The sequence below is a fragment of the Extensimonas soli genome, assembly GCF_029211265.1.
Taxonomy (GTDB): Bacteria; Pseudomonadota; Gammaproteobacteria; order Burkholderiales; family Burkholderiaceae_C; genus Extensimonas; species Extensimonas soli.
In genome coordinates this window covers 1-54,667 of sequence record NZ_JARGEL010000017.1, presented here as the reverse complement: position 1 = coordinate 54,667, position 54,667 = coordinate 1, and the positions used below count along the sequence as shown (strand labels likewise).

Sequence of the window (54,667 nt, the reverse complement as noted above, 5' to 3'; positions counted from 1 at the left end):
TGAAAGACATGCCCGGCATCGATGACATGATCAAAGGCCTGACTCCCCTGGGGTTCGCGGCAAGGCCCGAGGACGTGGTGGCACCGTATCTTTTGCTGGCCTCCCGGGAACAAGGGAAGTTCATCACTGGCACCGTAATCGGCATTGATGGCGGCATGGCGCTCGGCCGAAAGTGAATTTTCAATCAAATCAGATTTTTCAACCCCATTCCCAGGAGACAACCCATGAAGACGAAATTGTTCATCAACAACACCTGGAGCGCTTCGAGTGACAAAAAGTCATTCGATCGCAAGCACCCTGTCAGTGGCGAGGTCGTGACCCAATGCGCGAACGCCACGGTGGACGATGCGGTCAATGCGGCTCGAGCCGCTCAAGAGGCGTTCAAGTCCTGGAAGGCCGTCGGACCCTCGGAGCGGCGGCGCCTTCTTTTGAAGGTGGCAGACGTCATGGAGAGCAAAACGCCCGAGTTCATCGAAGTGATGGCCAAGGAAGTGGGAGCCTCCGCGCTGTGGGCGGGGTTCAACGTGCACCTGTCGGCCAATGTGTTCCGGGAAGCCGCCTCACTGGCCACCCAAATTCAAGGCGAAACCATTCCGACGGACAAGCCTGACACCCTGTCAATGACGCTGCGTCAGCCTGTCGGCCCCATCTTGAGTATCGCGCCATGGAACGGCACCGCAGTGCTCGCGGCGCGGGCCATCGCGTATCCGTTGGTCTGCGGCAATACCGTGGTGTTCAAAGGCTCCGAGTTCAGCCCCGGCACGCACGCGTTGATCGCGAAGTGCCTGCAGGAGGCCGGCCTGCCTGCTGGCGTGCTCAACTATCTGAACTCCTCCCCGGACCGCTCGCCCGATATCGCCGATGCGCTGATTTCGTCTAAAGAGATTCGTCGCATCAACTTTACGGGCTCCACTCGCGTGGGGCGCATCATCGCCCAGAAAGCGGCCCAACATCTCAAGCGCTGCTTGCTGGAGTTGGGTGGCAAGTCCCCGCTGATCGTTCTGGACGACGCGGACATCGACGCGGCGGTCAAGGCAGCGGTGTTTGGCAGTTTCCTGTTCCAAGGCCAGATCTGCATGTCCACCGAACGCCTGGTGGTCGACGAGAAGATCGCGGACGAATTTGTCGCGAAGTTCGTCGAGAAAACCAAGAAGTTGAGTGCAGGCGATCCGTGCGTGACCGGGGACTGCGTCATTGGTCCGATGGTGTCGTCCAACTCGGGGGACCGGATCAATGGCCTGTTGAAAGATGCCATCGACAAGGGTGCCAAGGTCGTGTGCGGTGGTATGGCCGAGGGTGCGGTCATGCCCGCCACGATCCTGGACCACGTGACAGCCGACATGCAGATCTACGATGAGGAAACCTTCGGTCCCATCACCGTGGTTATCCGTTGCAAGGGCGAAGCAGACGCCATCCGCATTGCCAATGACAGCGTCTATGGCCTGTCATCGGGCGTGTTTGGCCGGGACGTGAACCGGGCTCTGCGCGTGGGCATGGCGATCGAATACGGCTCGGTCCATATCAACGGGTCCACCGTACAGAACGAGGCTCAGGCGCCTTATGGCGGAACAAAGGCCACCGGTTATGGCCGCTTCGACGGACGCGCGGTGATCGACGAGTTCACGGAACTCAAATGGCTAACCATTGAACCATTCGAGCAGCAGTATCCCTTCTAAGCTGAAGCAACAAAGGAGTTAAACCATGAACAAGCCAGCAACTGTCATTGAATTGGGGTACATGGGCATTTCGGTCAAGGATCCTGCAGCGTGGAAATCCTTTGCCGCAAACATGCTGGGACTTCAAGTCCTCGATGAGGGTGACAAGGATCGCTTCTATCTGCGAATGGACAATTGGCACCACCGGATCGTGGTTCATCACAACGGTCAAGATGACCTTGAATACCTGGGCTGGCGTGTCGCCGGTCAACCGGAATTCGAGGCATTGGGTCAAAAGCTCGTGGACGCAGGCTACAAAGTCCGCGTGTGCGACAAAGCCGAAGCACAAGAACGGATGGTACTGGGCCTGATGAAGACAGAAGATCCGGGGGGCAACCCGACCGAGATTTTCTGGGGACCTCGGATTGACCTGAACAACCCCTTCCATCCCGGTCGTCCCTTGCACGGGAAATTTCTAACCGGTGATCAGGGCCTGGGCCACTGCATCGTGCGTCAGAACGATGTTGAAGCGGCACGTAAGTTCTATAGCTTGCTGGGATTTCGTGGAGATGTCGAGTACCGCCTTCCTTTGCCCAACGGCATGACGGCTGAGTTGACGTTCATGCATTGCAATGCTCGCGATCATTCCATCGCTTTCGGTGCAATGCCTGCGGCCAAGCGCCTCAATCATCTGATGATTGAATACACTCATATCGAAGATTTGGGTTACACACACCAGCTTTTCACGAAGGAAAAGATTGACATTGCCTTGCAATTGGGCATCCATTCCAACGATAAGGCGCTGACGTTCTACGGGGCAACACCTTCCGGCTGGCTGATCGAACCTGGGTGGCGAGGCGCCCCCGCCATTGCTGAATCGGAATATTACGTCGGCGACATTTTCGGTCACGCCATCGAGGCCACCGGTTATGGATTGGACGTCAAACTGAGCTAGCCATGTAACAGATGCGAAATCGATCGCATCTGTTTTCCCCATTCAGTTCCATATAAAAAAAAGGAGACAATGATGATCAAAGAAGCCATTTCCCTCGCAGGACTTGGGATGCTGATGCTCAGCACCGCATATGCCGAGGATTCCCGTTGGTCATATCGCATCGGCGCCACCAACATAGCCTTCGATGCGAGCGCCAAAGTTTCGATTGACGGAACAAGGGTGCCGGGTGGAAGCGCTGACGCCAGTGACAACAACGCTTTGACATTTGACTTCGGTTACATCATTAACGATAACTGGAACGCGCGATTAATTGTTGGCATTCCACCCACCACAAAAGTGACGGGCGCAGGCACGCTGCCTCCGATTTTGCTGGGCCGTGTCCAATATGCTCCTGCAGTTTTGTCGGCGACCTACAACCTGCCACAGATGGGATTGGTTCGCCCGTACGTGGGGGCGGGGATCAACTACACCCGAATTCTGAAAAGCAAAGATGCCAATCTGACCTCATTCGATGCAGATCATGCGTGGGCACCTGTGCTCCACATCGGCGCGGAAGCCGACATCAACCGCGACTGGTTTGTCAGCTTTGATCTCCGCAAACTTTATTTGAAAACAGATGCATCTGGGTTTCTTGGCCCGCAAGTCGCCACGGCCCGCGTAACATTGAATCCGTTGTTGACCTCGATTGCGATTGGTCGGAGATTTTGATCGGCCCACTTTGATTCCCAAGTTCTATTTACACCACCATTTTTAAAGGATATTTGAATGACAAGAAAGACCAGCAAAGCGACGCGCCTGACTGCAGAGGATATTCAAGGCGCATGGGTCATTATGCCGACCCCCTCCACTCCGGATGCTTCGGACTGGCGCAGCACGCACACGGTTGATCTCGACGAGACGGCCCGGATCGTCGAGGAGTTGATAGCGGCCGGGGTCAATGGCATTCTAAGCCACGGCACTTTTGGTGAATGCGCGACGCTGACGTGGGAAGAGAAGCGGGATTTTGTTTCAACGGTCGTCGAAACCGCCCGTGGTCGAGTGCCCTACTTCTGCGGCACAACAGCCTTGAATACCCGTGAAGTTATACGCCAGACCCGCGAAGTGATGGACATTGGTGCCCAAGGAACCATGCTCGGCGTGCCGATGTGGGTGAAGATGGATCTGCCCACCGCCGTGCAGTTTTATCGCGATGTGGCGGAAGCGGTGCCAGATGCAGCCATCGCTGTCTACGCCAACCCGGAGGCTTTCAAATTTGATTTTCCTCGCCCGTTTTGGGCCGAAATGTCCAAAATCCCGCAGGTTGTCACAGCCAAGTACTTGGGCATCGGAATGCTGGACTTGGATCTGAAATTGGCTCCAAATATTCGCTTCCTTCCGCATGAGGATGACTATTACGCTGCGGCCCGAATCAATCCTGAGCGCATGACCGCCTTCTGGTCCAGCGGCTCCATGTGCGGTCCAGCGACTGCCCTCATGCTTCGTGATGCGGTGACACAGGCCAAGACGACCGGTGACTGGACCAAGGCCAAGGCCATTTCAGATGACATGCGCGCTGCCGACGCCACACTGTTTCCACGCGGCGATTTCTCGGAATTCTCGAAATACAACATTGGTCTCGAAAAAGCACGAATGGACGAGGCGGGTTGGCTCAAAGCGGGGCCGTGCCGGCCACCCTATACGCTGGTACCAGATGAATACCTTGCAGGTGCCCGAAAATCAGGCAACGCCTGGGCCGCACTGCATACCAAGTACGCCGAGGAATTGAAGAAAACCAAAACGGCAACCGGCTCGAAAAAGAAGTGAGGCGAGGCCAGGTCCTGAGTCAGATATCTCCGATCAGCAAAGCTGGCTGATCTGGGCGTCCTCTGGATTGGAGGAATCGGCGAGTATCAAATATGCGAGTACGCCGTAAAAGCGCCAAGAGCGCGGGATGTGGCGCTTGCCCTGAAGCAGCTCCACATTTCTGCCGTCTTTTTTTGGGAGAGCCTGAGCATGATGGTTGATTTTTATTTCGATTTTTTGAGCCCCTTTTCGTACCTGGCAAACCACCGTTTGTCGGTGCTCGCCGGGCGTTATGGATTCTCCATCCAGTATCACGCCATTGATTTGGCGCGAGCAAAGACGGCCATTGGCAACATCGGGCCGTCCAATCGGGATCTCAAGGTCAAGCTTGACTACTTAAAGGTGGATTTGCAGCGATGGGCCGATCTCTATAGGATTCCGTTGGTTTTCCCCCCTAACTTCAACAGCCGCCGGGTGAATGCCGGACTGTATTACCCGGCAGCCAGGGAGCGAGCCGCTGAATATGTTCGCCTTGTTTTCGATTCGGCTTGGGGGAAAGGGTGGGCACTGGATGCTGATAGCTTGCTGGCTGAGGTATGCGACAAGCTAAACTGGGATCTCGGTGAATTTGAAGATTTTTTGAACAGCGAAAATGCCGCCAAGGCATACGACGAAGAGACGCAGGCGGCCATTGACCGAAAGGTTTTCGGGGTTCCCACCGTGTTTTGGGATGATCAAATGTGGTGGGGAAATGACCGCCTTTTCATGCTTGAGAGCAGGTTGCAAAAGGAAACGCAACCATAAATTCTCAGTGCATCGATTTTTCTGATTTTTCAACCACGCCTTGATTTTAAGGAGTCTCATGAAGCTTTATTACAGCCCCGGCGCATGTTCATTGTCGCCTCACATCATCCTTCGTGAAGGTGGATTTGACTTTCAGCTAGAAAAGGTTGATCTCGGCACCAAGGTGACTGAGACTGGTGTTGATTACAAGACCGTCAATCCCGTGGGCAGTGTCCCCGCTTTGCAAATGGATGATGGGCAGGTGCTCACCGAAGGGCCGGCCATCGTTCAATACCTCGCTGACCGTGTGCCAGAAAAATGCCTGGCACCGGCAGCTGGCTCGCTGGAGCGTTACCGACTGATGGAATGGCTGAATTTCATCTCCACCGAATTGCATAAAAGCTTCGTAGCGCTGTTCAGCCCGGTGTTTCCACAGGATGCCAAGCCAGTCATCAAGGCCCAATTGGAAAGCCGTCTTGCCCATACCGAGCAGATGCTCGGTGACAAGGTTTGGGCCATGGGGAACGACTTTTCCGTGGTGGACGCCTACTTGTTTACTGTGCTTGGCTGGGGGGCTTACGTGAATGTGGACCTTTCGCCTTGGCCCGGCCTGCAAGGCTACCTCAACCGCGTGGCTGAACGTCCAGCAGTCCGGGCCACATTGTCGGCTGAAGGTTTGATCTGATTTTTTTAGAGAAATAAATAAAGCATGGCCAGCCTCCATGAGCGGCCAGCCATGCCGCGGGGCAGCCGTGGGCAGCGGCCTCGATCAAATTTCGATGCACACAGATTACGAGCCCCTTTTTCCGACTGCGGTCGGATTCAGAAATTGCCGATACTTGCTTTGGTCTGATCGAAGCGTGAGGGATATCGGCTTCCCCTATCCACATGCTTGATGAAGAGGAGCGTATCACCATGAGTCACGAACTTGGCCGACTGGAAGACCTGCCGCAGGACTACCGAGACGAACTCAAACAACTTAACCTGGTGCCGCTATGGCCCAGCCTACGCGCGGTGCTGCCGCCCAATGTCCCGACCCGCCAGACGCAGCCGACTTACTGGTCCTACCAGACGCTCAAGCCGCTGCTGCTCAAGGCCGGTGAGCTGACCCCCATTGAGAAGGCCGAGCGCCGCGTGCTGGTGCTGGCCAACCCCGGCCACGGCCTGGAGAAGATGCAAGCCAGCGCCGCCATATACCTGGGCATGCAGTTGCTGCTGCCCGGCGAGTGGGCGCCCAGCCACCGCCACACCCCCAACGCGGTGCGCATGATCGTGGAGGGCGAGGGCGCCTACACCACCGTGGATGGCGAGAAGTGCCCCATGAGCCGGGGTGACCTCATCCTCACGCCCACCGGCCTGTGGCACGAGCACGGCCACGACGGCAACGAGCCCGTGGTGTGGCTCGATGTGCTGGACCTGCCGCTGGTGTACTACATGGAGGCCAGCTACCACATCGACGGCGAGCGCCAGCAGGTCGACCCCGGCCGGGGCGACTGCGCCTGGACCCGTGCGGGCGTGGTGCCAACCCCCGTGTTCCAGCGCAGCGACAAGCGCTATCCTCTCTTGCGCTACCCTTGGGCCGACACCCGTGCCGCCCTGCTGTCGCTGGCGGCCGACCAGCCTGAGCAGGAATGCGTGCAGGTCACCTACGTCAACCCCGAAACGGGTGACGACGCCGAGAACATCCTGGGCTTCTACGCCCTGATGCTCAAGCCCGGCCAGACCCTGCGCCTGCCCGTGCGTTCGCCCGCCGTGGTGTTCCACCAGATCGAAGGCCGCAGCGAGGCGCGCATCGCCGAGTCCACCTTCGCCCTGAGGGAAGCCGATACCTGCTGCGCCCCCGGCTACACCGAGGTGACGCTGAAAAACCTCTCAGCCGACCAGCCGTCCTTCATCTTCATGGCCGACGAATCGCCCCTGCACCGCAAGCTGGGCGTCTTTGAAAACCGCGGCTGAGCCGCCGCGAAGCACCACACAACAGGAAAGCAAGTGAGCAACTACCTCTGGAACCCGCCTCCCGTCCAGTCTCTGCCCGTTCGTGGCAAGACCGAGCGCTTCCCCATCAACCGCATCTTCTGCGTCGGCCGCAACTACCACGCCCACGCGGTGGAAATGGGCCGTCCGGTCGACAAAAGCGTCGAACAAGCGTTCTACTTCACCAAATCGCCACAAACCCTGGTGGAAAGTGGTGCGACCGTGGCCTACCCGCCGCGCACCAGCAACTACCACTACGAGATGGAGCTGGTGCTGGCGATCGGCAAGCCCGGCTTCCGCGTCAGCGAAGACCAGGCGCACGAGTTGATTTACGGCTACGCCGCCGGCCTGGACATGACCCGGCGCGACCTGCAACTGGTGGCACGCGACAAGGGCCGCCCCTGGGACACCGGCAAGGACATCGAGGAAGGCTCGGTCTGCTCCGAGATCGTGCCGATGCAAGGCGTGGTGGTGGAGCAGGGCGCGATCGCCCTGGAAGTCAACGGCCAGACCAAACAGTCGTCCAACGTGGACAAGCTGATCTGGAACGTCCGCGAGATCATTGCCGACCTCTCCACCTACTACCACTTGCAACCCGGCGACCTGATTTACACCGGCACGCCCGAAGGCGTGGGCGCCGTGGTGGCGGGTGACAAGATCATCGGCCGTGTGGAAGGCATTGCCGAGATCAGCCTGACCGTCGGCCCGGCCGAGTGAGCCTGCACGCGATGAAGCTGTACAACTTCTGGCGCAGCGGCACGTCACACCGGCTGCGCATCGCGCTCAACCTCAAGGGCGTGCCCTACGAGTACCTGGCCGTGCACCTGGGCAAGGAAGAGCACCTAAAGGACGCCTTCAAGGCGCTGAACCCACAGCAGTTGGTGCCCGCGCTGGACACGGGCGCGCAAGTGCTGATCCAGTCGCCGGCCATCATCGAATGGCTGGAGGAACAGTACCCCACGCCCGCGCTGCTGCCGGCCGACGCCGACGGCCGCCAACGGGTGCGCGCGCTGGCCGCCATCGTGGGCTGCGACATCCACCCCATCAACAACCGCCGCATTCTGGAGTACCTGCGCAAGACGTTCGGCGCCGACGAGGCCGCCATCAACGCCTGGTGTGGCACCTGGATCAGCGCCGGTTTCGATGCCTACGAAGCACTGCTGGCGGTCGACCCGAAGCGCGGCCGCTACAGCTTTGGCGACACACCCACGCTGGCCGACTGCTACCTGGTGCCGCAGGTGGAAAGCGCCCGCCGCTTCCAGGTGGACCTGACGCCCTACCCCCTGATCCGCGCAGTGGACGCGGCCTGCGGCGAGTTGGACGCATTTCGGCGCGCCGCGCCAGCTGCTCAACCTGATTCGGCTTGACGAAAAATACGCCGCCTTCGCCCTAATAAACAGTTCGTAGCCCTGCCCAGTGACAAGTATCAATGAGCAATAGTGAAAATGTAAGGGGAAAGATTATGAAACATATTCTGACCCGACGAGCAGCCCTGAGCACTTTGGGCTCCCTTGGAATCGGGGGCCTTCCGGGCATGAGCTTGGCGCAATCCGGCCCTGGCGTGGCCACGATCGTGATTGGACTCGCCGCAGGCGGAGCGACCGATATGGCTGCCCGCCGGTTGTCTGAGGGAATGCGCGGTGCCTATGCTTCCAGTGTGCTCGTCGACAACCGCACGGGGGCGGGTGGTCGAATTGCGATCCAGCATGTTAAGGCCGCGGCACCAAACGGCGCGACACTTCTGCTGACGCCTGCATCCATGATGACGCTATACCCTCACACGTACAAAGATCTGGGATATGACCCGGTCAAGGACTTTGTGCCGGTCGGTATGGTTTCGACAAGCGAGGTTGGGTTTGCGATCGGGCCCGCTGTCCCGGAATCGGTTGGTAGCCTCAACGACTACTTGGCCTGGATCAAGAGTAACCCTGATTCTGCCACGTTTGGCCATGGTGCCACCGGCTCTGGACCGCATTTCTTGGGCGAGCTGCTCGGGCGGCTTTTGGGCGTGAAAATGGTGCAGACAGGCTTCCGCGGTTCCCAGCCTGCGATTGTGGACCTGTTGGGGGGGCACATCCCGGCGGTGGCCGCGCCCTTGGGTGAGTTCCTCCCTCACATGAAGACCGGCAAGATCCGGGTGCTGGGCGTGACTGGCGCCAACCGCTCTCGTTTCCTGACCAACGTCCCGACCTTCAAGGAGCTCCACATCGCCTTGAGTGAGATGACCGAGTGGTTCGGGGTATTCATGCCCGCAGGCACGCCCGCGCAAGCGGTCCAGCAAGCCAGCGCTGCCATGAAGTCGGCTGTTGCAAACCCGGAACTGGTCAAGGTCTACGCCATGATGGGCATGGAGGCTGGTTGGAGTTCGCCTGAAGGCTTGTCCGATCGATTGAAAAACGACATCAAACGCTGGCAAGCAGTCGCTGAGAAAATTGGTTTTACCGCGCAGTCTTGAGCAGAGGGGGGGCACCATGATCAAACGCCGTGAGTGGATGAAAGCCGCGGGATTTGCCACCTTATCGCTCGGCACTGTAAGAAGCGTCAAAGCCCAACCGGTACCAAAATTACTCAAGATCATCAACGGCTTCCCACCCGGAGGAGTCGTCGATGCGGTTGCACGCCGGGTGGCAGAAGGATTGGCGGTGACGGAACCCGGGGTTAACGTGATCGTTGACAACCGTGTCGGAGCGGGTGGGCGGATAGCTGTGTCCGCCGTCAAGGCAGCCGTCGACGATGGCAGCACCTTGTTGTTCACACCAGACGCCGTGCTGTCCTTGTACCCTTTCGTCTACAGCAAGTTGGACTACGATCCGTTCGCGGATCTGGCTCCCGTAGCCACCGTAGCCACTACGACTGACGCCCTTGCGCTGGGTCCCTTGGTACCGCCTTCCGTGCGTGGGCTCCGGGATTTCCTGGCCTGGGCCAAGGAGCACCCTGAACACGCAAGTTTCGGATCTCCCGGTACCGGTACACCATTGCATCTCTTGGGGGCGCTGGTAGCCAAGGAGGCTGGCGTCTATCTCAGGCACGTGGCTTATCGTGGCGCCGCGCCTGGAGTTACCGATCTGATCGGTGGGCAGATTGCATGCATGGCTGCGCCTACGGGGACGTTCTTGTCTTTCCAAAAGGCGGGGAAATTGCGCATCATCGCAACCTCTGGGCCGCAGCGAACACCCTTCACGCCCGACACTCCCACATTTGCAGAGCAAAAGTTCGGTGCAGACTACCCCGCTGGCGATCAGTGGCTCGGCTTTTTTGCTCCATCAGGCGTTTCGCCCCAAACCGTTTCACGCCTTCATCAAATGGTTGCCGAAGCCGTCAATCGCAAGGCGGTTGCGGAGGCTCTTGCCTCCCTGGGCTTGGTAGCACACAGCTTAACGCCGCAGGCCATGGCGTCCAGCCTGCGAAAACAACATGAAAAGTGGTGGGAAGTTGTCAGACGCGTGGGCTTCACCGCCGAGTCTTGAGATGCCATTAACCTCTCGTTTCATCCGCCCACTTTCGCGGCACGCAGTGCTTCGATCTGCTCCTCCAGCGGGCCCCAAACGGGCGAACTCGACATTGCCGCAGTGCTTGCACGCATCGAGCACCGCCGCACGCTTGTCCGTCAGGACCTGGGCTTCCCAGCGCTCGTTGAAATTGCCGACCTTCTGGGCACCTGGCGCAGTTGAATCGGGCTAACTGTCATGACCCTGGCGGGTCACCCTGGATGATGGAAGACACTGTGGGCGTGCAGGCCAGCACGGGTAGAGGTCGGTCAATTCTTTGATGGCACTCGACCGCGATCGCTAACTTGCCCCGTTGCCGACCACTCCTACCCAGTCGGCCCTGAACAACTCGTTTTAGCCGCGAGCCAGCGCGGAGCGGCGCGAAGTCAAGGCGGTGAGCGGCGATGTTGACGTGGGTGCCGGCAAGGCCAGCGTGGCGGTCATGGCGATCAGTCCGAGCAAGGCGCAATAAAGCACCCGCAGGTGCCGCAGGATCATCCGCAAGTTGTGCCCGGCGCCGCACAGCAGAGCGTGCAGCGCGTCGCCACCCGCGCCCTTGAGCCAGTTCTTGCCCAGTAGGCCGTCGGCCTTCATGTGTCCGATCATGGGCTCGACCACCTGACGCCGCTTGAGCAGCTTCTTCAGCCGCTTGGGCAACTTGCGCGTATGACTGATCAGCAGTCGCGCCCAACACGCGGGCTCGACACCGCGGTAGCCACGGTCGGCCAGCGCGATCTTGGGTGTGTGGCCGGTGAGGATCTCGACCAGCTCGAGCTGGCTGTCCACCGTGTGGCCGTCATACGGGTTGCCGGGCATGGAGCGCATGCCCACCACCAGGCCCTCTTTGGCCGTCACTGCGATGGACACTTTCACGCCGAACTCGTAGGGCGTTCTGGCTTTGCCCTTGGCGATGCACTCTGCCTCGGGCGCGTGCAGCGCATACAGCTTGTTCTTGTCGCCGCGCTTTTGCGCGTGCAGTCGAGTGGCGATGTCGAGTTTGGGGTCGCTTCAGGAAACGGAAAATAAAGCACGCTAAGCCGCTGGCATCGGCCTCAGCGGCCTGAACTTGCCCGCACCGATCCTGGCGCTGCTGCGCCAGAGGTAGTCGCCCGTCAGGTTGATGTGCTCCCAGCCCAGCGGCGACAGGTACTGCAGCAGGGTGTCATCGACAGTTTGGCCATGGCCGTTCAGGGCTTTCGTGGCCCGCTCCAGGTAGACGGTGTTCCACAGCACGATGGCCGCCGTCACCAGGTTGAGGCCGCTGGCTCGGTAGCGTTGCTGCTCGAAGCCGCGGTCGCGGATCTCGCCCAGCCGGTTGAAGAACACGGCGCGCGCGAGCGCGTTGCGCGCCTCGCCCTTGTTGAGCCCAGCGTGGACGCGGCGGCGCAGCTCGACGCTTTGCAGCCAGTCCAGGATGAACAGCGTGCGCTCGATGCGCCCGAGCTCGCGCAGCGCGACAGCCAGGCCGTTCTGGCGCGGGTAGCTGCCGAGCTTGCGCAGCATCAGGGAGGCCGTCACCGTGCCCTGCTGGATCGAGGTGGCCAACCGCAGGATCTCGTCCCAGTGGGTGCGGATCTGCTTGAGGTTGAGCGTGCCGCCGATCATGGGTTTCAGCGCGTCGTAGGTGGCCTCGCCCTTCGGGAGGTAGAGCTTGGTCTCGCCCAGGTCGCGGATGCGGGGCGCGAAGCGAAAGCCCAGCAGGTGCATCAGCGCGAAGACGTGATCGGTGAAGCCCGCCGTGTCGGTGTAGTGCTCCTCGATGCGCAGGTCGGACTCGTGGTACAGCAGCCCGTCGAGCACGTAGGTCGAGTCGCGCAGGCCGACGTTGACGACCTTGGTGTGGAAGGGCGCGTACTGGTCGGAGATGTGGGTGTAGAAGGTACGTCCCGGACTGCTACCGTATTTCGGATTGACGTGCCCGGTGCTGGCGGCCTTGCTGCCGGTGCGGAAGTTCTGGCCGTCCGACGATGAGGTGGTGCCGTCGCCCCAGTGTCCGGCGAACGGGTGCTGGAACTGGGCGTTGACCAGCTCGGCCAGGGCTGCCGAATAGGTCTCGTCACGGACATGCCAGGCTTGCAGCCAGGCCAGCTTGGCGTAGGTGGTGCCGGGGCAGGACTCTGCCATCTTGGTCAGGCCCAGGTTGATCGCGTCGGCCAGGATCGTGGTCAGCAGCAGGTGCTTGTCCTTGGCCAGGTCACCCGATTTCAGGTGCGTGAAGTGGCGGGTGAAGCCCGTCCACTCGTCCACCTCCAGCAGCAGTTCGGTGATCTTGACGTGCGGCAGGACCGTTGCGGTCTGGTCGATCAGCGCCTGCGCGGTGTCGGGCACCGCCGCATCCAGCGGCGTGATCTTCAAGCCCGACTCAGTGATGATGGCGTCGGGCAGTTGATTGGCTGCCGCCATGCGGTTGACCGTGGCGAGCTGGGATTCCAGCAGCGTCAGCTGCTCGTGCAGGTACTGCTCGCAGTCGGTGGCCACGGCCAGCGGCAGATCACTGGACTGCTTGAGGCTGGCGAACTTCTCGGGTGGAACCAGGTAGTCCTCGAAGTCCTTGAACTGGCGCGAGCCCTGCACCCAGATGTCGCCCGAGCGCAGCGCGTTCTTCAGCTCCGACAGCGCGCACAGCTCGTAATAGCGCCGGTCGACGCCGGCGTCGGTCATCACCAGCCTCTGCCAGCGCGGCTTGATGAAGCCGGTCGGCGCGGCGGGCGGCACCTTGCGGGCGTGGTCGGCGTTCATGCCGCGCAGCACGCCGATGGCATCGAGCAGGTCCTGGGCGGCGGGCGCGGCGCGCAGCTTGAGCACGTCGAGGAATTGCGGCGCGTAGCGGCGCAGGGTGGCGTAGTTCTCGCCGATGCGGGGCAGGAAATCGAAGTCCTCGGGCTGCGCGAGCTTCTGCGCCTCGGTGACGCTATGGGCGAAGGCATCCCAGGACAGCACGGCCTCGATGGCGGCGAAGGGATCGGAGCCCGATTGCTTCGCGTCGATGAGCGCCTGCCCGATGCGCCCGTACAGGCGTACCTTGGCGTTGATCGCCTTGCCCGATGCCTGAAACTGCTGCTGATGCTTGTGCCTGGCGGCGCTGAACACCTTGCCCAGGATGCGGTCGTGCAGGTCGATGATCTCGTCGGTGACCGTGGCCATGCCCTCGACGGCGAGCGCCACCAGGGTGGCGTAGCGCCGCTGCGGCTCGAACCTCGCCAGGTCGGCGGGTGTCATCTGACCGCCCTCGCGGGCGATCTTGAGCAGCCGGTTCTGGTGCACCAGCCGTTCGATGCCGGGCGGCAGGTCGAGCGCTTGCCAGGCTTTCAGGCGCTCGATGTGTTCGAGCATGTGGCGTGAGTTCGGCTTGACGGGCGACAGGCGCAGCCAGGCCAGCCAGGTCGTCTTGCCGTTATCGCGACGCTTGAGCAGGTCGTCGAGTCGATGCCGGTGTACGTCCGACAGCGGATCGGACAGGGTCTCGTAGATGCGCCGGGTCGCGCGGGTGATGGCTTCGGAGCTTGCTCGCTCAATGGCATTGAGCGCGGGCAAAATGATGGACTGCTGCCGCAGCTGTTCGATCAAGGCACTGGCCAGCACGACGCCCTTGTCGGTCTGCATGGCCAAATCGGTCAGGGTGTGTACAGCCTGCCGGTAGTGCCTCATGGTGAAAGTCTGGAAGCCGAATACCGTTTGCAGCTCCACCAGATGCTCGCGCCGGGTCTGCTCCCGCTGCCCGTAGTCTTGCCAGCTTTCGACGCCAACCTTGAGTTGGTCGGCGACCAGTCTCACCAGCGGCGGGAACGGTGGCTGATCGACGCCAAGAATGATGCCAGGAAAGCGCAGGTAGCAAAGTTGCACCGCAAAGCCCAGCCGGTTGGCCGGCCCGCGCCGCTGCCGGATGAGGGAGAGGTCGGCTTCGCTGAACGTGTAGTGACGGATCAACTCGTCCCTGGTATCCGGCAACGCCAGCAGGCTTTCGCGCTCGGCGGCGGACAGGATCGAACGACGGGGCATGCAGTCTCCTTCTTCTTGAAAACGAGGGTTCACGAGAAGTCCGCCCGAACCTCTGGCGCTGTCATTTTCAGAAGACGACTGCACCATTCAGCGCGGTTTGAAGCCTCTTGTGCATACGGCTCCTGACAGCCAGATATCAGGACTCCTCTGCACGAAACTCGTCTATGCTCAATACTCGTGTGCACCAAAGCGAGATGAGCATGGCGACCGATACCGCACCGATTACCGAGCACGGCGTGGCCACCCTGCCAGAACAGGCATGGGAGCGTGCGCGTCGTCGCGCGGAGATCATTGGGCCGTTGGCGCAGTCGGAGACGGTTGGGCATGAAGCGGCCGACGCGGCAGCCCAGGCATTGGGGCTGTCCCGGCGGCAGGTCTACGTCCTGATCCGCCGTGCCCGGCTAGGATCGGGGCTGGTCACTGACTTGGCTCTTGGGCAGTCGAGCGGTGGCAAAGGTAAAGGCCGCTTGCCGGAGTCGGTCGAACGAATCATCCGCGAGTTACTGCAAAAGCGCTTCCTGACCAAGCAGAAGCGTAGCTTGGCGGCGTTCCACCGCGAAGTTGTGCGGGCGTGCAAGCTGCAAAAGCTGCGGGTGCCGGCGCGCAACACGGTGGCACTGCGGATCGCCGGCCTCGATCCGCGCGAGGTCACTCACCGCCGGGAAGGACAAGATGCCGCCCGCGACCTGCAAGGTGTTGGTGGTGTTCCGCCACCCGTCTCCGCGCCGCTGGAGCAGGTGCAGATAGACCATACGGTCATCGACCTGATCGTGGTCGATGACCGCGACCGGCAACCTATTGGCCGCCCGTACCTGACCCTCGCCATCGACGTGTTCACCCGCTGCGTGCTCGGCATGGTCGTCACGCTGGAAGCGCCGTCTGCCGTTTCGGTTGGCCTGTGCCTCGTGCATGTCGCCTGCGACAAGCGCCCTTGGCTGGAAGGACTGAACGTGGAAATGGATTGGCAGATGAGCGGCAAGCCCTTGCTGCTCTACCTAGACAACGCGGCCGAGTTCAAGAGCGAGGCCCTGCGCCGGGGTTGCGAGCAGCATGGCATCCGGCTGGACTATCGCCCGCTGGGACAGCCGCACTATGGCGGCATCGTGGAACGGATCATCGGCACGGCGATGCAGATGATTCACGACGAACTGCCGGGAACGACCTTCTCCAACCCTGACCAGCGCGGCGACTACGATTCCGAAAACAAGGCCGCCCTGACGCTGCGCGAGCTAGAGCGCTGGCTCACATTGGCGGTCGGCACCTATCACGGCTCTGTGCACAACGGCCTGCTCCAACCGCCGGCCGCGCGCTGGGCCGAAGCTATCACGCGGACCGGCGTGCCAACCGTCATCACTCGCGCTACGGCTTTTCTGGTCGATTTTCTGCCCATCATCCGCCGCACGCTGACCCGCACCGGCTTCGTCATCGACCACATCCACTACTACGCCGATGCGCTCAAGCCGTGGATAGCTCGGCGGGACCGCTTGCCTGCGTTCCTGATCCGGCGCGACCCGCGCGACATCAGCCGCATATGGGTGCTGGAACCAGAGGGGCAGCACTACCTGGAAATTCCCTACCGTACCTTGTCGCACCCGGCTGTCACCCTCTGGGAACAACGACAGGCGCTGGCGAAATTGCGGCAGCAAGGGCGCGAACAGGTGGATGAGTCGGCGTTGTTCCGCATGATCGGCCAGATGCGCGAAATCATTACCACCGCGCAGAAGGCTACGCGCAAGGCGCGGCGCGACGCGGATCGACGCCAGCATCTCAAGGCAACGGCACCGCCTGTCAAAACCACGCCACCACCGGGCGCTGACATGGATGGGCAGCAGGCAGACAACCAGTTGCCGGCCAAACCGTTCGACCAGATTGAGGAGTGGTAGCCGTGGAAGAATATCCCATCATCGACTTGTCCCACCTGCTGCCGGCGGCCCAGGGCTTGGCCCGTCTCCCGGCGGACGAACGCATCCATCGCCTTCGCGCCGACCGCTGGATCGGCTATCCGCGAGCAGTCGAGGCGCTGAACCGGCTGGAAATCCTGTATACGTGGCCAAACAAGCAACGCATGCCCAACCTGCTGCTGGTCGGCCCGACCAACAACGGCAAGTCGATGATCGTCGAGAAGTTCCGGCGCACGCATCCGGCCAGAGCCGACGCCGACCAGGAGCACATTCCGGTACTGGTCGTGCAGATGCCATCCGAACCGTCGGTAATCCGCTTCTACGTCGCGCTGCTCGCGGCGATGGGTGCGCCATTGCGACCGCGCCCACGGCTGCCAGAAATGGAACAACTGGCGCTGGCACTGCTGCGCAAGGTCGGCGTGCGCATGCTGGTGATCGACGAGTTGCACAACGTCCTGGCCGGTAACAGCGTCAATCGCCGGGAATTCCTCAATCTCCTGCGCTTCCTCGGCAATGAACTGCGCATCCCACTGGTCGGGGTCGGCACGCGCGACGCCTACCTGGCCATCCGCTCCGATGACCAGTTGGAAAATCGCTTCGAGCCGATGATGCTGCCGGTATGGGAGGCCAATCACGATTGCTGCTCACTGCTGGCCAGTTTCGCCGCTTCGCTTCCACTGCGGCGACCCTCGTCGATTGCCACGCTGGACATGGCCCGCTACCTGCTCACACGCAGCGAGGGCACCATCGGCGAACTGGCGCACTTGCTGATGGCGGCGGCCATCGTCGCCGTGGAGAGCGGCGAGGAAGCGATCAACCATCGCACGCTGAGCATGGCCGATTACACCGGTCCCAGCGAGCGGCGGCGGCAATTCGAGCGGGAACTGATGTGAAGCCAGCGCCACGCTGGCCACTGCATCCGGCACCCAGGGAAGCCGAAGCCCTGTCTTCGTGGCTCAACCGCGTGGCCCTTTGCTATCACATGGAAGTGTCCGAGCTGCTGGAGCACGATCTTGGTCACGGCCAGGTTGATGACCTGGACACCGCGCCACCACTGGCGCTGCTGGCGATGCTCTCCCAGCGGAGCGGTATCGAGCTGGATCGGCTGCGCTGCATGAGTTTCGCCGGCTGGGTGCCTTGGCTACTGGACAGCCTTGATGATCAGATTCCAGCCGCATTGGAAACCTATGCGTTCCAGCTCTCGGTACTGCTGCCGAGACTCCGCCGTAAGACGCGATCCATCACGAGCTGGCGTGCCTGGCTGCCCACCCAACCGATACACCGCGCCTGTCCGCTCTGCCTGAACGATCCGGAGAACCAAGCCGTACTGCTCGCGTGGAAGCTGCCCCTGATGCTGAGCTGCCCACTGCATGGCTGCTGGCTGGAATCCTATTGGGGCGTGCCAGGGCGGTTTCTCGGCTGGGAGAACGCCGACGCCGAACCGCGCACTGCCAGCGACGCGATTGCGGCGATGGACCAGCGTACCTGGCAGGCACTGACGACCGGCCACGTGGAGTTGCCGCGCCGACGCATCCACGCCGGATTGTGGTTTAGGCTGCTACGCACGCTGCTCGATGAGCTGAACACCCCGCTTTCGACGTGCGGCACCTACGCGGGGTATCTCCGCCAAATCTGGGAATGCTGCGGGCATCCGCTGCGTGCTGGGCAAAGTCTGTGGCGACCGTATGAAACCCTGAACCCGGCAGTACGGTTGCAGATGCTGGAGGCGGCGGCAACGGCAATCAGCTTGATTGAGGTGAGGGATATAAGCCCGCCAGGCGAGCACGCAAAGCTATTCTGGTCCGAGCCCCAAACCGGGTTCACCAGTGGCCTGCCGGCGAAAGCGCCGAAGCCCGAACCCGTCGATCACTGGCAGCGTGCAATCCAGGCCATTGATGAGGCCATCATTGAAGCACGACACAACCCCGAGACGGCACGCTCGCTGTTCGCGTTGGCTTCCTATGGTCGGCGCGACCCCGCTTCCTTGGAACAGTTGCGCGCCACCTTCGCGAAGGAAGGCATCCCCCCGGAATTTCTGTCACATTATGAGCCTAGCCTACCCTTTGCATGCCTTAGACAGAATGACGGGTTAAGTGACAAATTTTGACGTGCAGAGCTTCCCGATGCAAACTGTCACATAATCGAACGTATACGTGACGGGTGAAAAGGTGCTGATCGGCTACATGCGGGTATCGAAGGCGGACGGATCCCAGTCCACCAATTTGCAACGCGATGCGCTCATCGCCGCTGGTGTGAGCCTTGCGCACCTTTACGAGGATCTGGCCTCGGGCAGGCGCGATGATCGCCCAGGGTTGGCTGCTTGCCTGAAGGCGCTTCGTGAAGGGGACACGCTGATCGTGTGGAAGCTCGATCGGCTTGGCCGTGATCTGCGCCACCTGATCAACACCGTGCACGACCTAACTGCGCGTAGCGTGGGCCTGAAGGTCCTGACCGGTCACGGTGCGGCGGTCGACACGACGACTGCCGCCGGCAAGCTTGTGTTCGGTATTTTTGCCGCGCTGGCCGAGTTCGAGCGTGAGTTGATTTCCGAGCGAACAGTCGCTGGACTTATCTCGGCGCGCGCTCGCGGCAGGAAAGGGGGGCGCCCCTTCAAGATGACCGCCGCCAAGCTACGCCTGGCGATGGCCAGCATGGGGCAACCGGAAACCAAGGTGGGCGATCTCTGCGAAGAACTCGGGATTACCCGGCAGACGCTCTACCGGCACGTGTCGCCCAAGGGCGAACTGCGGCCAGACGGCGTAAAGCTGCTCTCCCTCGGTTCAGCCGCATAAATGGAGGCGACCTGGAACGGGGCGCTGTTCAGTGCGGCAACGATCCGATTACCGGTGTCGACCCAGAGCAGCCGTAGAGCTTTTGGGAAAGCTGTCGTTCAACGCCGAGTTCAGCGGCAGTTTTTAAGTTGTGATTTTATGGAATACTTTTGCGCAGCAAAACCATAAAGCCGCGACTTAAAAACTGTCCAGCGCAGGCACGAAGTGCTGGAGCGGTGCTGCAACGACTTGTTAGATGACTGAGTTTATTAGTGGGCACTTGCTTTGGAAAGCAAGTTTAAAACTACTACACCACTAACTATGAGCCCCATACCTACAAAGCCCCACGCATCAAGCTTTTGCCCATGAAGCAACCAGGCAATGGCTGTAATTATGACGACGCCGAGTCCCGACCAGACTGCATAAGCAACACCGACAGGGATGGATTTCAGAACCAGAGAAAGAAAATAAAATGCGATGCCATAACCGATTATGACAACGGCGGAAGGGGCAAGCTTAGTAAAGCCCTCGCTAGATTTTAATGCGGATGTTGCGATTACTTCGCCAACTATTGCGATAACAAGAAAAAGCCAGCCTTTCATGATATATCTCCCAATTTGTGTAGGGCTTATTATGCACGCTTAAAAATAATAAAAGCAGACTTGACCTGATAGTTTGGCTGTGAGCAATTATGTGCTTAGTGCATCTAACTTTGTTTTAGGGCGACTGCCCTGCTGCGTAACATCGTTGCTGCTCCATAACATCAAACATCGACCCACGGCGTAACGCGCTTGCTGCTTGGATGCCCGAGGCATAGACTGTACAAAAAAACAGTCATAACAAGCCATGAAAACCGCCACTGCGCCGTTACCACCGCTGCGTTCGGTCAAGGTTCTGGACCAGTTGCGTGAGCGCATACGCTACTTGCATTACAGCTTACGAACCGAACAGGCTTATGTCCACTGGGTTCGTGCCTTCATCCGTTTCCACGGTGTGCGTCACCCGGCAACCTTGGGCAGCAGCGAAGTCGAGGCATTTCTGTCCTGGCTGGCGAACGAGCGCAAGGTTTCGGTCTCCACGCATCGTCAGGCATTGGCGGCCTTGCTGTTCTTCTACGGCAAGGTGCTGTGCACGGATCTGCCCTGGCTTCAGGAGATCGGAAGACCTCGGCCGTCGCGGCGCTTGCCGGTGGTGCTGACCCCGGATGAAGTGGTTCGCATCCTCGGTTTTCTGGAAGGCGAGCATCGTTTGTTCGCCCAGCTTCTGTATGGAACGGGCATGCGGATCAGTGAGGGTTTGCAACTGCGGGTCAAGGATCTGGATTTCGATCACGGCACGATCATCGTGCGGGAGGGCAAGGGCTCCAAGGATCGGGCCTTGATGTTACCCGAGAGCTTGGCACCCAGCCTGCGCGAGCAGCTGTCGCGTGCACGGGCATGGTGGCTGAAGGACCAGGCCGAGGGCCGCAGCGGCGTTGCGCTTCCCGACGCCCTTGAGCGGAAGTATCCGCGCGCCGGGCATTCCTGGCCGTGGTTCTGGGTTTTTGCGCAGCACACGCATTCGACCGATCCACGGAGCGGTGTCGTGCGTCGCCATCACATGTATGACCAGACCTTTCAGCGCGCCTTCAAACGTGCCGTAGAACAAGCAGGCATCACGAAGCCCGCCACACCGCACACCCTCCGCCACTCGTTCGCGACGGCCTTGCTCCGCAGCGGTTACGACATTCGAACCGTGCAGGATCTGCTCGGCCATTCCGACGTCTCTACGACGATGATTTACACGCATGTGCTGAAAGTTGGCGGTGCCGGAGTGCGCTCACCGCTTGATGCGCTGCCGCCCCTCACTAGTGAGAGGTAGGGCAGCGCAAGTCAATCCTGGCGGATTCACTACCCCTGCGCGAAGGCCATCGGTGCCGCATCGAACGGCCGGTTGCGGAAAGTCCTCCCTGCGTCCGCTGATGGCCGGCAGCAGCCCGTCGTTGCCTGATGGATCCAACCCCTCCGCTGCTATAGTGCAGTCGGCTTCTGACGTTCAGTGCAGCCGTCTTCTGAAAACGACACCCATTGCGAGCGCAACCCATTGATTTTTCATGCCGTTTTCCCTTGGTCAGAAAAAACGGCAGACTTATCATCAAAAAATGAGAGTCATGATTATGGTAATAATCATGAATAAAGTATGGTCTAGGAGCCAGCGCGCTGGCCTTGAAGGGAATGCGCGGACATGTGTTCAGGCGTTTTGGCCGGGACGGCCCAAGGGGCGCAGCGGCGTGAACGTGCTAAAATACGTTATGCGCATAACGTGCTAAGGAGATTCAAATGCACAGACGAATGACGATCACGCTCGACGAAGCGGTTTACGAGGGGTTGTACCGGACGGTCGGCAAGCGCCGCATGAGCCAGTTCATCGAGGACTTGCTGCGCCCGCATGTGCTGGATACGTCGCTCGATGACGGATACCGCGCAATGGCGGCCGACAAGGCGCGAGAGGCCGAAGCGATGGAATGGTGTAACGCGCTCGCCGGGGACATGGCCGATGCGGCGCGGTGAGGTGTGGTGGGTCGAATTCGACCCGGCGGTCGGCAGTGAAATCCGCAAGACGCGCCCGGCTGTGATCGTGAGCAACGACGCGGCGAACCGGAATCTGGCGCGGGTGGTAGTCATCCCGCTGACCAGCAACACCGGGCGGCAGTATCCCGGCGAGGCCGTTGTGACCGTTGGCGAGCAGAGCAGCAAGGCGATGGCCGACCAGATCATGGCCGCAGATAAGTCGCGGCTCAAAAGTCAGCTTGGCACGCTATCCAAAGCGGATATGTTGGCCGTCGAGGATGCGATCAAGGTTCATCTGGCGCTACCCCGGTAGCGCCTTTCTTTCGCCTGTTGCGTAGCAGTGGGGAACGGTAGCATGGGCGGCGTTCGCCATGTTGCGCGCCAAGGCGGCGGCCAATCTATCGGGTAAAGGAGAAGATATGGACGGGCAAGTTATGGCTACGGTGATTCTGGAGCCCGCTCAGGCTCTGGCTCTGGCACAGTTCGTCAAGCGCGTGGGCTGGCAGGAGATTCGACAAAACGCGGTCGATGACTACGAGGCGTATGTGATGCGCGACGCCCTGGGCGAACTGGCGAAGGCGCTGCGCGAGGCTGGTTATGCGCCGCGTTGATCCCAATTCGCGGCAAGCCCGCCGTTCAGTTTTGGTATGGCATCGGTTCATCCCCGCACGCGCGGGGAATACTCTTGCACTGATTCCATTTGTCTTTTGCACTCTTCGGCCAAGAAAAGGTATTCCTTGGCAATAGCTTCGAGGACTTTCTTTTTTATGGCAATGTATGCCGCATTGACTCCTGTTTTGCCGAAAATCTCGTCCAGCTTCTCTTCGTAAGATGTTCCCTGATGCCGCAAAAAATTGACGGTAATTCTGTGCAAAAATTCGACATCGCAACTAGACCAATGACCCACGTGAGAAAGGACATTTTCTCTGTCGAGGCTTCGGTTATTGTAATGCCGAATCGCATCCTCAAATAGCAAAGATTTTTTGGTATAAAAACGAACCTGAATGTCCAAGGCTTTTACCCAGGCAAGAAGTTCGCCCTTTTTTTGCTCAGAGATTTTCTTCTGAATTTTCCCGCGCAGCTCTCGGATTATCTTGCGTTGCGCAAAAGACTCGCTTGACTCGATGGCATCGATGCGGGAGTTGGCATAAAGACACATGGGGGCGCCGGATCGCACTACTGGATTTCGCACCAAAATATCTGGACTTCCGAGAAATTCCTCGATCATCGCCCCTGTCCATCCGCGCTTCTTCAATTCGCTGGCCGGAGTGTGAGACTCTTTTATTTGACGTATTTTGCGCCAGTCCGTAAGGATTTCTTGCTCCATCGCAATTCTCCAAAAGACACTCAGTTATTCTTGTTTGGGATATTGTCTCTAAGTTCAACCTTCGCCGCCCCTTTGCACGGCTTGTTGGAGCCATCAATGCGCCGCACAATCCCACACAGGATGCAGCATTTGCACTTGAGCCGCAGCCCTAGGCGAGAAGCATCCACGAAGCTGTGGCCGTTTTCCCGCAACAAGTCTTTGTCCGAAAAATTACGGCTCATTTGTTGCCCATTGCGCATCGCTATTTTATCTCGTGATCTTCGACGAAGAATTGAAGGTTGGCGGCTTGCAGCTCAGATACGTCCATGCGCGGACTCCAGTTCTGCATGATATTTCACTTTTTGGCCTTCGCACTCCAGCACTTTGCGCTTTTGCATCAGGGAGATGATTTTTTCAATGGCGGCGGCATCGAGCCGTTCGGCAAAGACTGCTTTGTGCAGAGTGTTGTGCAGAGTTTTGCGTGTGGCTGGGCGGTTTTTGGGGCGATCGACCAGCCAGCGAACTGCTGCCAGGGTTTGCTCTGGCAAAGTTTCTGCCTGAAAGCGTTGCAGCATGGGAATTTGGGTGAAGTCACTCCACTTGGCCGCGCGATTACTTACGGCATTGAGGTGCATGAGCAGTGAATCGTAGTCACGGTCTTTGCTGATGATGTGAAAGTAAGCCTGCGGTAATTCGTGACACAAACGCCCTAGATGAAAGGCGATGTGCATATCCAGCGCATTGGTGCCCTGCTGGGCGATGCGTACATACTCCGCCTTGCTGCCTAGCTTCTGCATTGCCTCAACCAGCGCGAATGGCAATTTGCCCTGGTGCGGCCCCACGAATACCAAGACGCGCACGTCCTCCAGAGCAAGAGCGGGCAGCACATTGGGGTGCACGTTTTCGAGATCGACTAGAAAGACCTGAGTCTTCATATGGCTTTATGCAAGTTCTATTGCCGAATCGAGCCCAGATACTCCGTACACCGACTTCTCGTAGGCCCACTCCAGGGCGCTCAAGATGGTCTCCTGTGTTATGAGTGACATCTTTATTCCTTTGCTTTTAAGCGATCTACAACAACTCAGGAACTTTTTTGCCGATCAGCTTCTCGGCTTCCTCTTGCGTTATTTCAGTCGCGAACGACGGTAGTTTGGGATCGTCGGCTGTCTTTTCGCGCCAGTCATCAAGATGATCTCGCACCGGAAAACTCAAAACAACCCGTCCATCTTCTAGCGGGTTGGCTACAGCATAGAGGAATGCGAGTCTTGCGCGGTAGCGTCCAAAGATGTAGCCATAGACGCCAAGTGCGCGCTCCAGCGACCATTGCCATATCTCCAGCAGCTCACCAACTTCATCCATCTCTCGCGCAGCCTGCTTGCCACGCAGCGTGTTCTTCTTTGGTTTTTGAATCCAGGCTGCGTGCTCAGAAGACCATCTCGGAATGGTGAAGCCCGCCAACTCGTCGGGCATTTCTTTCCAGGCAATAGCTTCCACATGCGGCCCTGCACGCAAAATTGCGTCGGCGCCATACTTCGAAAGAAGATCGCGTTTTGCGCTCAGCGCGTCCTCTCTGGCAATCTCGTGCATTGCCAGAGCACTAGCGCATTCTTCTACGGGAAGCAGATAAAATTTGATAGCCGCCATATTACATTCAAACCATAGCGATTCCGCTCAGATGCTGAATGCCAACGAGTTGCGTTTGGGTGGCGTTATTCGCAATTTCGTTCAAAATATCAGATATGGCTTGTGCGCCGCCTTTTGCCGCATAGAGCAACTGTTCTGGCGTTATTTCGTTGCGCACCCCATCCATGACGGAAGCAAAGGATCCACCGTTTTTGAAGATCAAATCTCCGATCTCCGCGTAATCAGAGTTGCTCGCCATAATTAAGGCAAAATTTGCGGCATCACTCAATGTGGATCCCTTTGGCATTTCAGAAAGAAGACCCGCCAATGATCCGTTAGGCAAAATCTGTCCAACATTATCCAATACCTGAACCGGCGCTTCCATCAGCCGCCAAACAGAAGGGAATACCGTGGCCGCAAATTCATTCACATCTGTGGCGGCCGTCACCTGGCCTAGCATGTCGTGCGAAATTTGAGATGTTAATGTGCTTTGATTGATTCCGCCGTGCTTTCCAAACTGCGAAGCGAAGATATCTGCCGCCTCGACTTTTTTCGCAAATGTCAATTGAGATTGTAAACCCTCCGGGTCGTTGCCATCATAATGGCTGGCGACATGCAGCATTTCAGCGAGAACGTCTCCTATTGGCTCTCCACCGATGGCTTTTTTGCTCCAGTAGTCCAGTCCGCTCTCATCGGCTTGGCGCCCCAGTGCATTTTGATAAAAAGCCGATATGATTCCCGCATAGTCATTGGCATTCGGGTAAAAGACATGCCCACTTGCTGTGCCAAGCATCGCTGAGGCAACCTTGCCGATCGACGCGCCCTTATCCAGTTCGAGCGCCCAGTAATTAAGCCCCTCCACATCTGGAGCGACGCCAAATAGGCCTACGTAAAGCTGCGTAACCGCGGAAAATTTCTCAATTGAATCCATGAAATACCTCCAAACCATTGGTAATAAAACAAGCATGCCTAAATTGACATGGCGTTAATTGACGTTCGCCAGAAATCACGAGCATCTTTTAGCGTTCTCGGATATCTCCGGCAATACAGCGCATGCCTTGTTTATATTAGCTTAATGACATAAAATATCGGCGCGAAAGACGCTTTATTTTTGCGCCTTTCGCACAGAGGCAGCAACCGGCACAACACTGGAGAGCGACCACCACCCGGTTTCCCCAGCCTTTTTCGGGTCGCAAACAGCATGCGGGTCGTCCTCAAGCAGTTCGCATTCGACGTTTTCCCCCGAAATTGTCCGAACGATCGCGCGCACCTCGCGGCCAAATCCTGGGCCTGTAGCTGCGCCTCGAAGCGGATTGCCGCGCATGATGAAAACCTCGCGGCCGAGCGCCAGGCGCGCAACCTGTTCGAGCTGGCTGCGGCAGGCTTCAATTTCAGTGCTCAGTTCGCGCACCAGAGCAAATTCCTGTTCGAACTGGCTGAGGCAGACTTCAAGCTCTGTGCTCAGTTCGCGCACCAGTGCAGATTCTTTCGATGCCTTGGCGACGCTGCGGCGGGTTCGTGTGTGTACGGTTTCCATGACTCGTCCTGAAAAGAAAAAAAGGGTAGATGGATATCGCTTTATGCTTCCGCCAAAGCGTGAAGCCTCGATTGCAGCTCAACCAAAGAGTAAACGCCACTGGGAATAGGCGCCCCAGGCGCGGTCAACAGGCGCACGCCAGGCTTTGTGCGATCCTTGTCCATCCACTGATAGACATGGCGGCACCGGAGATTGACGCCCGCAGCCGCCAGCGTGTTGGCGAGGCTATCTTCCCATTCAGGGTGACATTGCTTGAGGTGCTCGGCCACTTCCAGGCTCTCGACCACCGGCCCCTCGCCCCTGGCCCATGCGTGCAGCTCGTCCAGGGTAAACCAGCCGTAGGCGTTTTCTTTTTGATTTTCTGGATTGAGGAAAAAGATCAGATCCGAGCCTTCACCGCGCTCCCAGGCGGGGCGCAGCGAGTACCATCCAAGACCGGCGTCATGAAGGAGCTGCACAATTCCGCATTCCTTGAAGGCTTGATGAAGGCGAAAGTGCGCTGCATCATCGTCTCGCACCTGTGCGCGCACGTCATCAGGCACAGCCGATGCCACCACCAGGGCCAAAGATTTGCGCTCAAAGCCAACGACGGACGCATCTGCGAGGGCAATATCCTTTCGCAAGAATGCCTCGTGCAGCGATTCCAGCCGCGCAACATTCTCTGCGCCGCGAACGTGGATGGCGAAACCATCCTTATCCGACCAACTGCTCACGATTTGGTGATCATCGGTCTGCGTCACCCGTCGATCTGCAAAGTCGAATCCAAACGAGACATCCAGCGCTTTAGCCAGCGTAGCTACGTCCGCGTGCCTTGCGTGCAGTTCGGCTGCACTGTCACTGCAAAACAGCAGGGCTGCTGGCATTGTGCGCTTGACGCGGCGGTCTTTGGAGTGCATCTCGTAGCGAACAAAGCGCAGGGCAGGCGGCACCTGGGTCATCATGCGATCTTCCAATCCAATAGGGAAGTCCTTCTGAGCTATGCCCAGCGCCGATTTGAGGTAGGGCGTACCCCACTCGTGCTCGGCGGCAAAGTCGTATCCAAGGCGGAATCCATCAATGGCTTGCGCCGCCTTTTCCTGTAGCTGCAGCCATCCAGCCTCCATTGTTGCGCGTCGCATTTTGATTTCCTCCAATTCCAGAGATCAGTATTCCTGCAGAACAAAAGCCATCCGCTTTTTCTTGCGATCCGCAAGCCACGGACGAACGATCCAGCTCCAGATACCAATGAGGCTTGTCGCCAGGAAAATCAGGTTCTGCGCAAGCAGTCCCCAATGATGATTGGCCGCAGCAAAGGTGATCCAGCCGATGTTGCTGAACGAATAAAAGACGAAGGCTGCGCCAGCGTATTTCGATTTGATGGCGAGCATCAGGGTGCCGATGACGCCGAAAAGTGCAGAGTATGTTTCGAGCACTTGGGTTCTCCTTTGCGGTTGTCTAATTTTAATTGATTTGCCGTCGGCTGGCAAATTATTAAATTCCTTTTATTCGCGCCAGTCTCTTTTTTGTCAAATCCAGCCAGGCAATCAGACGGTCAAGACTTTCCTGCGGCGATAGCCGATCAAACATATCCATTGTGCGACGGATGCAGTAGTCGTGTCGCTCCTGGTCGTTTGCTCCAGGCACATTGATCCAATCCGGCACAAAAACCATGGATAGAATAGCCTCAGCAAAAAAAGCTCGCGCGTCTATTTTGCAACCCGCCAGCCGCATCAGGTGTAGCTGGTGTGCGAAAGTGCTTAGCTCACGCTCGGTTGCGCTGCAAGTCAGGGGTTCGTCGAACACTTGTCCCAGCACCTCGACCTTGCGCATCTTGAAGCCAAAGAACCCATGCAAATTGCGCTTGCGAAATGCTTCAGGGCCAAATTGCGCTGCATGCGCCAATTCGTGAAAAAGATTGACGGAGCTTACGCTTGGGCCTGCTTTGGCGCCAAAAACATAGTCCTTGTAACCCTCCACTTTCGTGCTGAAACGAAGACCTGGGTGGCCGTAGATGCCAAGACGTTGCAGGCGCGCTTGTGCTACAGCCTGAACTCTTGCGTGGCGAAGATGGGTATTTTGCATGTCAGCCTAATCACTCTCGCCCCACACATGCTCCCAGGCGCTCTTGAGCGCAGGGGCAACACATCTGAGTCCAACATAGCGCGGCTTGTCTCTGCCGAGCCAGAATTTCGGCTTTTGCGCGAGCATGCGAACCGATGGAATGCCGTCGCTCTCCACCCTGCCGATTGCTTTGGGTACAACGCCACAACCGATGGCGAGGCGATAAAGAGCCCCAGGCGTCCACGGGCGAATGTGTGTCGGGTCGTCCCAAAAGCTCTCAAAGCTGTGATCCTGGGGATCATCTGATCCATTCTTTAGCGCCGAGAGTTCACTTGGAGATTCGACCCATATCATCCCTTCAGGGCGCGTTATTCTCGTTAGCTCAAGAAAGAAACTCGCTGGCGATTGGATGTGCTCAAGAACATGACTTGCGACAACAAGATCTCCAATGCCGTCTGGAACAGAAATTTTCTCGTTTTTGATTGTTGCAAACGAAGCCCAAGGAGGGCGACCAGGCGGCTCGGATTCATCAACGCCTATGAGATTTGCGCCAACAGCCTGACATTGTTCAAGAAGCCTCCATCCATAACATCCACAGTCCACGACAGTGATTGCCGCATGTATGAGGCTCGATATAGATGGCGCAACTTTCTGAATTTCATTTTCCATAATATTCCCATCCTACAGATTCAAACCGCCATCCGCAGCGACTTTTCTTTGTGCTGCTGCGCCTCAAGACTCAGGCGCGCTGTTGGGTTCGCCAGCAGGCGTTCGAAGCTGATGGGCTCCCCGGTTTCCTCGCAATGACCATAGACGCCGTTCTTCATCTTGTTGAGTGCGTGGTCGATCTCTCGCAATTGCTTTTGCAGGCGGAAAATCTCGTTTTGCCGCTCTGTGCGCTCGATGTTGAGTGCGGCAAGGTCTGCATCGTCGCCGTCCATGGACTTTTCGTGCGACTCGCGCTCACCGTGACTGAGTTCGAAGATTCGATCCATGCAGTCTTTTTGCATGGCAAGCAGGTTTCTTTCCAGGATAGCCATCCTCTTGGGCGGCAAGTCGCCCGCATCGACGGCGGCATCCTGGCTTGATGTGTCCGGTATTGCCGATGGCTTTGCTGTGCGCCCAGGATCCTTTTTCTCTGCAGGGCGCAAAGAGGGTGGGGCGGCTTCGGTTTTCGCAGTCGCGCCCGCGTCCTTTTTCTTCGTGGCGCGATGACCTTGCGTCTTCTTCCTTGTGTTTTTTGCGCCTGATCCGCCTTCCTCGACCATGGAAGGCTCCGCGACAAAATGCGCGAAGGCTTGATACAGAAACTCATGGCGATCGGCAACGCCTTTGAGTTTTACCGACTCGATGATTTGCTCAAGCCGCTCGTCTGCAGTCACTCGAAGATCGTGCGTGCCACGCCACTCTCCGGGGATAGGCCGGATGCACCCGTCCCAGTGCTGCAGCAGAAGACGAACGAGCTTCCCGCGCGACGAAGACTCTCCAAGGATTTTCTCGAATCGCTGGATGAACGCATCGGAGACTTGAAATCTGATTCTTTTCATAAAATTTTTCTTTTAATTGGCCTGCCCGTCAGGACTCGAACCTGCATCTTCCGCTTAGAAGGCGGATGCACTATCCCTTGTGCTACGGGCAGATGTTTTTCGCCAAAGGCGGCGAGCCATCGCCAGGGACGCATTGTAGCACATATTGCAGCATGAAAGCAGAATAGCTGTGGCAAGCATGCGACATGCAAGCAGCAAGGTTGCAGCATGCAAGCGGCTTTGTGTATAATACACCCACGACGAACAAACGGCAGGTGCAAACATGGGACAGGCAAAGCAAAAGAGACTCCGATCGGAATCCATCGACATTTCGGACGTCGAGCGCGTGGGTGATGCGATCAGAAGGCTCGCGACCGCAGCGAGCGAAAAGATCGGGTACGACTGCTATGTGCATGCGCTCATCGGCAAGGAGCTTCTTGCGGACTTTTCGATTGATGCAGAGGTTGCGGCGGGCTATGCGGCCTGGCGCACCGGAGAAAGCGACGGATCCGTGATTGCGCACACCAGCAAAGTCAAGGGCTACCTGCCGCCTGGCGCGCAAGGCTTTGCATACCATGCCTGGCTCGTGTGCGGGACAACGATCATCGACCTCACGACTTACCAGATCCCGCGCAAGGCCGCAGAACTGGATGCAATGGATGGCGGGCATACGCAGCTCGATTGGGCTCCAGCGCTGTTGATCGCGAATTTTGCCGACGTGAAGAGCTACGCGGCAGTCCAGCAGGGGAGCGCAGGCATGTTCTATTACGAGCGCGATCGGCGCATCGAGAAGATTCTTGCCGAGACATCAATTCTCGACCCGGAGGATGTTGCTCACGCGAGGCTCATCCTGCGCAATCCCGATCTGATGGTCATGGGGCCGAACGACATTCCCCAAAGAAGTTTTCCCAAGGAGTAAAAAATGCGCGCACCAACTAACTACAAAACCAGTTTCGGCCTCTACAAGGCCACCATCAAGGCCATCGAAACCCTCTCAGGGTGCAAGCGCGGCTGGTGGCTGCAAAACGCACTGGATCACGCGGAAAATGGGCTCAACGACCCTCTGTTGCGTGAGCAGCTCTCCAAACTTATCGGAGAAGCAAGCCCGAAAACTGTCGCGGAACTGGTGCCCGTCTGTTAATTCGCCCAGTCTCAATTACTCATCACGAAAAAAGGAAGAACCATGCCTACCAAAACAACTGGCGCAGAATTCAAGCGTTTCTACAACGACGAGTCTTTTTGGCCGAACGACAACGGTGACACTTTTCACGATGAAGGGGTCATCATCGTAGCCGGGGTTGTTTACGAATATGGTCTGGATCCTGATAAAGATCCTATTCCAGACGATGCCGAGGTGATCATCGAAGGCGGAACCGTCTATGGGCCGATGTGGAACGGGAATGAACCCTCGTTAGAAACCTATTTCAAGCGCTGGAAGAAAAAGCAAAACACGGCTTCGTTCCTGGTCGAATGCGATCAATCCGTGCTTGATGCAGTCAAGGCGGCCATCAAAGCAGCAGGCGGACGGGTTTCAAAATGACCCAAATCGACCCCAAAATCCTCGGCAAGATCAAAAAGTGTCTTGCGCTTTCGGCATCCAGCAACCCCAACGAGGCCGCAACAGCGTTGCGTCAGGCGCGCGCGCTCATGGAGAAATACGGCGTCTCTGCGCACGAGGTTGCGATGTCCGAGGTCGGAGAATCCCGCGCCGCAAGCCACACCCTGTCCAGGGAAAAGCCAGCAGCATGGGAAGTGCTGATCGCATCCCTTGTCGGCCGCGCCTTCGGTTGCCAGCTCATGTTCGAGCGATCCTTCAAAAGGATGCGATCTGGCAGCGTAAAGACGCATGGCGCTTACATTTTTGTCGGGCTCTCCCACCATGCTGAGGTCGCATCCTACACGGCGACGGTGCTCATTCGCAGATGCAAGCGGGCTCGCCAAAAATGGATCAGCGAGAACTTTGGCGGACTGTCGGTGGGCACTGTAGGTGTGAAGAAGAAGATCACGCAGATGGGCGACGCATTTGCAACCGGATGGGCATCCGAAATCAACAAGCTCGTCTCAGATTTTGCGGTTTCAATGGATGTGCAGCAGGCGATCGCGCGGCACATTCATGAAAATACCGGAGGCAAGGAAGGTAAGACCAGAGAGTCCAGGCCTGATAACGACCGATATTTCTCGATGGCGCTCACTGCGGGCGCAATGGCCGCGAAGGATGAGCGCCTGTACCGGCCTGTAGAAACAGCGCAGGGTGAGCAACTGGCTATAGAAAACTAAATGGCGCGACAACCCATGGTTCAAATCGCACAAGTCCCAACCCGCCCAATCATACGGTACTATGGAGGGAAGTGGAAACTTGCGCCATGGATAATTTTTCACTTTCCGCGCCACAAGATTTATGTCGAGCCGTTCGGTGGCGCTGGGTCGGTGCTATTGAGCAAGCCCAGGAGCCACGCCGAAATATATAACGATGCGGACGGAGATATCGTCAATCTTTTTCGGGTCGCAAGGGATCAAGGGGAAGACCTGATCCGAAGTCTCGAATTGACGCCGTTCGCGCGAGAGGAATTTGACCTGGCATGGGAGCAGTCCGAAGATCCTCTTGAAAAAGCGCGCAGGACGGTAATTCGTGCCTATATGGGGCGCGACCCGGCTTCTGCCACAATGCGAGGGAAAAGCTCATTCAGGGTTTATGTCGGCAGCAAGACTCGACAGACTACAACAATGCAAGAATGGGCTAATTTTCCATCTGCCCTTAATATCATTATTTCCAGGCTGCGAGGTGTTGCTATAGAAAACAGGAGTGCATTAGATGTGATGTCCGCTTACGACAGTGACGATGCGCTACACTACCTCGATCCGCCTTACGTGTTCTCAACCAGGGCTGATACAAGCAAGTACCGCCACGAAATGGACGATGCAGATCACATCGATCTCATCAGGTTCGCAAGAAAATTAAAAGGAATGGTCATACTCAGCGGGTATGACTGTGAGCTATACAGAGAAATTCTAGGGGACTGGCACAAGGTTGAGCGCAAGTCCTTCGCGGATGGAGCAGAGGAGCGCGTAGAGACGCTTTGGATGTCGCCCAATTTCCCGAGTGGCGGGCTTTTTGATTGACCCCGGTGCGCGTCAAACTCCGTCGTTCAGGGCGATGGAGAATGTCAATATTATGTCGATAACGCAGATTATAATTCAATCGCAATACGCGCGCAGCCCAGAGGCGATTGCGATAAGGACGGCTATCACACTTGATCGCGCCGGCATCCGAGTTGTAAATTCAGACGATCCTGGTTGCGATATATCAGAATTGCCAGTTGGTTCTGTTGAGTTTGTGCTAAGCGGACTTCGCAAGAGGCTCGTCAAAGCGCCTCCAGTTATAGACTATCCGGCGCCGCTCAAACGATTCCTTTTGCGCGAAATTCGATCATCCATCCTAATAAATGAGATCGGTGGCGAAGCCTGGATAAAAACCCGCGGACACGAAAAATCATTTGAGCCAGGCGCTGCGAATCGCCCCAACCTTTGTGGGATCAATCCGCAAACATTGGTTTACGCATCCCCATTCGTTCGCTGGCTATGTGAATGGCGCTGCTACGTCGCCAACGGTCGTCTTCTTTGGCGAGAGCGCTATGATCCTGACGGGCCGGATGATGCGCCAGAGCCAAGCGAGCGCGTAATACAAGAAATGCTTGGCGCATACGAGTCAAGCGGCGATGCACCGGCAGGATACGTCATGGATGTTGGCGTCCTGGAAAACGGTAAATCCGCTCTCATTGAAATAAATGACGGCTACGCCATTGGTTTCTATGGAAAAATTACACCCCAGAGGTCACGTGATTATCTGCGGGTGCTGATTGCTCGCTATGAGCAGATCATTGGATCGCTCAAGCTGTAGCGGCACCGGCATGGAGACGGACAGCAGGCGACCAATAGAATTCCTCTAAATATTTGCACAGGGGCACAAATGCCCTTATAATAGAGCCATCAACATCAACCGACACGGTGACATCAATGATCCTGGCCCTTGAAAAATTCCCTATCCTGCGCGCTGCCGCGCGGAGCCCTTCGCGCTTCGATTCCGCCGTTGAGCAGGTGCTTGCCGGGATCGAAGCGGGGTCTATCCGCAACGTGGACTATCAGGATGTGAAATACGAGGTGGGACAGGCTGCTGCGGATGCCTGGAACAACCATGTTGCAAGTCCCTTTTTCCACGGCGGTGGATGGGAAAAGTTGCCGCTCGACGTGAATGAGCTGTACGACAGCATCACGATCCTGAGCCTGCATGATTTGATCTCCACGGCCAAGAAGGTAGCCAGAAGCAAGGCCCCAGGGCCCGTCATTGAAGCGATGCGGGCCGTCTGCGCCGAGGCGCTGCCGCTGGCCGAGGCCGTGGCATCCCTCAAGGACAAGGTGGTCAAGGGCCGTGCGCCGAGCGCAGGCCCGTCGAAGCCGGTGAATCCGAACAAGGTGGTCAAGACGTGCCCGGTGTGCCTCCGGGCTATCGCCGTGGTTGGCGGGACGATGGCCCACCACGGCTACACGCGCCCTGAGATGGGCTGGCAGACTGCAAGCTGCCAGGGGATTCGCTTCAAGCCGCTGGAGGTATCCAGTGAGGGCTTGGAGTGGCTGATCGCCGCGCTGCGCGAACGCCTGGGGGCGCGCAAGCAGGCATATGACAAGCGGGCGACGCACCCCGAGTATTTGATGAGTCGGCGGGGACGCAACGGCGCTGCCGTGAAGGTCATGCGGGACGATCCCTTGTGGCCGCAACTCTTTGCCCGCCATGTGGCCGAGCTGAGGTCGGAGATTGCAGCCATAGAGCACGATTTACCGAGGCTGGACAAGATGCTGGCCGACTGGAAGCCGGAGGTTCAATGAGCAGCCATTGGAAATGGGCCGAGAAAGTCGCCGCCCAACATGACCAGGAAAAAACCTTTGCCCCGGAGAAAGGCCAGCCCTTGAACCAATGCCCGCGCATTCCGCTTCCTAGCCAGGACAGACGCTGAGCGTCAGAAGGCGAAGCCATCCTGGCCGGAGGGGGTCAAGCGGGCGGCTTTTGTTTTTTGGCCCCCGACTTGCGCGCATGCTCCACTGTACCTTGTGCGTTCACATAGGCGCGCACCGTTTCCAGCGATGCTTCACCTACGCTACCCACGAAATAGGCGCGATGCCAGAAAAGCGGCTTCCAGTAGAAATCCGCCAGATGTTCCGCGAAGCGGTTGCGCGCGCGCCTGGCGCTTGCGGTCTTCAGGTTGTTGATCAACACAGAAATATCCAGAGCAGGATGGATGTCGATCAGAAGATGCACGTGGTCGGCTTCGCCGCCGAACTCCAGTAGCCTGCAGCGCCAAGCCGCAAGGATATTGGCGAACGCCTCTTTGAGGTAGGCAAGAACTTCTGGCGTCAGCGTCCTGCGGCGGTATTTCGTCACAAAGACAACATGTAGCTTAATGTTGTAAACGGCATGTGAGCTAGATCGGTTGGTACTTTCCACGGTTGCGCCTTAATTTTTTTCTGATAGTATAGCGACATGCAGCGCCGCAAAGTCACCTTCAAGCTGTACCCCAATGCCGAACAAGAAAAGCGGCTGGAAGCCTGGGTGCGCTTGCATTGCGAGCTGTATAACGCGGCCCTGCAGGAACGCATCGAGGCTTATCGCAAAGCGGGCAAATCGATCAGCTATTACGAGCAGCAAAACGTATTGCCAGAAATCAAGATGGCGCGGCCCGAATTCCTCGAACTCGGCAGCCACGCATTGCAGCAAACATTGCGGCGCCTCGATTTGGCGTTCCAGGCATTCTTTCGGCGCGTCAAAGCGGGGCAAACCCCAGGCTTTCCGCGCTTCAAGTCCAGCAAACGCTTCTCTGGATTCTGCTATCCAGATCCGGCAGGCTGGAAACTCATGCAGAACGGCAAGAGAGGCGCGACACTGCGTATAGGCTCAGGGTTCCAGGCGCTCACGCTTCGCGCTCGCGGCCGCCATCGATTTGGCGACACAGCCAGGCCCAACGACCTCACGATCATGCGCCGCAATGGCTCATGGTTCGCCTCCGTCACCCTGCGGGTGCCAGAGGCTGCCTGCGCCCGTGAGCGCGCCGACGATCGGCATCGCGGGATCGATTTCGGAGTCACCGACTGGGCAACATTCGACAATGGTGAGACGATTGAGAATCCGCGCTGGGTAAGGACAGAGCTTCCCAAACTGGCAGAGCTACAGCGCCAGCGGGCGAGAAAGCGTAAAGGCTCGCTGCGCTATAAGCGCCTGTCAAAACGTGTGGCGCGCCTGCATGAACGCATCGCCAACCTGCGCCGGGATTTCATTCACAAGGAAACGACAAAGCTGGTTCGAACCTGTGCGGTCATCGCCACAGAAGAACTCACGCCCAAAAACATGAGTCGCAGCGCCAAAGGCACGGTGGAAACACCGGGTCGGTGCGTGCGGCAAAAGGCTGGGCTCAACCGGGAGATCCTCTCGGCTGCCTTCGGCCTGGCGCACCAGGTGATTTCGTACAAAGCGGTAGAGGCTGGTACGAGATTGCACCTGGCAAATACGCGCCAGCTCAAACCATCGCAGCGCTGCGCCCGTTGCTGGGAGATTGTTCCCAAGACACTGGCGCAGCGTGTGCATGTGTGTCCGCATTGCGGCCACACGATGCAACGCGATCAAAACAGCGCATCGGTGGTGCTCATCGATGCGCACACGCCAGGGACTGGCGTGGCGGCTAGACCGAAGGCTTCGCCCCATCGACGGCGCAAGCCCAGGTCTGCGACCCGCGAAACCCACACTACAACCGCAACTGCGGTTTAGTGGCGGGAGAGTTCATGTTCAAGTCCGGCGACCCCGTGATTTACACGAACCCCGCCGGACTCGAATTCGCTTTGCGCGTGGCCGGTTTCTATGATCGTCCTACCGCACCGGATGGCATGTATGCCAAGGGCGCGCGCTATCTGCTGGATTGGGGGTGCCCGTGGTTCCCCGTTGCGGAATCGTGCTTGCGCATGGACGAGTCGCGCGCCGCGCAAGAGATGGGGCCGACGGCATAACGGAGAGAGGCGCTCGACTTGCGCCCCTCATCTGCAACACCTAATCTGAGAACATGCCAGCAAAACCAAGAACCGATGCGCGCAAGGCTGCAACAAACCGGGAAGCATTCCGCGCACTGATCAGCACGCACGGACTCATGCTCAAGGACTGCGCAGAGCTGATAGCCCTGCAGACAGGCAGACCATGCAGCTATCGCGCTGTGAAGTCCTGGATGGCGGATCCAAACGAAGTCGCCACATCCAGGCCATGCCCGGATTGGGCCGTGGAGGCTCTGCGGGCGGCTGTTGCGCGGACAGCAATGGAGCGCATCAAAACCTGAGAAAAAATGTCAACCGCTGCATCGAGTCCATTTTGTGTATAATACACACATCACACAAGAAATGGCAAACGACTACCGCATGGTTTGTGGGCAGGGGAACGAAATGATCCAAAATGCGCAACAAGAGCAGAAAAAACCTGAGTTTTACTCATTCACGATTGAGAGACTCTATGTTTTAGTCGCGGACATCGCGAAACTCGCTATTCAAAAGCACGCAAAAATAGATAAACCGATTAGTGCTGCTGATTGGGATGGTGTGTATGATCATCTCATCACTATCGATGCACCTACATCGCTACTAGATGCCGTCAATATGATTTCTCTCGCAACAGAAAAGCTCGATGCTGGCAGAGATGATATTGCCGCAGGAGCGATGGCCTCTGCCATGGCGTCTCTGTCAACCTACAGTGGCGAATATATTCCAAACGCTGCCAAACATGCGCTAGAGAGCGTGGTTTCCAGTATGGTAAGAGACGGTCATCATGAAAATGACGCGATCCCGCTGCACGATGCGGCACATATCATCCGCCGCATCCTAATGGGAGAGTGGATATCTGACGAAAAAGCAAAATTCAAAGCCGTGCAGTCAATCCTGCGCAACGCAGACCTGAGCAGCGAAGAGAAAATATCGATACGTCGTTTTGCCCGGTCTGCCATGAGCGCGCAGGATGTCAATAATGTTTTGCGGGTCGTGAAGGCTCTCAGGGCCGAAAAACAAATCAACTGATTCATGGAGGTAATCGTGAGTTACATTGCAACCATACGGCACCACAGCCTATCACGTGCGCGCCATATCCGCATAGACGGAAGCATGCTCGCAGCCAAGAGCGCAGCCACCAAAGAGTTTCGGGACGAACCCATCGATTACGAAATCGTGATTGGTGAGGATTTTGGTAACGGAGATGTGCGTTTGGTCGCCATGCGCCGTGTTGATGAGCGGCGATGGATAGATTTGAACGGATCGAATCCTCTGTGATGGTGGCATAAGTAGCCACTAAAACATATGCAAAGTTGACATTTGTGTGAAGAGTCCGAACATGGAGGGCAGAACGTGCGTAGCATGGAAATTGACCCCACTGGCAACTGGCGCCTCTACGCGCCAGTGCTCCCCGATGGCGCCACGCCCCTAGGCACCGTCACCGTGGGATCCGAAACCGGCGCGCTCGTGCGCATCGATCGTACCGGCGCTTACTGCATGCTCGTTGGTGGCGCTCTGCGGCGCATCGATGGCCGCTCTGTGGCTGCGGCTCTGGGCCATGCCTGCCGCAAACCAACCATCGATGGGCAGCGCATCAATGTCTATCTGGATGCCGATTCCATCGAGGGCGCGCGGCGCTTGGGCGGCGGGAACATTTCCGCTGGCATCCGCGAGGCGATCAGGCGGGTTGCGCGGCACGATTGATCCAGGTGCTCGCCATCCTTTAACTTAACTATTGTTCACTTACATCCCTATCAAGCAATAATGCAGCATGCTTGCCGAATGAAGCTAAAATACAGACAGCAAGCATGCCGCGTTACACTCTATGGCATGCAAACATATTGCAGCATGCTACAATCAATCATGCTCAAAGGATAAAAAATGGCATCAGTCATCGCATTCGTCTCACAGAAGGGTGGCGTAGGGAAATCCACCCTGGCGCGCGCCCTTGCACGCGAAGCGGCCGCTGGCGGCTTGCGTGTGAAAGTTGCTGACCTCGACACTCAGCAGGGAACCTCTGTTGACTGGCACCGGCAACGGCTTTCCCAGGGCATCGAGCCCGTGGTTTCCGTGGAAGCCTTTGCCAACGCTTCGCAGGCGCTTGCCGTGGCCAGCGGCTACGACATCCTCATCATCGATGGCCCCGCGAGAACGTCTCAGGCCACGGCGGAAATCGCGAAGGCTGCCAATCTGATTGTCCAGCCATCAGGGGCTTCTCTCGACGATCTTCGGCCCGCCGTGCGCGAGTTTCATGCCCTTGCAAAAGCCGGAATCCCGAAGGAGCGACTCACCTTTGCTCTCAATCGCATCGCTACCCCATCCGAGGAAGCCGATGCAAGGGCGTACCTGCAAGAGGCTGGCTACTCTGTGATTGACGGGTGCCTGTTCGAGCGCGCGGCCTACCGGCAGGCTCAAAATATCGGTCGGGCAGTTACCGAAACGAAGTTTGCAGGGTTGCGCGCCCAGGCGGACTCACTGATCCAATCCATCATCGACAAGGCAATTACTTGATTACCACCATGGCAGACGTTTCAAAATTCAAATCCAAGGGCGCAACACGTTTTGGCGCCCCACCGCCTATTGACGAGGCCAGCACGAACATATTTGTGCCGGAGGTCGCTGCTGTGCAGGATGCTCCGAAAAGTGAGCCCGTCATACAACAGGCAACAGAGCCAGTGAAAACAGCCATTCAGTCTGGAGTCAGGCGGCGTGACGGCAGAGCATTGCGCAGGACTGGGCGAGTGATTCCGTTTTCGACCCGCGTGAGCCAGGATTTTGATGATCTCGTGCGCGACATCGCGGAGCAAAACGATTTGCTCATCATCGAGGTGCTGGAAAACGCGATGGAGGCCTATGCACGCGAGCTTGAGGCGGGCAAAAAATCCTAAGAAAACCAGCTTCGAGTTTACCCTGTGCACGGCAGCCAATGCCGGTTAATCCCCAAAAAGAAACCCGCACATCGGCGGGTTAAGGTGGCAAAAGCCACCAGGGAGGGCAGGTGAGACGGCTTAATTATACCATGGTTGCATTGCCATCAGCAACCTTATCGGTAAATGGTTTATTTGATTCGTGGATCGACGCCCTGCCATTGATCGGCTTGCGCGTGGGGATTTTTTAATGACCGTTAATTTTGATGACCTAATTAAGCTGAATCAAACCTTGAGACATTCTTTATGGTATGGCTCCCAGCCACAATATGGGCGGTGTATGCCCTAAGCCAATACAAAACCGACAAGAAGATAGAAAAAGCTCTTGGCGGGTCTCGATAAAAACAAAGGAATTGCACAATGACAGGGCTTCAACAACGCGCAGAACTCCAGCGCCGAATCTGGCAAATCGCCAACGATGTACGCGGAGCCATCGACGGCTGGGACTTCAAGCAGTACGTTCTTGGCACGCTGTTTTACCGCTTCATCAGCGAGAACTTCGCTGCATACATCGAGGGCGGTGACGATGGCGTTCGCTATGCGGATCTTCCCGATGATGTCATCACGCCAGAAATCAAGGACGACGCGATCAAGACCAAAGGGTATTTCATCTACCCGAGCCAACTCTTCGTCAATGTAGCAGCCAAGGCGAACACCAACGAAAGCCTGAATACCGACCTTGCCAACATCTTTTCCGCGATCGAGTCCTCGGCAAGCGGCTATCCGTCGGAGGGCGACATCAAGGGCTTGTTTGCAGACTTTGACACGACCAGCAACCGCCTCGGCAACACCGTCAAAGACAAAAACACGCGCCTGGCGGCCGTGCTCAAGGGTGTGGCAGAACTGGACTTTGGCGACTTCGATTCAAGCCACATCGACCTCTTTGGGGACGCCTACGAGTTTCTGATCTCCAACTATGCCGCCAATGCAGGCAAGTCTGGTGGCGAGTTTTTCACTCCGCAGCATGTCTCCAAACTGATCGCGCTGCTCGCCTTGCACAAGCAAACCAGCGTGAACAAGATTTATGACCCGGCCTGCGGCTCAGGGTCGTTGCTGCTGCAGGCCAAGAAGCAGTTCGATGATCACATCATCGAGGACGGCTTCTTCGGGCAGGAAATCAACCATACGACCTACAACCTGGCTCGTATGAACATGTTCCTGCACAACATCAACTACGACAAGTTCAACATCCAGCTTGGCGACACCTTGACCGAGCCGCACTTCCTCAAGGACAAGCCATTTGACGCCATCGTTTCCAATCCGCCCTACTCGGTAAAGTGGAAGGGAAGCGATGATCCCACCTTGATCAACGACGAGCGTTTTGCCCCTGCGGGCGTGCTGGCGCCCAAATCCAAGGCCGACTTTGCGTTTGTGCTGCATGCACTCAGCTACCTTTCCAGCAAGGGCCGCGCCGCCATCGTGTGTTTCCCAGGCATTTTCTACCGGGGCGGCGCCGAGCAGAAGATCCGCCAGTACCTGGTGGACAACAACTACGTGGAAACGGTGATTGCACTCGCGCCCAACATGTTTTACGGCACCACCATCGCCGTCAACATCCTGGTGCTGTCCAAGCACAAGCCGGACACGACGACGCAGTTCATCGACGCGAGCGGGCTTTTCAAGAAGGAAACCAACAACAACGTGCTGCTGGACGAGCACATCGATCGGATCATGGCGGTTTTCGACAGCAAGGAAAACATTGCTCACTTTGCGAAATCCGTGCCGCTAGAGCAGATCGCCGCCAACGACTACAACCTGTCGGTCAGCAGCTACGTCGAAGCCAAGGACAACCGAGAAGTGGTGGACATCGCTCAGCTCAACGCCGATCTGAAAACCACGGTCGCCAGGATTGACCAGCTGCGCAAAGACATCGATGCCATCGTCACTGAGATTGAGGGCGGGGAGTTGGAGGTATGAGCCGCGTGAGCTTTTTGGAAAAGCTGCTGGATGGCGTTGATGTGGAGTGGAAGGCGCTGGGCGTGGTCGCCAACTTGGTTCGCGGTAACGGTCTCCAAAAGAAAGACTTCACTGAAGAGGGTGTGCCTGCCATTCACTACGGTCAGATTTATACCTATTACGGCCTATCCACAAAAACAACAAAATCCTTCGTGTCACCCGAATTGGCTGGTCAACTAAAAAGAGTTGACAAGGGTGATGTTGTAATCACCAATACAAGCGAAAACCTTGAGGATGTAGGCAAAGCGCTGGTGTACCTCGGCGAGCGCCATGCTGTCACTGGCGGGCATGCGACCATCGTGAAACCAGGTAACTGCTTGCTGGGTAAATACTTTGCTTATTTCACTCAGACGGAAGAATTCGCCGTCGAAAAAAGAAAGCACGCAAAAGGGACTAAGGTGATTGACGTTTCCGCCACAGATATGGCGAAAATCAAAATCCCTATCCCCTGTCCAAACAACCCCAAAAAATCACTTAAAATCCAAGGCGAAATCGTCCGCATCCTGGATACATTCACCGAGCTTACAGCCGAGCTTACAGCCGAGCTTACAGCCGAGCTGACCGCCCGCAAGAAGCAGTATGAGCATTATCGTGACCAGTTGTTGAGATTCGATGATGGGGATGTGGAGTGGAGGGCGCTGGGCGAAATAACACTGCCTACGATCAATATCAGGTGGCGCGACGCAAATCGCGCCTATCGATATATTGATCTTGCCTCTGTGAACATTGAAACGAAAACCATAACTGAAACATCCGAAATATCGCGCAGCAATGCGCCAAGCCGAGCGCAAAAGCTTGTTGAAAAAGATGATGTTATTTTTGCAACAACCCGCCCAACCCAACAGCGCTATTGCTTAATTGATGCTGAGCACGCTGGCGAAGTTGCAAGTACCGGCTACTGCGTTTTGCGCGCCAAGAAAGCAGAGGCATTACCTAAATGGATTTTGCATTGGATCGCTTCTTCTGATTTTAAGTCATATGTTGAAGAAAATCAAAGCGGATCGGCATATCCCGCTATTTCAGACGCAAAGGTAAAGGATTTCAAAATCCCCATCCCCTACCCCAACAACCCCGAAAAATCACTTGCCGAACAAGCCCGCATCGTCGCCATCCTCGACAAATTCGACACCCTCACGCAATCCATCACCGAAGGCTTGCCGCGCGAGATCGAGTTGCGCCAGAAGCAATACGAGTATTATCGTGATATGCTGTTTCGCTTCCCGAGGCGGGAAAATTCATAAGGGTGGCGCGTCCTAGAGAGGCGCCCGCAAGCTGGAGCATCCGATGGTCAACTGCACCAAGGCAATCGTTGAGTCTGAAAACTTCATCGTCCTGGACAAATACACCCAAGAACCAAGCACCGCTACGAGCTATCAGAGCGAGGCAGACCTGGAGCAAGAGTTCATCCAGGACTTGCAAAACCAGGGCTATGAGTATCTGCCTGGGCTGCGCACGCCAGAAGCCCTACTCAACAACGTTCGCGCTCAATTGCAGACGCTCAACGGCGTGCGGTTCTCCGATGGCGAGTGGCTGCGTTTTGTGGAAACCTGGCTGGACAAGCCCAGCGACGGCATTATCGAGAAGACGCGCAAGATTCACGACAACTATATCCACGACTTTGTTTTTGACGACGGGCGTCTCCAGAACATCTACTTGCTGGACAAGAAAAACCTTGCGCGCAACAAGGCGCAGGTGATCCGGCAGTTTGAGCAGGCTGGCAAGCACGCCAACCGCTACGACGTAACGATCCTCGTCAATGGGCTGCCGATGGTGCAGGTGGAGCTGAAAAAACGTGGCGTGGCGATCCGCGAAGCCTTCAACCAGGTGCACCGCTACAGCAAGGAGAGCTTCAATGGCGATCACTCTTTGTTCAAGTATTTGCAGTTGTTCGTGATCTCCAATGGCACGGACAGCCGCTACTTTGCCAACACCACGCAGCGCGACAAGAACAGCTTCGACTTCACCATGAATTGGGCCAGGTCGGACAACACGCTGATCAAGGATTTGAAGGATTTTACGGCGACATTCTTCCAGAAGCGCACGCTGCTGCATGTGCTTTTGCACTACTCGGTGTTCGATGTCAACGACACGCTTTTGGTGATGCGGCCCTATCAGATCGCGGCTGTAGAGCGCATTCTCTGGAAGATCAACGCCAGCTACCAGAACAAGAACTGGAGCAGTAATGAAAGCGGCGGTTTCATCTGGCACACCACAGGCTCCGGCAAGACCCTGACCAGCTTCAAGGCGGCCCGACTTGCAACCGAGCTGGAGTTCATCGACAAGGTGTTCTTTGTCGTGGATCGCAAGGATCTGGACTACCAGACCATGAAGGAGTACCAGCGCTTCTCTCCAGACAGCGTGAACGGCTCCAACAGCACGGCTGGGCTGAAGCTCAATCTGGAGAAGGACGACAACAAGATCGTCGTGACAACCATTCAGAAGCTCAACGGGCTGATGAAGGCCGAACCTGACCTGCCGATATATGACAAGCATGTCGTTTTCATTTTCGATGAGTGCCACCGCAGCCAGTTTGGCGAGGCACAGAAAAACCTGAAGAAGCGCTTCAAAAAATTCTGTCAGTTCGGCTTTACCGGCAGCCCCATCTTCCCGGAAAACGCCCTTGGCGCAGAAACCACGGCCAGCGTGTTTGGGCGCGAGCTGCACTCTTATGTGATCACAGACGCCATTCGGGACGAGAAGGTGCTGAAGTTCAAGGTGGACTACAACGATGTCCGCCCGAAATTCAGATCCATTGAGACGGAGCAAGACGAGCGCAAGCTGAGCGCGGCAGAGAACAGGCAGGCTCTTTTGCATCCTGATCGCATCCGCGAGATCACGCGCTATATTCTGGACAACTTCCATCAGAAAACCCATCGCCTGCACGCCAGCAGGAGCGGCTTCAACGCCATGTTCGCCGTCGACAGCGTGGACGCCGCGAAGCTGTATTACGAGTGCTTCAAGGAGCTGCAAAGTGGCAGTAGCAACCCGCTGAGGGTTGCTACGATTTACTCGTTCGCGGCCAACGAGGAGCAAGATGCCATAGGCGACATAAAGGACGAGAGCTTTGACGTTTCTGCGATGAACCGCAGCGCAAAAGAGTCTTTGAGCGCGGCCATTGCGGACTACAACGCGATGTTCAAGACCAACTTTGGCTTGGACAGCAATGGGTTCCAGAACTATTACAGGGACATATCCAGGCGGGTCAAGTCCATGGATATCGACCTGTTGATCGTGGTGGGCATGTTTTTGACAGGATTCGACTCTCCTAGGCTCAACACGCTTTTCGTGGACAAGAACCTGAGATACCACGGGCTGATCCAGGCCTACTCTCGCACAAATCGCATTTTTGATGCCACCAAGACCTTCGGCAACATCGTCACTTTCCGCGATCTGGAGCAGGCAACGATCGATGCCATCACCCTATTTGGAGACAAGAACACCAAGAATGTCGTACTGGAGAAGAGCTACAGCGAATACATGCAAGGCTTTATCGACGCGATATCCGGCGAGGCCCGGCGCGGCTTCGTGGATGTGGTCAATGAGCTGGAGAGCCGATTCCCTGACCCGACAGCCATCTTCAAAGAGTCCGACAAGAAGGAGTTTGTCAAGCTGTTTGGCGAGTATCTGCGCATCGAAAACCTGCTGCAAAACTACGACGAGTTCGCCAGCCTGAAGGACTTGCAAGCCGTGGACATCAACGACGCGGCCGCGCTGGAGGCGTTCAAGTCCAGGCACTACCTGACAGATGAAGACCTGGCGGCGCTGCAAGCCATCAAGATTCCAGCCGAGAGAAAAATCCAGGACTACCGCTCTGTCTATAACGATGTGCGCGAATGGCTGCGACGGCAAGAGTCTTCATCGGCGGTGGATGTGCCAAGCATCGACTGGACAGATGTGGTCTTCGAGGTCGATTTGCTCAAGTCGCAGGAGATCAATCTGGATTACATCCTGGAGTTGATCTTCGAGCGCAACAGGGGCTTTGCAAGCAAGTCCGACCTCGTGGACGAAGTTCGCCGCGTGATCCGCTCAAGTCTTGGCAACCGCGCCAAGGAGAGTCTGCTGGTGGACTTCATCAACCAGACGGATCTTGGTCAGTTTAGCGACAAGCCGAGTGTGATCGAGGCGTTTTTCAGGTTTGCTCAGGCAGAGCAACAACGCGAAGCGCAGGAGCTGATCGCATCAGAGGGTCTGAACGCAGAGGCAGCGCGGCGCTACATCACCACATCGCTCAAGCGGCAGTTTGCCAGCGAAAGCGGCTCTGAGCTGAACTCGATTCTGCCGAAAATGAGTCCGCTGAGCCCGCAATACACAGAAAAGAAGCAAAGCGTTTTCCAGAAAATCTCTGCGTTCGTGGAGAAGTTCAAGGGCGTGGGTGGCAATGTCTGAGGAATCGTGCCGTCCCATTTTGATCGCCAAGGCTTCGTCTGCCGTCCCTTTCGACGACAACTCAAGGCAATACAAGGTGGGTGTTTCCGTGGTTCCTGTTGGCCCGAATTAGCGCGTTCGGGCTGCGCGCTCAACGGAAGTAGTCACGCTCGTCGCGCCAGTCACTGGGAAAGAGTTGCCGCGCAGATCATACCTGGCGAGCCTCCGCAAGCACCGTGGCCCGGAAGTTGTCGGGCAAGGCGTTGGGCGTCAACACGTCCACCGGCACACCGAGCAGCTTGCCGAGTTCGTGACGGATCGCGCCGATGTCGAACAAGGTGGTTTCCGGCGTCGGGTCGATGAGGATGTCCAGGTCGCTGCTGTCGGTGTCCTGACCGCGCAGGACAGAGCCGAACACCCGAGCGTTGCGGGCGCGGTGAGACTCAACCACATGCCGAATCGCGGCACGGTTCAAGGACAATGCTTCAGAGGGCTTCATAGACCCATCCTGTTATCGTTATCGTGCTGGTCTTCTTGCATAAACTCGGAACGCATGGCCGCAATGAAAGTCGCGGCCTGTTCCACCATTTCTTGCGCATCGCTCAGTTCCACCGGATCGCCTTCGTAGTCGGCAACGTAACGAAATGTCTCAGCGTATTTAAGGAGGCGCCCCATTTCCTTCGGCAGCAGCCCGTTCTTGACGAGTCGATCACTAAAGGCATTGAGGACACCCTTGTGTGTTTTCCCAACCTCAACCCCCGAGACAATCAACGCGGCCCGTGCCGCGTCGAACATAGCGTAGTAGGCGCGATTGCACGCGCCATCTGCGTCCCCGATATCGAGCAGCACCTTGGCAGACGCGGCAGCCTGAACAGCTTTTGCCATCAAATCCTGTGCCTTCACAGCCTGACCCCTTCGCGGGCAATGTTGTGCAGCAAAGCCGGATTCGAGAAACGCTCCGGGTGCTCCCATTCATCCATCCACACGGGCAGGGGCGATATGTTGATGCCCGTCTCAAGCAGCACGTCATAAGCCACATCAGCCATCGCCAATGTCGTTGGTAGCAATCTTTGGTGCTCACCGGTCAGCAGTACGGCAACGTCCGCATCACTGTCCGGGCGGGGCGTGCCGCGTGCACGGCTGCCATAAACGATGGCCCCCGCCATGCTGTAACCAGGGGCCAGCAAAGCAAGGAAGCGCCTGACGGCTTCTTCGGTGTCGTGGTCAAGAGATATCATCGCGCACATCCCCATCTTTCTCTTCGCTGTTTGCAAGCAAAAGAGTGTTCAGCAAATTCAAGTCGCTGGAGGCCATGAAATAGCGATCATCAAAAACCACTTCCATCTTGAGAGGGTTTGAGTTTATCACGGACGCAGCCCATGGAAAAGACTCATACTGCGGCAGCGGCGGCATTATTTGCTGACCTGCATTCAGTGCACCACCAAGACAGTCGCGCCAAATCAAAAACTCTCCCACTCACCCTCTTCGCTACTCGCCCTCTTCGCGCCCATGACCGGACTCGCGGCGGATACATCTTGCTGCTTGAGTCGCGGCGCCGCAGGCGTCGATCCCGAGACGCTATGGCCTTTGCGCGCAGCGCCATAGCTTCTAGGAGGCTTGAGCGAGTCCCTGGCAGGAGATGTAGCGGCTGCCCCGCCCTTCCCCTTCACCTCGTTCGATAGCTGCACTATGGATTGCCCCACGCGCTGCGATGCGCGTGCGAACGGCGAGTCTGCGTCGATTTGCCGTTCGGCCTCCTGGTATGCACCTCGGTTGATGGCCTGCGCGACTTTGCCTGCTTCCTGGTGGAACTGTCGATGTTCTTCGATGAGCTTGGTGAATGACGGGCGACCGCCGTATTGCGACCGCCCCTTGCCGTGCAACCATTTGCCCAGTTCGCAGCAGTCGTCGCGGCCAATTTTTTCGGCGTCCAAGGTTTCTCTTTTCTGGATCGCAGCGCGAAGTTTCGTCTTCCAATCGGCGTGTGCACGGATCGCGTTGTCCAATCGAGCCTGAGTATCCTGTTCGCCATCGGCTTGCAGCGCGGCAGAGAAATTCATCGGGACATGCGCCGATGGAGTGCCCCTGTTGCCATCGGTAGCGAATAGCGCTGCGGGTGTTGCGCCGATCGCGGAGTCTTTTTCTGGCTTGGTAGCCCATTGCCCGGATTGCGATTGCCCGGCATCGAGCTTGAACATGGACACGGCGCGCACGAGTTCTTGCGCCTGGGCGTTGAGGCTTGCGGCGGCGGCAGCCATTTCTTCCACGAGTGCGGCGTTTTGCTGCGTTGCCTGATCCATCTGGCCCACGGCTTCGCCAACCTGTGCCACGCCCGCGCTTTGCTCGCTGCTGGCCGCGCTGATCTCGCCCACGATGTCTGTCACGCGGCGGATTTCTGTGACCACATCGGCCATGGTTGCCCCAGCCTTGTCGGCAAGCTCGCTGCCTTGTTCTATGCGACCGACGCTTGCTTCAATGAGTGCCTTGATCTCCTTGGCTGCCGAAGCGGATCGCTGGGCCAGGGCGCGAACCTCACTCGCCACCACGGCAAAGCCACGGCCCTGCTCGCCCGCACGCGCGGCTTCTACTGCGGCGTTGAGTGCAAGGATGTTCGTCTGAAAAGCGATGCCGTCGATCACGCCGATGATGTCCGCGATCTTGCGCGAGGCTTCATGGATGCCTTTCATGGTCTGCACGACCTCGCCCACCACTTCTCCACCCTGAGTCGCCACGGCTGAAGCGTTTTGCGCGAGCTGGTTGGCCTGGCGCGCGTTGTCGGCGTTCTGGCGCACCGTGGCGCCAAGCTCTTCCATGGATGCTGCGGTTTCTTCGATCGCGCTGGCCTGGCTTTCGGTGCGCGCCGAGAGGTCGGCGTTGCCCGAGGCGATCTCTGCGCTTGCCACCGATACGGAGTCCGAGGCGTGGCGCACGTTCGACACCACCTCACGCAGTGCAGCCTGCATACGCGCGACGGCCGCCAGCACGCTCGCGCGGTCGCCCGCACGCACGGGCAACTCGACCGACAAATCCCCCTCGGCCACGCGCCCGACTGCGGCAGAGAGAGCGTCGGGCTCGGCGCCGAGCGCGCGCGTGATGCGGCGCGTGATCAGCCAGCCATCAATCACGGCAAAGAGAAAGGCTAGCAGCCTGTCGGACTTTGGGCGTCGATAGCGAGAATGCGCCCCAGCGAGGCCAGTTTTTGCCGGATTCGCCGCCCCATAGTGCTGCTATGGGGTAAGAAGACGGTGAAAAATGGACCGCTGCGGCGCATTCGCAGCCGACGATTCCAAAGTCCAACAGGCTCCTAGCAGCCTGTCGGACTTGAGCCGACGAACGGGGCGAATTCGAGCTGAAATTGGCTGAAATTGCTGTTTTTGAGCGAAAAACGCACTTTTCCCCCTGTTTTTCCCTACGCAAGACGCAATACGGCCAGGCGCTTCAAATTCCACGCCAGGCAAACCAGCGTCCACTCGCCCGCGACCTGCTCCAAACCGCGCAGTGAGAACTGGCGAAAGCCCAGCACCGACTTGATGATGCCAAACACCGGCTCAACGGTTTGCTTGCGCAGCGCGTACAGCGCCCGACCTGCTTTTGTCTTGAGCTTGTGCGCCATCACCTGCGCGGGCGTTGCGTCCTCGGGCAGGGCTGCGGGCTCGGTAAAACGCGCCAGCGGCGTTGGGTGGTGTTCATCTCGTTTAACGGCAATGAAGGGGTCGATGTTTTTCGCTTGGCAGGCTTGCACGTTCTTGGCGCTGTAGTAGCCCGTATCGGCCAGCAGTTGCTTGGCCTGACCGAGCACTGGCGCCAGCGCTGCGATGCGCTCGAGCATGGGCTGTACTTGCTCTTTGTCGTTGCAGGCCTGCGTGACGCTGGGTGCGACGATGAGCATGCTGGCGGCATCGACGCCAGCCTGGGCGTTGTAGGCTTGCTCGAATCCGCCGCCGGCCACCGGCATGATGCGCGATTGCTCATCGGTGAGGTTGATCTGGTCTTGGGCCTGGGGCTCAGCACGGGGTGCCTTGGGCAGTTTGCCCCGGGGTTTCTTGCCGGTTTCCTTGGCCTTTTGTTCACGCTGCGCCAGCTTGGCTTGGTATTCGGCCTGTTCTTTGTCCAAGCGCTTCTTGGCGCGCTCCTGGATCTTGGCTTTTGCCGCTTCCATGGCCTGGAGCCGATCCTGGCGTCGGGCGATTTCCTCTGGCAGGCTCATGCCATCGGGGAGCGCAGATTGATCGGCTTGCTCGGCCATTTGCAGCAGCGAGTCGACTTCTGCCCTGAGTTGGATTTCCAGCTGTTCAATGTGCCCCAGGGATAGGGCGCTGTGGCGCGAGGCGTTGGCCTTGATCTTGGTGCCGTCCAGGCTGATCGTGCCCAGCTTGAGCAGTTTCATCTCTTGCGCCAGCTCCAGCACTTGCACGAAGAGGCCCGCCAACTCGCCAAGAAAGCGCCGGCGAAAGTTCGCCAGGGTGTCGTGGTCTGGGTGGGCACCAGCCGCAATGAAACGAAACGCCACCGAGTCATAAGTGGCTCGCTCGATCTTGCGGCTCGAAAACACGCCGTTGGCATAACCATAGACCAGCAGTGACAGCAGCATGGAGGGGTGATAGGCTGCACTGCCTCGCCCGCCATAGGCCTTTTCCAGCGCGCTCACATCCAGGCGGTCGACCACTTCGACGATGAATCTGGCCAGGTGGTCTTGCGGGAGCCATTCGTCCAGCGAGGGTGGCAGCAGGTACCCAGTCTGGCGGTCAACACTTTGGAAGCGGCTCATCTGTCGGTAGGGTTGGGTGGCAATGCCCAGATTATCCCAGCTGGGCTGCTTAAGTCCGACAGGCTGCTAGAACGCAGACGGCGATCAGCAGGTTGCGCTGCAAAGCAAACTCAGCGGCAGACGCCGCAACGAGCTGGCTCGCACGCTGGGCGGCGTAATCAAGGTAGTCATCCATCGCTTTGTCGAGCGCGCGCAGCAGAGGCAGGCATTCATCGTTGATCTTGGCAACCGCGGCCTCGCGCTGCTGGTTCGCAGCCAGATCGACGATGGCGAGGGCGACCGGCGCGTATTTCTGCTCGATGGCGTCAATTTGCTCCACAAGGCGGCGCACGGTTTCGCTGGTTCTTGCGTCCTCTTGCGTCAGGGTCTTGAGCTTTTGCAATGCGCCGCCAACCTCCGCATGCGCTTGCAGGGCGGCGGTTTTGTCTGCGATGAGTTCTTCGGGCTTGGCGCGCAGCACCATGTTGCGTACCGCGATTGCACGCTGCTGCACCGCTACTTGCACCTCACGCGCGGCATTGAGCCGCGCTGCCGTGACTTCTACATAGTTTTTGTAGCGCTGATTGGAGTCATTGATCCCTTTGATGGCAAATACCACCACGAGCAGTACCAACAAAGCCAATCCGCCGAAAGCCCAACCGAGCTGGGCACGCACCGTCATTTTTCGCATTGTTCGCTCCACGCAATAAGCATACCCGCAGAAACTGGCCTCACCGTCAGGACTCGAACCTGAATCTTCCGATTAGAAGGCGGATGCACTATCCCTTGTGCTACAGCGAGGTGTTGACCCGGTGTGATCCGGTATTGGTTATGTGTTGCTGATGCTGCCGCAGCCAACCCGCCTTATCAAGCCTGCGATAACGGCGTATTCATCGGGGATACCCACCAACGTGAGGCTTTCCTGATTGGCGTCTTCCAGCGCGTCTTCTGCGGCGTGCGCGAGGCTTTTCTTTTTTGCAACCAGGTCGCGCAGCTCACCCATAGCACTAGACGATGGCATGAGCGTCGTGTATCCGCTGCTTTCGTTCGTCCTGGATGGCAGTCGCTCCCATTCAGAGGCACCGGATTCCTCTATCGTGGCAAGCACTTTTTGGTACGCTGCGGCCTGCGCATGGAAATTCTGATCCGCCAGGAGGGCATCAACGCCAAGCGCATGCTGCGTTTTGTGGATGGCCGTGCGCAGACATTTGAGAACATCGAGTGTTTCTTCGTATCGGCGTAAAAGTGCAAGCGACTCGTCGATGCGCTTCGACGTGAGGATTCGAGCGCCCGCATCTTCCTGGCTCCGAACAGCAACAGGAGTTGCAAGCCTGCATGCCCGCTCAAGAAGTTCGTCAGCATGCGTTTGAATGCGCGCAACAACCTTGTGGGCGCGGCTTAGGGTGATGGTGTAATTTGCCATTTCAGTTGGTGATGTGCAATGGAATACAAGGAAACTCGCGCTCACACGACTCTATCTCAAAATCCTTCTCTGCGCCGAGATTTTGTAAACACCGCCGCTCCAGAAGCAAAGGCCCACAGCATTATTCCAATGTCAACCACCAGCGGCACCCTGCCAATCAGGAGATACAGCGGGATGTAAAGCAGGTTGCAGAACAGGCATGGCAGCAGGAGCACTCCGAAAGCATCCGGGCGCCGGAAGGACAAATAGCTTATCAAGCCGTAAACCAAGAAGTATTCAGGCAGGCTGGGCTTCATAGAGCTGGCAAAGAACTGCGTCAATCCAGACAACGCCAGCAGTATGCACAACATGTAAAGCAATGGGGTTCGCTCCTTTGGAAGACCTTCTCCATCGTGCCTGAATGTCATTATTTTCCATGTGTGCGCGATCAGCGCTGATGCAATCTTTCCCATGTTGCTCTCCTTTTGCTTTTGTCAGGCATCGAGACGATGTTCACTCAGCGAACACTTCTTTCAGTCTCAACCAGGCTGCCATGTATTTCCTGGTGCGCCGAATAGTCGCCTCATCGATCGTGCTCATGCGCAACAAATTGATGTTGTCTTTTATGTCCGCGATCTTGATCCTTGCTGCAGATCGATTCTGAGCGATTCTTTCAATGAATTCTTCGTAGGTTTCGTGTCTCTTGCGACTTACAGCTTTTATGAGTTCCACCGTCCTGTCGCTCAAGCCAAATTCAAGTAGCTGAACTTCGTCAATTTCCGTGTCCTCAATCACGTCGTGCAGCAACCCGGCAACCATCAGTTCTTCGTCGCCGCTTTCTTCGAGATTGAGCATGACGCGCAGCGCGTGCAGGATGTAGGGCTTCCCGGCTTTGTCTTTTTTGCCAGAGTATGCCTGCACGGCTATTTCCATGGCATCATCAATTGTTATCGTCATTCAATTCCCCTGGTTGTTTGTTTTAATCATAACAACACAAGCGGGTTTGTGCAACTACCTTTTGCAAGCTGGCGCATGCTTTGTCTTTTTTATGCCGCTCAGACTTTTGATGATTGCAGCAGCCAGCGTCTAATCTAGGATGGATATATGAGTCACACGGGCCAATGGATTCTTGCCATCAGAGACTTCGATTGATCGTCTTGGCTTTGCAGATATTGAAGCGGGCCGCGCTGGATGGAATTGAATCTGTGCGCGCCAGGCTTCAAAAGCTACAGAGGACAATGAGCAGAGAGTCCAGGTAGAAAAAGCGCGGGCCATCTTCGGATCGCTGCGCTTTTTCTTTTGTCTTTATCGAGATTGGTTTTCAGGTTTCGTGGTCGATTTCGGCGTGCTCATCTTCTTCAACCCCTCCGGTGTCACGACCCCAGTTCAAACCGAGCAGGTTTTTCTTGTCCACCTTCCCCGCGCTTCTCATGGAGATGATGGCTCTCACCACGTGCCTCGCTGATTGACGAATAATCGCCATTTTTTGTTCAGTCTCTTTCACCATATCCCATTCCCATTCTTTTGCATGGGCTTTCAGTGTGTTTTCATGGTAGGAGAAGGTTTCAGTCCCTCTTCGTAGAGGAGTCCTCACCTTTGTCCTTGATCCGGTCTTACCAAACCATTTGATATGCGACCACTTGATCTCGATGTGGTTTCCTCTGCGATAGCAGGACAGCTCAAGAGAAGTCCTATTCTCGTACCCAGGGCGCCGCGCCTCCTCCCGGCGAACGAAGTCCCAGTAGGCAGTAGCAGCAGCCATCCCAACCTCATGCAACTCATCGATGCAGCGAACAAGCGCAGCAAGTGCTTCATCATAGGCTTTCACACACACCCCCAAATCCATAGGCTTACTCATGATGGATTCGACCTACAAATCCATCCCGGCGTTTTGGCGGTTTTTTGCACCGCGCAGGTGGATGATAGCAGAAATACGCTATGGAAACACACCTTGCCCCATACAGCTAACGACGAACCTATCGGCTACGAAACCTTCGTCGTTAACGTTATGGAAACGACCGCCGTTTCGTCGTTTGCGCTCGTGATGGCTAGTAAGATTCGCTTCAGATCAATTCTAGCTGGCTTCTGGCGTAGAAGCTGCCAAAAATACGCTATGGAAACACACCTTGCCCCATACAGCTAACGACGAACCTATCGGCTACGAAACCTTCGTCGTTAACGTTATGGAAACGACCGCCGTTTCGTCGTTTTCGCTCGTGATGGCTAGTAAGATTCGCTTCAGATCAATTCTAGCTGGCTTCTGGCGTAGAAGCTGCCAAAAATACGGTATGGAAACACACCCTGCCCCATACAGCT

The 54,667-nt window shown here is 57.3% G+C and carries 61 protein-coding genes, 2 tRNA genes and 3 pseudogenes (1 of these 66 cut by a window edge); 39 read left to right on the top strand and 27 right to left on the bottom strand.

Annotation, left to right across the window (positions count from 1 at the left end):
• The 12 genes from nagB to PYV55_RS08370 all read left to right on the top strand — a co-directional run.
• Positions 1 to 176 carry the final stretch of a 1,2-dihydroxy-1,2-dihydronaphthalene dehydrogenase NagB gene (gene nagB, locus PYV55_RS08425; RefSeq protein WP_275850230.1) on the top strand. 604 nt of this gene lie to the left of the window's left edge, so 176 of the gene's 780 nt are visible here — the last part of the coding sequence; the start codon falls outside the window, past its left edge; it ends in the stop codon at positions 174 to 176.
• Positions 177 to 224: 48 nt separating this feature from the next.
• The gene (locus PYV55_RS08420; RefSeq protein ID WP_275850229.1) at positions 225 to 1,676 is read left to right on the top strand and encodes an aldehyde dehydrogenase; all 1,452 of its coding nucleotides are present in this window, start codon (positions 225 to 227) and stop codon (positions 1,674 to 1,676) included.
• A 25-nt stretch (positions 1,677 to 1,701) separates the two neighbouring features.
• The gene (nahC, locus tag PYV55_RS08415; protein ID WP_275850228.1) at positions 1,702 to 2,610 is read left to right on the top strand and encodes a 1,2-dihydroxynaphthalene dioxygenase; all 909 of its coding nucleotides are present in this window, start codon (positions 1,702 to 1,704) and stop codon (positions 2,608 to 2,610) included.
• Between the two features lie 72 nt (positions 2,611 to 2,682).
• Positions 2,683 to 3,318 carry an OmpW/AlkL family protein gene (locus PYV55_RS08410; RefSeq protein ID WP_275850227.1) on the top strand — a complete coding sequence of 212 codons (636 nt, stop codon included), beginning with the start codon at positions 2,683 to 2,685 and terminating at the stop codon, positions 3,316 to 3,318.
• Positions 3,319 to 3,375: 57 nt separating this feature from the next.
• Complete coding sequence (locus PYV55_RS08405; protein WP_011801861.1) at positions 3,376 to 4,413, top strand: dihydrodipicolinate synthase family protein; 1,038 nt, start codon at positions 3,376 to 3,378, stop codon at positions 4,411 to 4,413.
• 129 nt (positions 4,414 to 4,542) lie between these two features.
• On the top strand, positions 4,543 to 5,196 hold the full coding sequence (locus PYV55_RS08400) for a 2-hydroxychromene-2-carboxylate isomerase (RefSeq protein ID WP_221928976.1): 654 nt from the start codon (positions 4,543 to 4,545) through the stop codon (positions 5,194 to 5,196).
• Between the two features lie 58 nt (positions 5,197 to 5,254).
• Positions 5,255 to 5,860 carry a glutathione transferase GstA gene (gene gstA / locus PYV55_RS08395; protein WP_275850226.1) on the top strand — a complete coding sequence of 202 codons (606 nt, stop codon included), beginning with the start codon at positions 5,255 to 5,257 and terminating at the stop codon, positions 5,858 to 5,860.
• A 230-nt stretch (positions 5,861 to 6,090) separates the two neighbouring features.
• Positions 6,091 to 7,131, top strand: a complete 1,041-nt coding sequence (locus PYV55_RS08390) for a cupin domain-containing protein (protein WP_228771123.1) — start codon at positions 6,091 to 6,093, stop codon at positions 7,129 to 7,131.
• A gap of 33 nt (positions 7,132 to 7,164) precedes the next feature.
• Entirely contained in the window at positions 7,165 to 7,866 is a 702-nt protein-coding gene (locus PYV55_RS08385) for a fumarylacetoacetate hydrolase family protein (RefSeq protein ID WP_026437508.1), read from the top strand.
• Positions 7,867 to 7,877: 11 nt separating this feature from the next.
• On the top strand, positions 7,878 to 8,516 hold the full coding sequence (gene maiA, locus PYV55_RS08380) for a maleylacetoacetate isomerase (RefSeq protein ID WP_026437509.1): 639 nt from the start codon (positions 7,878 to 7,880) through the stop codon (positions 8,514 to 8,516).
• 95 nt (positions 8,517 to 8,611) lie between these two features.
• Positions 8,612 to 9,604 carry a Bug family tripartite tricarboxylate transporter substrate binding protein gene (locus PYV55_RS08375; RefSeq protein ID WP_275850225.1) on the top strand — a complete coding sequence of 331 codons (993 nt, stop codon included), beginning with the start codon at positions 8,612 to 8,614 and terminating at the stop codon, positions 9,602 to 9,604.
• Positions 9,605 to 9,620: 16 nt separating this feature from the next.
• Positions 9,621 to 10,616, top strand: a complete 996-nt coding sequence (locus PYV55_RS08370; protein WP_026437511.1) for a tripartite tricarboxylate transporter substrate-binding protein — start codon at positions 9,621 to 9,623, stop codon at positions 10,614 to 10,616.
• A 375-nt stretch (positions 10,617 to 10,991) separates the two neighbouring features.
• On the opposite strand, the pseudogene PYV55_RS08365 reads toward PYV55_RS08370, so the two are convergent.
• Together PYV55_RS08365 and PYV55_RS08360 are read right to left on the bottom strand one after the other, a co-directional pair.
• Positions 10,992 to 11,618, bottom strand: a pseudogene (locus PYV55_RS08365) (transposase); the annotation flags it as partial.
• 51 nt (positions 11,619 to 11,669) lie between these two features.
• Positions 11,670 to 14,636 carry a Tn3 family transposase gene (locus PYV55_RS08360; protein WP_275850224.1) on the bottom strand — a complete coding sequence of 989 codons (2,967 nt, stop codon included), beginning with the start codon at positions 14,634 to 14,636 and terminating at the stop codon, positions 11,670 to 11,672.
• Between the two features lie 164 nt (positions 14,637 to 14,800).
• Between PYV55_RS08360 and PYV55_RS08355 the strand changes: the two genes are divergently transcribed.
• The 4 genes from PYV55_RS08355 to PYV55_RS08340 all read left to right on the top strand — a co-directional run bounded on the left by PYV55_RS08355 (position 14,801) and on the right by PYV55_RS08340 (position 19,329).
• Positions 14,801 to 16,519: a Mu transposase C-terminal domain-containing protein gene (locus PYV55_RS08355; protein WP_472924676.1), complete on the top strand. Its 1,719-nt coding sequence runs from the start codon at positions 14,801 to 14,803 to the stop codon at positions 16,517 to 16,519.
• A gap of 2 nt (positions 16,520 to 16,521) precedes the next feature.
• On the top strand, positions 16,522 to 17,430 hold the full coding sequence (locus tag PYV55_RS08350; protein WP_009687862.1) for a TniB family NTP-binding protein: 909 nt from the start codon (positions 16,522 to 16,524) through the stop codon (positions 17,428 to 17,430).
• The gene (locus tag PYV55_RS08345; RefSeq protein WP_009288528.1) at positions 17,427 to 18,644 is read left to right on the top strand and encodes a TniQ family protein; all 1,218 of its coding nucleotides are present in this window, start codon (positions 17,427 to 17,429) and stop codon (positions 18,642 to 18,644) included. Before PYV55_RS08350 ends, PYV55_RS08345 begins: the two co-directional genes overlap by 4 nt.
• 76 nt (positions 18,645 to 18,720) lie before the next feature.
• Positions 18,721 to 19,329: a recombinase family protein gene (locus tag PYV55_RS08340; RefSeq protein WP_152960984.1), complete on the top strand. Its 609-nt coding sequence runs from the start codon at positions 18,721 to 18,723 to the stop codon at positions 19,327 to 19,329.
• A 248-nt stretch (positions 19,330 to 19,577) separates the two neighbouring features.
• Here the strand turns inward: PYV55_RS08340 and qacE are convergent, their stop codons facing one another.
• Entirely contained in the window at positions 19,578 to 19,910 is a 333-nt protein-coding gene (gene qacE / locus PYV55_RS08335) for a quaternary ammonium compound efflux SMR transporter QacE (protein WP_010890145.1), read from the bottom strand.
• Positions 19,911 to 20,154: 244 nt separating this feature from the next.
• Between qacE and intI1 the strand changes: the two genes are divergently transcribed.
• From intI1 to PYV55_RS08315, 4 genes are all read left to right on the top strand, one after another.
• Positions 20,155 to 21,168 (top strand): class 1 integron integrase IntI1, encoded by a 1,014-nt coding sequence (gene intI1, locus PYV55_RS08330; RefSeq protein ID WP_000845048.1) that lies wholly within the window; start codon positions 20,155 to 20,157, stop codon positions 21,166 to 21,168.
• A 470-nt stretch (positions 21,169 to 21,638) separates the two neighbouring features.
• Positions 21,639 to 21,857 (top strand): addiction module antitoxin, encoded by a 219-nt coding sequence (locus PYV55_RS08325; RefSeq protein ID WP_275850222.1) that lies wholly within the window; start codon positions 21,639 to 21,641, stop codon positions 21,855 to 21,857.
• The gene (locus PYV55_RS08320; protein ID WP_275850221.1) at positions 21,844 to 22,170 is read left to right on the top strand and encodes a type II toxin-antitoxin system PemK/MazF family toxin; all 327 of its coding nucleotides are present in this window, start codon (positions 21,844 to 21,846) and stop codon (positions 22,168 to 22,170) included. The genes PYV55_RS08325 and PYV55_RS08320 overlap by 14 nt, the downstream gene beginning before the upstream one ends.
• A 58-nt stretch (positions 22,171 to 22,228) precedes the next feature.
• Positions 22,229 to 22,468 (top strand): DUF7706 family protein, encoded by a 240-nt coding sequence (locus tag PYV55_RS08315; RefSeq protein ID WP_275850220.1) that lies wholly within the window; start codon positions 22,229 to 22,231, stop codon positions 22,466 to 22,468.
• Positions 22,469 to 22,515: 47 nt separating this feature from the next.
• On the opposite strand, the gene PYV55_RS08310 is transcribed toward PYV55_RS08315, so the two are convergent.
• The 11 genes from PYV55_RS08310 to PYV55_RS08260 form a co-directional block, all read right to left on the bottom strand.
• On the bottom strand, positions 22,516 to 23,184 hold the full coding sequence (locus PYV55_RS08310; protein ID WP_275850219.1) for a hypothetical protein: 669 nt from the start codon (positions 23,182 to 23,184) through the stop codon (positions 22,516 to 22,518).
• A 293-nt stretch (positions 23,185 to 23,477) separates the two neighbouring features.
• Positions 23,478 to 24,098 (bottom strand): PIN domain-containing protein, encoded by a 621-nt coding sequence (locus tag PYV55_RS08305; RefSeq protein WP_275850218.1) that lies wholly within the window; start codon positions 24,096 to 24,098, stop codon positions 23,478 to 23,480.
• A 136-nt stretch (positions 24,099 to 24,234) separates the two neighbouring features.
• Entirely contained in the window at positions 24,235 to 24,807 is a 573-nt protein-coding gene (locus tag PYV55_RS08300; RefSeq protein WP_275850217.1) for a hypothetical protein, read from the bottom strand.
• A 7-nt stretch (positions 24,808 to 24,814) separates the two neighbouring features.
• Complete coding sequence (locus PYV55_RS08295) at positions 24,815 to 25,717, bottom strand: hypothetical protein (protein WP_275850216.1); 903 nt, start codon at positions 25,715 to 25,717, stop codon at positions 24,815 to 24,817.
• A gap of 174 nt (positions 25,718 to 25,891) precedes the next feature.
• The gene (locus PYV55_RS08290; protein WP_275850215.1) at positions 25,892 to 26,323 is read right to left on the bottom strand and encodes a hypothetical protein; all 432 of its coding nucleotides are present in this window, start codon (positions 26,321 to 26,323) and stop codon (positions 25,892 to 25,894) included.
• 41 nt (positions 26,324 to 26,364) lie between these two features.
• Entirely contained in the window at positions 26,365 to 27,456 is a 1,092-nt protein-coding gene (locus tag PYV55_RS08285) for a hypothetical protein (protein ID WP_275850214.1), read from the bottom strand.
• Between the two features lie 9 nt (positions 27,457 to 27,465).
• Positions 27,466 to 27,735: a hypothetical protein gene (locus PYV55_RS08280; RefSeq protein ID WP_275850213.1), complete on the bottom strand. Its 270-nt coding sequence runs from the start codon at positions 27,733 to 27,735 to the stop codon at positions 27,466 to 27,468.
• Between the two features lie 58 nt (positions 27,736 to 27,793).
• A complete protein-coding gene (locus PYV55_RS08275) occupies positions 27,794 to 28,384 on the bottom strand; it encodes a hypothetical protein (RefSeq protein ID WP_275850212.1) in 591 nt (196 codons plus the stop codon).
• Positions 28,385 to 28,390: 6 nt separating this feature from the next.
• Positions 28,391 to 29,032 (bottom strand): class I SAM-dependent methyltransferase, encoded by a 642-nt coding sequence (locus tag PYV55_RS08270; protein ID WP_275850211.1) that lies wholly within the window; start codon positions 29,030 to 29,032, stop codon positions 28,391 to 28,393.
• Between the two features lie 20 nt (positions 29,033 to 29,052).
• On the bottom strand, positions 29,053 to 29,910 hold the full coding sequence (locus PYV55_RS08265) for a TraR/DksA family transcriptional regulator (RefSeq protein ID WP_275850210.1): 858 nt from the start codon (positions 29,908 to 29,910) through the stop codon (positions 29,053 to 29,055).
• Between the two features lie 17 nt (positions 29,911 to 29,927).
• A tRNA-Arg gene (locus PYV55_RS08260) sits at positions 29,928 to 30,002 on the bottom strand.
• Between the two features lie 170 nt (positions 30,003 to 30,172).
• On the opposite strand from PYV55_RS08260, the gene PYV55_RS08255 reads away from it, so the two are divergent.
• The 7 genes from PYV55_RS08255 (at position 30,173) to PYV55_RS08225 (ending at position 34,770) form a co-directional block, all read left to right on the top strand.
• Entirely contained in the window at positions 30,173 to 30,808 is a 636-nt protein-coding gene (locus PYV55_RS08255) for a hypothetical protein (RefSeq protein ID WP_275850209.1), read from the top strand.
• A 3-nt stretch (positions 30,809 to 30,811) separates the two neighbouring features.
• Complete coding sequence (locus tag PYV55_RS08250) at positions 30,812 to 31,030, top strand: hypothetical protein (protein ID WP_275850208.1); 219 nt, start codon at positions 30,812 to 30,814, stop codon at positions 31,028 to 31,030.
• A gap of 42 nt (positions 31,031 to 31,072) precedes the next feature.
• Positions 31,073 to 31,429: a hypothetical protein gene (locus PYV55_RS08245; RefSeq protein WP_275850207.1), complete on the top strand. Its 357-nt coding sequence runs from the start codon at positions 31,073 to 31,075 to the stop codon at positions 31,427 to 31,429.
• Entirely contained in the window at positions 31,426 to 32,166 is a 741-nt protein-coding gene (locus PYV55_RS08240; protein WP_275850206.1) for a DUF2786 domain-containing protein, read from the top strand. Before PYV55_RS08245 ends, PYV55_RS08240 begins: the two co-directional genes overlap by 4 nt.
• Entirely contained in the window at positions 32,167 to 33,009 is an 843-nt protein-coding gene (locus PYV55_RS08235) for a DNA adenine methylase (RefSeq protein WP_275850205.1), read from the top strand. It begins immediately after the preceding gene.
• On the top strand, positions 33,002 to 33,787 hold the full coding sequence (locus PYV55_RS08230) for an ATP-grasp domain-containing protein (protein WP_275850204.1): 786 nt from the start codon (positions 33,002 to 33,004) through the stop codon (positions 33,785 to 33,787). The genes PYV55_RS08235 and PYV55_RS08230 overlap by 8 nt, the downstream gene beginning before the upstream one ends.
• 116 nt (positions 33,788 to 33,903) lie before the next feature.
• Positions 33,904 to 34,770: a hypothetical protein gene (locus PYV55_RS08225; RefSeq protein WP_275850203.1), complete on the top strand. Its 867-nt coding sequence runs from the start codon at positions 33,904 to 33,906 to the stop codon at positions 34,768 to 34,770.
• Positions 34,771 to 34,933: 163 nt separating this feature from the next.
• Here the strand turns inward: PYV55_RS08225 and tnpA are convergent, their stop codons facing one another.
• The gene (tnpA, locus tag PYV55_RS08220) at positions 34,934 to 35,386 is read right to left on the bottom strand and encodes an IS200/IS605 family transposase (protein ID WP_275850202.1); all 453 of its coding nucleotides are present in this window, start codon (positions 35,384 to 35,386) and stop codon (positions 34,934 to 34,936) included.
• 36 nt (positions 35,387 to 35,422) lie between these two features.
• Here tnpA and PYV55_RS08215 point away from each other — a divergent pair, with 36 nt between their 5' ends.
• From PYV55_RS08215 to PYV55_RS08165, 11 genes and pseudogenes are all read left to right on the top strand, one after another.
• Positions 35,423 to 36,700 (top strand): RNA-guided endonuclease InsQ/TnpB family protein, encoded by a 1,278-nt coding sequence (locus PYV55_RS08215; RefSeq protein WP_275850201.1) that lies wholly within the window; start codon positions 35,423 to 35,425, stop codon positions 36,698 to 36,700.
• 14 nt (positions 36,701 to 36,714) lie between these two features.
• The gene (locus PYV55_RS08210; RefSeq protein ID WP_275850200.1) at positions 36,715 to 36,936 is read left to right on the top strand and encodes a hypothetical protein; all 222 of its coding nucleotides are present in this window, start codon (positions 36,715 to 36,717) and stop codon (positions 36,934 to 36,936) included.
• Between the two features lie 381 nt (positions 36,937 to 37,317).
• On the top strand, positions 37,318 to 37,983 hold the full coding sequence (locus PYV55_RS08205) for a hypothetical protein (protein WP_275850199.1): 666 nt from the start codon (positions 37,318 to 37,320) through the stop codon (positions 37,981 to 37,983).
• A gap of 15 nt (positions 37,984 to 37,998) precedes the next feature.
• On the top strand, positions 37,999 to 38,232 hold the full coding sequence (locus PYV55_RS08200; RefSeq protein WP_275850198.1) for a hypothetical protein: 234 nt from the start codon (positions 37,999 to 38,001) through the stop codon (positions 38,230 to 38,232).
• An 84-nt stretch (positions 38,233 to 38,316) separates the two neighbouring features.
• Entirely contained in the window at positions 38,317 to 38,658 is a 342-nt protein-coding gene (locus tag PYV55_RS08195) for a type II toxin-antitoxin system CcdA family antitoxin (protein WP_275850197.1), read from the top strand.
• Positions 38,659 to 38,835: 177 nt separating this feature from the next.
• On the top strand, positions 38,836 to 39,465 hold the full coding sequence (locus tag PYV55_RS08190) for a ParA family protein (protein WP_275850196.1): 630 nt from the start codon (positions 38,836 to 38,838) through the stop codon (positions 39,463 to 39,465).
• 8 nt (positions 39,466 to 39,473) lie between these two features.
• A complete protein-coding gene (locus tag PYV55_RS08185) occupies positions 39,474 to 39,842 on the top strand; it encodes a hypothetical protein (RefSeq protein ID WP_275850195.1) in 369 nt (122 codons plus the stop codon).
• Positions 39,843 to 40,130: 288 nt separating this feature from the next.
• Positions 40,131 to 40,223, top strand: a pseudogene (locus tag PYV55_RS08180) (YqaE/Pmp3 family membrane protein); the annotation flags it as partial.
• Positions 40,224 to 40,241: 18 nt separating this feature from the next.
• Positions 40,242 to 41,798, top strand: coding sequence for a type I restriction-modification system subunit M (locus tag PYV55_RS08175; RefSeq protein ID WP_275850194.1), 1,557 nt, complete (start codon positions 40,242 to 40,244; stop codon positions 41,796 to 41,798).
• Positions 41,795 to 43,078 carry a restriction endonuclease subunit S gene (locus PYV55_RS08170; RefSeq protein ID WP_275850193.1) on the top strand — a complete coding sequence of 428 codons (1,284 nt, stop codon included), beginning with the start codon at positions 41,795 to 41,797 and terminating at the stop codon, positions 43,076 to 43,078. Before PYV55_RS08175 ends, PYV55_RS08170 begins: the two co-directional genes overlap by 4 nt.
• 43 nt (positions 43,079 to 43,121) lie before the next feature.
• Positions 43,122 to 46,223 (top strand): type I restriction endonuclease subunit R, encoded by a 3,102-nt coding sequence (locus PYV55_RS08165; RefSeq protein WP_275850192.1) that lies wholly within the window; start codon positions 43,122 to 43,124, stop codon positions 46,221 to 46,223.
• Positions 46,224 to 46,410: 187 nt separating this feature from the next.
• On the opposite strand, the gene PYV55_RS08160 is transcribed toward PYV55_RS08165, so the two are convergent.
• The 12 genes and pseudogenes from PYV55_RS08160 to mobI all read right to left on the bottom strand — a co-directional run bounded on the left by PYV55_RS08160 (position 46,411) and on the right by mobI (position 54,209).
• On the bottom strand, positions 46,411 to 46,701 hold the full coding sequence (locus PYV55_RS08160; protein ID WP_275850191.1) for a nucleotidyltransferase family protein: 291 nt from the start codon (positions 46,699 to 46,701) through the stop codon (positions 46,411 to 46,413).
• Entirely contained in the window at positions 46,698 to 47,105 is a 408-nt protein-coding gene (locus PYV55_RS08155; RefSeq protein WP_275850190.1) for a HEPN domain-containing protein, read from the bottom strand. Before PYV55_RS08155 ends, PYV55_RS08160 begins: the two co-directional genes overlap by 4 nt.
• Positions 47,102 to 47,440: a nucleotidyltransferase domain-containing protein gene (locus PYV55_RS08150; RefSeq protein ID WP_275850189.1), complete on the bottom strand. Its 339-nt coding sequence runs from the start codon at positions 47,438 to 47,440 to the stop codon at positions 47,102 to 47,104. The genes PYV55_RS08155 and PYV55_RS08150 overlap by 4 nt, the downstream gene beginning before the upstream one ends.
• The gene (locus PYV55_RS08145; protein ID WP_275850188.1) at positions 47,427 to 47,678 is read right to left on the bottom strand and encodes a hypothetical protein; all 252 of its coding nucleotides are present in this window, start codon (positions 47,676 to 47,678) and stop codon (positions 47,427 to 47,429) included. Before PYV55_RS08145 ends, PYV55_RS08150 begins: the two co-directional genes overlap by 14 nt.
• Positions 47,663 to 49,330: pseudogene (locus PYV55_RS08140) on the bottom strand (methyl-accepting chemotaxis protein); the annotation flags it as partial. The pseudogene PYV55_RS08140 and the gene PYV55_RS08145, both read right to left, overlap by 16 nt.
• A gap of 281 nt (positions 49,331 to 49,611) precedes the next feature.
• On the bottom strand, positions 49,612 to 50,970 hold the full coding sequence (locus PYV55_RS08135) for an IS1182 family transposase (protein WP_275850187.1): 1,359 nt from the start codon (positions 50,968 to 50,970) through the stop codon (positions 49,612 to 49,614).
• 49 nt (positions 50,971 to 51,019) lie between these two features.
• A complete protein-coding gene (locus tag PYV55_RS08130) occupies positions 51,020 to 51,631 on the bottom strand; it encodes an MCP four helix bundle domain-containing protein (protein ID WP_275850186.1) in 612 nt (203 codons plus the stop codon).
• A 44-nt stretch (positions 51,632 to 51,675) separates the two neighbouring features.
• Positions 51,676 to 51,750, bottom strand: a tRNA-Arg gene (locus PYV55_RS08125).
• A 28-nt stretch (positions 51,751 to 51,778) separates the two neighbouring features.
• Entirely contained in the window at positions 51,779 to 52,372 is a 594-nt protein-coding gene (locus tag PYV55_RS08120) for a hypothetical protein (protein WP_275850185.1), read from the bottom strand.
• A 56-nt stretch (positions 52,373 to 52,428) separates the two neighbouring features.
• The gene (locus PYV55_RS08115; protein WP_275850184.1) at positions 52,429 to 52,824 is read right to left on the bottom strand and encodes a hypothetical protein; all 396 of its coding nucleotides are present in this window, start codon (positions 52,822 to 52,824) and stop codon (positions 52,429 to 52,431) included.
• Positions 52,825 to 52,864: 40 nt separating this feature from the next.
• The gene (locus PYV55_RS08110; RefSeq protein WP_275850183.1) at positions 52,865 to 53,308 is read right to left on the bottom strand and encodes an HD domain-containing protein; all 444 of its coding nucleotides are present in this window, start codon (positions 53,306 to 53,308) and stop codon (positions 52,865 to 52,867) included.
• A gap of 364 nt (positions 53,309 to 53,672) precedes the next feature.
• Complete coding sequence (mobI, locus tag PYV55_RS08105; protein ID WP_275850182.1) at positions 53,673 to 54,209, bottom strand: conjugative transfer protein MobI(A/C); 537 nt, start codon at positions 54,207 to 54,209, stop codon at positions 53,673 to 53,675.
• Positions 54,210 to 54,477: 268 nt separating this feature from the next.
• On the opposite strand from mobI, the gene PYV55_RS08100 reads away from it, so the two are divergent.
• The coding region (locus PYV55_RS08100) for a hypothetical protein (RefSeq protein WP_275850181.1) at positions 54,478 to 54,667 on the top strand (190 nt) is incomplete at its 3' end.

What these genes read in the sequence shown, in the direction of transcription:
- PYV55_RS08240 (WP_275850206.1), top strand. Translation starts at nt 31,426, where the DNA reads ATGACCCAAATCGACCCCAAAATCCTCGGCAAGATCAAAAAGTGTCTT.
- intI1 (WP_000845048.1), top strand. Translation starts at nt 20,155, where the DNA reads ATGAAAACCGCCACTGCGCCGTTACCACCGCTGCGTTCGGTCAAGGTT.
- PYV55_RS08320 (WP_275850221.1), top strand. Translation starts at nt 21,844, where the DNA reads ATGCGGCGCGGTGAGGTGTGGTGGGTCGAATTCGACCCGGCGGTCGGC.
- PYV55_RS08295 (WP_275850216.1), bottom strand. Translation starts at nt 25,717, where the DNA reads ATGGATTCAATTGAGAAATTTTCCGCGGTTACGCAGCTTTACGTAGGC.
- PYV55_RS08370 (WP_026437511.1), top strand. Translation starts at nt 9,621, where the DNA reads ATGATCAAACGCCGTGAGTGGATGAAAGCCGCGGGATTTGCCACCTTA.
- PYV55_RS08305 (WP_275850218.1), bottom strand. Translation starts at nt 24,098, where the DNA reads ATGAAGACTCAGGTCTTTCTAGTCGATCTCGAAAACGTGCACCCCAAT.
- mobI (WP_275850182.1), bottom strand. Translation starts at nt 54,209, where the DNA reads ATGAGTAAGCCTATGGATTTGGGGGTGTGTGTGAAAGCCTATGATGAA.
- PYV55_RS08195 (WP_275850197.1), top strand. Translation starts at nt 38,317, where the DNA reads ATGGAAATTGACCCCACTGGCAACTGGCGCCTCTACGCGCCAGTGCTC.
- PYV55_RS08165 (WP_275850192.1), top strand. Translation starts at nt 43,122, where the DNA reads ATGGTCAACTGCACCAAGGCAATCGTTGAGTCTGAAAACTTCATCGTC.
- PYV55_RS08375 (WP_275850225.1), top strand. Translation starts at nt 8,612, where the DNA reads ATGAAACATATTCTGACCCGACGAGCAGCCCTGAGCACTTTGGGCTCC.
- PYV55_RS08310 (WP_275850219.1), bottom strand. Translation starts at nt 23,184, where the DNA reads ATGGAGCAAGAAATCCTTACGGACTGGCGCAAAATACGTCAAATAAAA.
- PYV55_RS08115 (WP_275850184.1), bottom strand. Translation starts at nt 52,824, where the DNA reads ATGGGAAAGATTGCATCAGCGCTGATCGCGCACACATGGAAAATAATG.
- PYV55_RS08120 (WP_275850185.1), bottom strand. Translation starts at nt 52,372, where the DNA reads ATGGCAAATTACACCATCACCCTAAGCCGCGCCCACAAGGTTGTTGCG.
- PYV55_RS08255 (WP_275850209.1), top strand. Translation starts at nt 30,173, where the DNA reads ATGGGACAGGCAAAGCAAAAGAGACTCCGATCGGAATCCATCGACATT.
- PYV55_RS08270 (WP_275850211.1), bottom strand. Translation starts at nt 29,032, where the DNA reads ATGGAAAATGAAATTCAGAAAGTTGCGCCATCTATATCGAGCCTCATA.
- gstA (WP_275850226.1), top strand. Translation starts at nt 5,255, where the DNA reads ATGAAGCTTTATTACAGCCCCGGCGCATGTTCATTGTCGCCTCACATC.
- PYV55_RS08245 (WP_275850207.1), top strand. Translation starts at nt 31,073, where the DNA reads ATGCCTACCAAAACAACTGGCGCAGAATTCAAGCGTTTCTACAACGAC.
- nahC (WP_275850228.1), top strand. Translation starts at nt 1,702, where the DNA reads ATGAACAAGCCAGCAACTGTCATTGAATTGGGGTACATGGGCATTTCG.
- PYV55_RS08315 (WP_275850220.1), top strand. Translation starts at nt 22,229, where the DNA reads ATGTTGCGCGCCAAGGCGGCGGCCAATCTATCGGGTAAAGGAGAAGAT.
- PYV55_RS08290 (WP_275850215.1), bottom strand. Translation starts at nt 26,323, where the DNA reads ATGGAAACCGTACACACACGAACCCGCCGCAGCGTCGCCAAGGCATCG.
- maiA (WP_026437509.1), top strand. Translation starts at nt 7,878, where the DNA reads ATGAAGCTGTACAACTTCTGGCGCAGCGGCACGTCACACCGGCTGCGC.
- PYV55_RS08150 (WP_275850189.1), bottom strand. Translation starts at nt 47,440, where the DNA reads ATGATATCTCTTGACCACGACACCGAAGAAGCCGTCAGGCGCTTCCTT.
- PYV55_RS08170 (WP_275850193.1), top strand. Translation starts at nt 41,795, where the DNA reads ATGAGCCGCGTGAGCTTTTTGGAAAAGCTGCTGGATGGCGTTGATGTG.
- PYV55_RS08405 (WP_011801861.1), top strand. Translation starts at nt 3,376, where the DNA reads ATGACAAGAAAGACCAGCAAAGCGACGCGCCTGACTGCAGAGGATATT.
- PYV55_RS08130 (WP_275850186.1), bottom strand. Translation starts at nt 51,631, where the DNA reads ATGACGGTGCGTGCCCAGCTCGGTTGGGCTTTCGGCGGATTGGCTTTG.
- PYV55_RS08250 (WP_275850208.1), top strand. Translation starts at nt 30,812, where the DNA reads ATGCGCGCACCAACTAACTACAAAACCAGTTTCGGCCTCTACAAGGCC.
- PYV55_RS08110 (WP_275850183.1), bottom strand. Translation starts at nt 53,308, where the DNA reads ATGACGATAACAATTGATGATGCCATGGAAATAGCCGTGCAGGCATAC.
- PYV55_RS08190 (WP_275850196.1), top strand. Translation starts at nt 38,836, where the DNA reads ATGGCATCAGTCATCGCATTCGTCTCACAGAAGGGTGGCGTAGGGAAA.
- PYV55_RS08390 (WP_228771123.1), top strand. Translation starts at nt 6,091, where the DNA reads ATGAGTCACGAACTTGGCCGACTGGAAGACCTGCCGCAGGACTACCGA.
- PYV55_RS08275 (WP_275850212.1), bottom strand. Translation starts at nt 28,384, where the DNA reads ATGCAAAATACCCATCTTCGCCACGCAAGAGTTCAGGCTGTAGCACAA.
- PYV55_RS08410 (WP_275850227.1), top strand. Translation starts at nt 2,683, where the DNA reads ATGATCAAAGAAGCCATTTCCCTCGCAGGACTTGGGATGCTGATGCTC.
- PYV55_RS08420 (WP_275850229.1), top strand. Translation starts at nt 225, where the DNA reads ATGAAGACGAAATTGTTCATCAACAACACCTGGAGCGCTTCGAGTGAC.
- PYV55_RS08135 (WP_275850187.1), bottom strand. Translation starts at nt 50,970, where the DNA reads ATGAGCCGCTTCCAAAGTGTTGACCGCCAGACTGGGTACCTGCTGCCA.
- PYV55_RS08360 (WP_275850224.1), bottom strand. Translation starts at nt 14,636, where the DNA reads ATGCCCCGTCGTTCGATCCTGTCCGCCGCCGAGCGCGAAAGCCTGCTG.
- PYV55_RS08340 (WP_152960984.1), top strand. Translation starts at nt 18,721, where the DNA reads ATGCGGGTATCGAAGGCGGACGGATCCCAGTCCACCAATTTGCAACGC.
- PYV55_RS08215 (WP_275850201.1), top strand. Translation starts at nt 35,423, where the DNA reads ATGCAGCGCCGCAAAGTCACCTTCAAGCTGTACCCCAATGCCGAACAA.
- PYV55_RS08210 (WP_275850200.1), top strand. Translation starts at nt 36,715, where the DNA reads ATGTTCAAGTCCGGCGACCCCGTGATTTACACGAACCCCGCCGGACTC.
- PYV55_RS08225 (WP_275850203.1), top strand. Translation starts at nt 33,904, where the DNA reads ATGATCCTGGCCCTTGAAAAATTCCCTATCCTGCGCGCTGCCGCGCGG.
- PYV55_RS08265 (WP_275850210.1), bottom strand. Translation starts at nt 29,910, where the DNA reads ATGAAAAGAATCAGATTTCAAGTCTCCGATGCGTTCATCCAGCGATTC.
- PYV55_RS08175 (WP_275850194.1), top strand. Translation starts at nt 40,242, where the DNA reads ATGACAGGGCTTCAACAACGCGCAGAACTCCAGCGCCGAATCTGGCAA.
- PYV55_RS08160 (WP_275850191.1), bottom strand. Translation starts at nt 46,701, where the DNA reads ATGAAGCCCTCTGAAGCATTGTCCTTGAACCGTGCCGCGATTCGGCAT.
- PYV55_RS08205 (WP_275850199.1), top strand. Translation starts at nt 37,318, where the DNA reads ATGGCAAACGACTACCGCATGGTTTGTGGGCAGGGGAACGAAATGATC.
- PYV55_RS08300 (WP_275850217.1), bottom strand. Translation starts at nt 24,807, where the DNA reads ATGGCGGCTATCAAATTTTATCTGCTTCCCGTAGAAGAATGCGCTAGT.
- qacE (WP_010890145.1), bottom strand. Translation starts at nt 19,910, where the DNA reads ATGAAAGGCTGGCTTTTTCTTGTTATCGCAATAGTTGGCGAAGTAATC.
- PYV55_RS08185 (WP_275850195.1), top strand. Translation starts at nt 39,474, where the DNA reads ATGGCAGACGTTTCAAAATTCAAATCCAAGGGCGCAACACGTTTTGGC.
- PYV55_RS08355 (WP_472924676.1), top strand. Translation starts at nt 14,801, where the DNA reads ATGCTCAATACTCGTGTGCACCAAAGCGAGATGAGCATGGCGACCGAT.
- PYV55_RS08235 (WP_275850205.1), top strand. Translation starts at nt 32,167, where the DNA reads ATGGCGCGACAACCCATGGTTCAAATCGCACAAGTCCCAACCCGCCCA.
- PYV55_RS08325 (WP_275850222.1), top strand. Translation starts at nt 21,639, where the DNA reads ATGACGATCACGCTCGACGAAGCGGTTTACGAGGGGTTGTACCGGACG.